A 57,671-nucleotide genomic window follows, 5' to 3' on the forward strand; every position below is an offset into this window, starting at 1 on the left:
ATCCAGTAGTGTTGCAAAACAAATTTACTAAAAATTTTACCATTTGAGCGCAAACTATAATAATACCATAGATGTTATTACTTTCAATTGATTATTTATTATCTTTAGCTTCACTGAACTAGCACACACGTCATGGTTACTATTCTATCTACCCAAAATAGCATTGCAAATCATTTTATCGCCGAGTTGAGAGATATTCATATTCAACAGGATCGCATGCGTTTCCGCCGGAATTTGGAACGATTGGGTGAAATTTTTGCTTATGAGATCAGCAAAACGATGACCTATACGCCCATTGAAGTTGAAACTCCGCTGGGTGTGGCCAAAACTCAACTCCTGATGGAACAGCCCGTACTCGCTACGATTCTGAGAGCGGGTCTTCCCTTTCATCAAGGGCTATTGAATGTATTTGACCGCGCCGACAATACGTTTATTGCCGCCTACCGACATACCAAAAAAAGCGGCGAGTTTGAGATCCACAAGGAATATGTGAATACTCCCAATTTAGACAACCGCACCGTGATTGTAGTGGACCCCATGTTGGCGACCGGAAAAAGCCTGGTGTTATGCTGCAGAGATCTCTTGACCGAGTATGACATCAAAGAATTGCACATTGTTGCGGCTATCGCTTCCGAAGAAGGAATAAATCATGTGCAGGCGTTCATTCCAACAGCGCACATCTGGGTAGGTGACGTTGATCGCGAACTGACCTCCAAAGCCTATATTGTACCGGGGCTCGGCGACGCAGGAGATTTGGCCTATGGTGCAAAACACCACTAATGTGGATAAATTATTTAAAATTAAATTAACACTTAGCTCATTGAAATTCAGTAAATTTATGTCAATGATGAAGTTGAATTTTGTTATATCTAATTTATATCGCTATGAGATGGCAAAAATACAATGGCGAATCCATTCGCTCCACAATTTTCGATGCTGTTGAAGAAGTCATAAAACGCGAAGAGGCCCTCGGGAATAAGCTCAAAGTTTATATCGGCACCGATTCCCAAGTCAAGCGGGGCATCATCGACTTTGCCACAGTCATCGTCTTTCTCCGGGAACATAAAGGTGGATTTATGTTTATCCAACGTGACAAAAGGCACCACCGAATGAGCATTAAAGAGAGGATGCTGCTCGAAGTGCAAAAATCCATCGACATAGCCTATCAACTCTGCCCCCTCCTCGAAAAACACAAAGTGGACCTTGAAGTCCACGCCGACATCAACACCAATCCAAATTTCCAGTCAAACGTCGCTCTAAAGGAAGCCATGGGCTATATTATGGGGATGGGATTTGTCTTTAAGGCCAAGCCGGAGTCTTTTGCCAGTACCAACTGTGCCAATAAACAGGTTCAATAATCGTCTATTGGATAAACAATTACTGACTATTGGCTGGACTTTGTATATTTAGGGTGTAATTTTTAATACACCACATGCAGGATTTTTTTCAGCAGATTGCACGTCAATTTGCCCAGACCTCTTGGCTAGAATGGTTAGGTACACTGACAGGCTTTCTTTGTGTCTATTTGGCCGCTAAGCAAAATATATGGAATTGGCCGATTAGTATCATCAGCGTGGCGTCCTATGCTATTCTGTTTTATGATGCCAAACTATACGGAGACACCGTCCTGCAATTCTACTTTTTGTCTACTGCTGTTTATGGCTGGTATTATTGGATAAAGCGAAAAGAGGAAAAAAAAGGAACCCATCGTCAAAGCCAGCAAGGGGCAGTTGCTCCTTTGCCTCCTGGCCATCCTCTTCCTAACCCTGTCAATCGGTTACCTCCTCGATAACAAGACCAATTCCGATGTTCCTTATATTGATGCTTTCTGCACGTCCATAAGTTTTGTTGCTCAATTTCTGATGACACGCAAAGTACTTCAAAACTGGCTCTTATGGGTATTTGTTGATCTTTGTTATATCCCGCTCTATATCCATAAAGAACTTATGCTGACAGCCGTTCTTTATTTTGTCTTCGCAATCATCGCCTGGAACGGCTACCGTGACTGGCAGAAAACCTATAAAAATTTTGCGTAATATTGCCTATCAAAACGATCGATGTGGGAAAAGATTTCATAAAAATTGCCGTTGTTGGTCCCGAGTCAACGGGAAAATCAACGATGGCACAATTTCTTGCCAAGGAATTTCAGACGGTATGCGTGCCCGAATATTCACGTTATTATTGCCAAAGCCTCAACAATAAATACACCTTACAGGACGAAATCAATATGTTTTATGGACAGGTCGCCTTGGAGGAAGCGCTGGTCCCTTTAGCCCAAGGACAGCTCCTGATCTGTGACACGACCTTCCTTACCGTAAAAATCTGGTCTGATTATCTATTTGGCCATACTCCAGAGGAAGTGACTCATAAAATTCAACAACATCGCTATGACCTATATTTACTTATGGATATCGACCTTCCTTGGCAAGACGATCCGTTACGGGATTTTCCCGAACAGCGTGAACATTTCATGGGGATCTGGAAAAGTGAATTAACAGCTCTTAGTGCACCATATCGCATTGTGTCGGGGCTCGGTGAGCAACGCCTTGAAAATGGCCTTCATGCGGTAAATGATTTTCTGACATTGATTTGAGACAAGCATCTTGACGAAGCTGCCTTTTACAGCTATATTTGTACAAGTGAAATAGCATTTATGGTGCCTGACCCGATCTGGTCAGGGATAGGAAGTTTATCATTCACAATTGAAATAGAATATTAACATTTTACTTAAGAAATAATGTATCCAGAATATTTAGTAGCTCCAATGCGTCAAGAATTAGTTGATGCAGGATTCGAAGAATTAAAAACACCTGAAGCAGTTGATCAGGCTATTGCATCAGAAGGAACAGTTTTTGTGGTTGTCAACTCTGTTTGTGGCTGCGCTGCAGCAAATGCACGTCCAGCTGCAAAAGCTGCTGTAAAAAACGAAAAACACCCAGCTAAATTGGTAACTGTTTTTGCAGGTATGGAAACGGATGCAGTAAACACTGCACGTAACTACATGTTGCCTTACCCTCCATCTTCACCTGCAATGGCTTTATTTAAAGACGGGAAATTGGTACACATGATTGAAAGACATATGATTGAAGGTCGCCCGGCACAAATGATTGCTGACAATTTAGTTGCAGCATTTGACGAGTACTGTTAATCACGTATTTTGATTTTTGAATTAAAAAGGCTTTCCAAGTTATTTTGGATAGCCTTTTTTGTATTTTTAAAATGCAGCAGCATACAGTTTATCTCCTTATCTTTCCTTCAAGTTACGTTTCATATTTCATCACATAACAGGCTATCTTCTTCCTAGCCATACACCATGAAATAGCCTAGGGTGTTTGCCAAAGACCATGGCACCAAACTGTCAAATATCTCAGTCCTGAGCTTGAGTATACCCCGCCAGTAACTCAGATGCAGTTTATTAAAAGCTTTTTCTTATTTTTAGGCTATGAAAACCTTCCCAATCATCATTTTTTTATTCTGTTTGACGATCATATCATGTTCACCGCAAACTAAAGTGGACCTTATTGTTTATCATGCGCAAGTATATACCGTAGATTCCACGTTTAGCACGGCACAGGCATTTGCGGTCAAAGATGGTAAATTTATTGCCATCGGTTCAGATGATGAAATACAGCGAAAGTACGAAGCAATAGAAAAAATTGACGCACAGGGGAAGGCCATTTATCCGGGATTCTACGATGCCCATGCGCATTTATTTGACGAAGCCGAACTAATGGATCAAGTTGACCTAAACGGCGCCGATTCTTTCGAGGAGGTCATTCAACGTGTCAAAAATTACAGGCAGAAGAATCCTGATAAACCCTGGCTAATCGGTGCGGGTTGGGACCAAAATCGCTGGAAAGATAAAGCTTTTCCTACCAAAGACTTGTTGGATAAAGCATTCCCTGATATTCCCGTTTATCTCATGCGGGTAGATTATCATGCGGCGGTTGCCAATTCTAAGGCGCTTGAATGGGCAAAATTAACGAGTATCCCTATCATTCGCGGTGGTGTGGTCGGCGGGACTAATGATACGCCCAATGGTCTTTTGATCGACAATGCAATGGATCTTGTCAATAAGACAATTCCGGTTCCGAGTGAAAAAGAATATTTAAGAATGCTCAAGCGAACGCAAGACTCCCTCCTTTCCGTCGGTCTTACCTCCATTGTAGACGCAGGTTTATCAAAAGAAAGACTCGATCTGCTCAAGAAATACTATCGGGAAGGGCAGTTGAAAATTAGAGATTATGCCATGATCCTAGGCAATCCGCAAAATATCAAGTCATTTATCGATGAGGGCTTCTATGAAACAGACCGTTTCGAGATCAAAGGATTTAAACTGCTCGCGGATGGCGCATTGGGATCCCGTGGTGCATGCCTCCTTGCACATTACCACGATGCGCCTACACATGGTTTTCTCCTCCATAGCCCTCAAGAATACGAAGCCATGATCAAACAGATTGCCGAAAGTAAGTTTCAGGCAAATACCCATGCGATAGGCGATTCGGCCAATCGTATTATATTGGATATTTATGGCAAATACCTCCACAATAATGGCGATCGTAGATGGCGAATCGAGCACGCCCAAATTATATCGCCTGCAGATTTTGATAAGTTTCGAAAATATCAAATCATACCATCTGTACAACCCACACATGCCACCTCCGATATGTACTGGGCCAAAGATCGACTCGGTGAAGAACGCATGAAAGGTGCTTACGCTTATAAGCATCTGTTGGAAGAATATGGAAAACTCGCTTTGGGGAGTGATTTTCCGGTCGAACATTTCAATCCCTTATATGGTTTCCACGCGGCAGTAGCCCGCGTCGACAAAAAAGGATATCCTAACCACGGATTTCAGATGCAAGACGCGATAAGCCGTGAAGACGCTTTGAAAGGAATGACAATCTGGGCGGCATACTCCTGTTTTCAGGAGAAAAAAAGAGGAAGTATCGAAATAGGAAAAGATGCGGATTTTATTATCCTCGAAAAGGATATCTTGAAAATTCCGAATGAGCAACTGCGAAATGTAAAAACAGCACGAACAGTAATTGCAGGTGAGACTGTGTTTAAAAGATAACAAGAACTAATGTGCCTAGCGATGCCCACTAAACTTATAACTGCTAACGAAACAACATAGTTAACAAAAAAATCGCTAAAAAATCAAGCATTTCTTCACCTCCAACAACCTCCTATAGGAAGGATTACTAGGAAAAATTTACATAAACTTTTATTAATACGAATATTTCGTATATTTACGATATAAACATACATTTATGAAATATTCATTATCACTTCTATTATCCTTAGCGACGCAGCTGTTATTTGCACAAGAACGTACTCCAGCAATCGCTAAAGTACATTACGAATTCAAGCATGTAAATGACAGCACCCAACGGGATCAATTTATACGCGACGAGACAGTCGTTTACCTGAATCAAGAGGCCAGCTACTACACATCATATTCATCCAAGCGCATGCAAGATGAGGTCAAAAAACAAATGGAGGGCCCCAGTTTCGACGGTACACTAAACATTACTACGCGCTCGACACCATCAAGCTCTTCCTATTTATTAGACGCCAATCAAAACAAAATGATCGAAGTGGTCAGCGTTGCCAGTGACAATTTTGCCATTCCACAGGCTTACCCTACTCAAGATTGGGAAATACTGAGTGATCGCAAAGAAATTGGTGGCTACAATTGCCAGAACGCAAAAACAACATTCAAAGGCCGGACCTATATCGCCTGGTTTACAACCGAACTTCCGTTTCCCTATGGCCCCTGGAAACTCCATGGTCTTCCTGGCCTAATTCTGGATGCCCGTGACACAAAAAATGAGGTGATTTTTGCTTACGCCGGATTCGACAAAATTGAGGATGGCAAAACATCGGTGGCCCTGCCGCAAAACGCCATCGTAAGTACTGCAGAAGAGGTAAAAAAAGTTCAGGAAGCCTTTAAGGCCAATCCACAAGCTTATATGCAAGCCCAATCGGGAAAAAACAGAACCATTAGTATAGGTGCATCGGGAAGTATGGTTGCAGTTAGATCCAGTTCCGGCTCTGGAGGAGGCTCCCCTGCTGGTGCTTTGGATCCGTCAAAAATAAAGAGTTTCAATATTTTAAAAGACGATAAATACAAACCTTCAAAAGTTACCAACAATCCCATAGAGCTGACGCCTTAATGAAAGTATTTCTATGTTTATTTATAGTCGTTTTGCTTGGGCAAATAACCTTTGCCCAGCAAACGATTAGTGGAACGGTGCAAGTGGATAAGACACAGCATCCCGTACCCTTTGCCAGTGTCAACATCCTTTCAGACGGTAAAATCATCGCTTTCAAGCCGACAGATAAAGATGGGCGTTTCACAATCACATTGACAAAGGAATATGCAAGCCTTTACCTGCAGATCAATCACCTTACTTACGAAAAATTTGAACTCAAACTTGGCACACAGACATCCAATCTTCGGATCGCACTCGTTCCAAAAACCAACCTACTACAAGATGTCATTGTAAAGAGCAAACCTAAAGTGAGCCGTTCAAATGATACGATTTCCTACGACGTCGGATCTTTTGCCAAAGAGGAGGATCGCAATATAGGCGATGTAATCAAACGCCTTCCGGGTATGGAAGTTACTGAATCGGGTCTTATAAAATACCAAGATAAAACCGTTTCTAAACTTTACATTGACGGTGACGATCTATTGGAAAATCGCTATGGTATAGGTACGCGGACAATCCCGCATAAAATGGTAAAGGACATTCAGGTACTCGACAATCACGAACATTATAAAGTCCTTAAAAATAAAAGATTTACAGACGACGTCGCCATAAATCTCGTTATCAAAGAGGAAGCAAAGCTAAAACTCACTGGACAGGCCAAAATTGGCGCCGGCACCCCCAATCTCTATGATCCTGAGTTAAATTCAATCCTATTCAACAAGAAAGTAAAGATGTTGAATGTCCTCAGCGGTAATAATACCGGCAATGATCTTTCCGGAGATATCATCGGCGCCAATCAGTCCTCTTTACTGGCTAAGTTTGGCAGCTCGCCCATCAACAATCTCCTGGCGACGAGCACAACAGGCAGTCCAAATATTCCTAAAAACAACTATTATTTCAACAATACAGGTTCGCTAAACACCAATAACCTATATAACCTTAAGCATCACTGGCAGCTAAAATCCAATATTCAGGTTTTATACGACAACGATAGGCAAAATAATGCCTCAAGCACACAATACCTGCTCGATGATGGCGACGTCTATTTTAATGAGCAAAATCAGCTGAAAACAGCGCGATGGCTTGGCGCAGCCAGACTTTCGGCATCCACCAATACGGAAAAGAAATATGCGAGTAATGCCTTGTCATTTGAGTATGAAAAAAAAGATATTACAGCATTGTTGGCAAACTCCTCCGGCCAGATCGAGCAGTTCCAAAAACACCACATCAAGGGATTCAGCAACTTGTTTAGCTATATACCCCAACTTAAAAACAACGACATTATTGCAATCAACTGGTCTTTAAATTATGGCAATAAACCACAGACATTACAGATCTATCCCGGTGTTTTTCCAGAAATACTCAACGATAGCATTCCCTATAAAAGTAGCCGCCAGCAAATTGAAGTTCCATCCTTTTTTACGGAGATCAGCACAGGGTATCGCTTCAATAAAGGCAGAATAAAGCAGAACTATCAAATTGGCTTCAATACAGATCGCCAACACTTCAACTCGCTCCTTACACTGGAGGATAATGATGAACATATTCGAATACTGGGTGATAATACCAGTAATAATCTGCATTGGAGCAGGTCCCAAGCATTTATTACTCCGCAATATTCCTGGAAAACAAATCGGCTTGAAACCCAGCTCGACATCCCGGTCATCTATTTATTTACACATTATGAAGACGTCAGTCATCGACTGTCCACGTCCAAAAATTCCGTGCTGATCAATCCCAATTTAAAAGCAAGATGGCAGGTTTCGCAAGAAGACTATCTTCAATTTAACTATCAATTTGCGCAGGATATTGGTAACATAGAAGATATATACCGTGGTCCGATATTACGGAACTATAGAATGCTTAGCCAAAATAATGCAGCGCTAAATGAATCCAAAAAACATACGTTTAATCTCAATTATAATTGGGCCCGCACCCTAAAAGTATTATTTGCAAATGCAGGCATTAGCTATACAAGATCCCTTTCCAACACGATATTATCTTCCGTTATAAAAAATAATATCACCGAAAATATCTTGGTCAATATGGATAACCTACAGGATCGATGGTCTTCTCAGATTGGATTTGATAAATACATTTTCCCCTTGGCAAGTACCCTCAAACTAAAAGGAAGCATTTCTTACTTCAAATACAATCAATTGTTAAACAATGCCCTGGTCCCTATTCGAAGTATGAGCTATCTATTTCAGCCCAGTATTGAAGCTAAAGTATTTAAATCGTATAATATATCCTATTCAGGACTCTTCAATTGGAGCAGGAGCAAACAACAGGGCATTGACCATGTGATCCAAAATAAAACCACCGCCATGATGCATAACATAGGTTTTCCGGCCAGCCCCTTCAAAAATGGCTTTATACGGCTAAACCTCCGCAATCTTTCCACCTTTCAAACAAACATGAAGAATGCAAGTTATAATTTCATCGACTTTTTTACGCGCTACAAGGTCAACAAGTGGAAAATGGACCTCGAATTGGAAATGAATAATTTGGCCAATATCAAAAACTACCGCACCTACCTGATGACGGCCAATATGATTTCACAGCATGAATTTGAACTTCGCGGAAGAACAATTTTACTTCGTACAGTTTTCAACCTTTAAGACTCGAACCATCGGAAAGAAATAATTACATTAGACTAATGTTCGTCTATTGTTGATCTTATTGCTGGTTCTTACAACAAAATCTTGCTGTTTTAGCAAATTCATCAATGATGAACGGGAGTAGTAGGTTTTTCATCCCCTAGCGGCAGCCCATTTCATAAAAAAAGCAGAAAAGAGAAGCCTGAGCAAAAAATCACTCAGGCTTCTTTTTATACCTTTTGAAAAGTATTCTTTGTTAAAAAACTTTAGAACTGTTTTCTATTGCATATCGAATAAATGTTTCTCAGCATGATAAGAAGAACGAACCAGCGGCCCAGACTCCACATACTTGAATCCCATTTCCAAACCAATTTTCTGATATTTCTCAAATTGGGCCGGTGTAATCCATTCGATGACAGGATGGTGCGCTTTCGTAGGCTGTAAATATTGACCCAGTGTCAAAATATGCACCCCAACGTTATATAAATCTTGCATTGCCTCGATAACATCTTCCTCTGTTTCACCCAAACCAAGCATAATACCTGATTTTGTACGGAGTCCAGCTTCAGAAATTCGGCGAAGACATTCCAATGAACGATCATATTTAGCTTGTACACGAACTTCTCTTGTCAGACGACGAACCGTTTCCAAGTTGTGTGAAACAACTTCGGGGCGAACTGCGATCACGCGGTCCAAATTATCCCATTGTCCTTTAAAATCCGGCAGAAGTGTTTCCAATGTCGTTTCAGGGCTTTCTCTGCGGATAGCGCTGATGGTCTCGGCCCAAATAATTGAACCACCATCCTTTAGATCGTCACGATCCACCGAAGTAATCACACAGTGTTTTACCTGCATCAACTTGACAGAATTGGCTACACGATTAGGTTCATCCAAATCAACCGCCAGAGGACGGCCAGTTGCTACCGCACAAAACGAACAAGAGCGTGTACAGATATTTCCCAAAATCATGAAGGTTGCCGTTCCCGCCCCCCAACATTCGCCCATATTCGGACAATTTCCACTCTCACAAATTGTATGTAATTTATGCTCGTCTACAAGACTTCTGACATGTCTATATTCTTTACCAACAGGCAATTTGACACGCAACCAATCAGGCTTGCGCTGTGCAGGAGTTGCCGGAATAACTGGAAGTTCAATCATACAACAAAGTTAAGGATTAAAAATGTAATTTCTAACCGCCAAATTGTTGGTTTTATATCATAAAAAATGACCGATTGTATGCGATAATGCAATAATGAAACAAAAATTAAGATATTTGTGTTGGTTATCATTAATCTAATAACAAAACTATGCGACTGAGCCAATCTTTATCCATATTGTTACTTGGGGGTGCCTCTATCTTTGCTGCACAGGCCCAAACCAACTTTGACATTATACCCAAACCTTCGAAAATCACATTGGCTACGGGAACATACGCTATCCCTGCACATCTTCGAGTTATTGTTTCAGATGAATTTGAGATGGCGGCACAACTATTAACGGAACACCCTGCTATCAAAAGCCTAGCTGTCGAAGTAGTCAAGAAAAATAAAAAAGCCCCAAAAGAAGGCTTTCGTATCATCAAAGCCGTCGATGCAGATAATCTGAGTAAGAACGCCTATTCCATCCAAATCGATGAAAAAGGTCTGCTACTCAGGGCATGGAATGTGCCTCAGGTTATCAATGGGATTTATACTCTCATTCAATTAGGCTACCTACAAGCTGACCCAGGTAAAATAGCCTATGCGACAATAGTCGATGAGCCTCGCTTTGCTTATCGTGGCTTACATCTTGATGTATCACGCCATTTTATGCCGCTATCTTTTGTAAAAAAGTATATCGACGTTATGGCTATTTATAAATTCAACAACTTTCATTGGCATTTAACCGACGGCGCTGGATGGCGGCTCGAAATTAAAAAATATCCTGAATTGACGCAAAAGGCCGCCTGGCGTACGCATACAAGCTGGAAAGATTGGTGGAACAATGGTCGCCAGTATGTAGACAAAGGTACGCCTAATGCCAGTGGTGGTTTCTATACGCAGGAAGAGGCTCGCGATTTGGTCGATTATGCCGCCAGAAAGGGAATCAATGTCATCCCTGAGATTGAAATGCCAGGGCATTCGGAAGAAGTATTGGCTGTCTATCCCGAACTCTCTTGTTCAGGAAAGCCCTATAGTCAGGCAGAATTCTGTATCGGCAATGAAAAAACCTTTGAGTTCCTAAAAAATGTCTTAGATGAAGTCCTCACAATATTCCCTTCCCAGTACATTCATATCGGCGGTGACGAAGCTGAGAAAAAGCATTGGGAAACCTGTCCAAAAGATCAGGCACTCATGCAGAAAGAAGGATTAAAATCTGTCGATGAACTGCAAAGTTATGCGATCAAGCAAATGGACGTATATTTGCAGTCCAAAGGGAGGAAACTGATCGGTTGGGACGAAATCCTGGAAGGAGGCCTCACTGAAGGGGCAACGGTTATGAGCTGGCGCGGTGAAGATGGAGGCATAAAGGCGGCTAATGCCGGTCACGATGTGATCATGACCCCAGGGTCACACCTCTATTTTGATTCTTATCAGACAGACCCTCGTACTCAGCCTGAAGCCATCGGCGGCTACTTGACTTTGGATAAGGTCTATTCCTATGATCCAATTCCAGCAGCGATACAGGGAGATAAAGCCAAGCATATTCTCGGTGCACAGGCCAATATATGGACAGAATATGTCCCTACCACTGAACATCTCGAATATATGGTATTTCCGCGTGCACTGGCTTTGGCTGAAGTCAACTGGACCAACAAAGATGCGAAGAACTGGACAGATTTTCAGCGACGGCTACAATCACATTATAAGCTATTACAGGATCTGAACGTTAACTATTATCGCCCTTCTTATAATGTCGCTTATAAGGCAACATACCATGCAGCAAAAAACAGCAATAAAATCACGTTAACAACAGAACAACTTAAAACAGATCAGATCCGATATACGATAGATGGCAGTGAACCTACGATCCAGTCAACACCCTATACGGGGCCATTTGAATTGAGCTCAACAGGACATATCAATGCCGCTTATTTTCAAGATTCGATCAAAATTGGTCCAACCCTATCATTTGATATTGACATTCATCGCGCTATCGGAAAAAAAGTAACGTACAACACAGCATGGTCGGGATATCCGGCACAAAAAGATTCGACCCTAACAAACGGAATCATGGGCGGGCTCTCCTATCACGATGGCCAATGGCAAGGATTCACCAGTCCGATTGATGTGGTCGTGGATATGGAACGTAGAGAAGAAATACGCCAGGTAGCCATGAATTTTATGCAGCTTATTGGACCGGGTGTGTATATGCCCGGAGAAATGGAAGTGCTGCTTTCGGATAATGGCCGTACCTTTAGATCCGTCGGAACGGTCAAAAATGACATCTCGGATAAAGAATCAAAATTGACTTTTAAAAGGTTTGAACTTAAGCTGGACAAAGCACAGCAAGCGCGCTATATAAAAATCAAAGCGAGCAACCCTAAAAAGGGTTTCCTATTTACCGACGAAATAATCGTTTATTAAACAAAATCAAACACCCTTATCCGATACGAGTTGGAGCACATTTTACTTATGTTTTTCAACTCGTTTTTCCATTTTAAGCCACACCTTTCTAACAAACCAAATGTTTTTTTTAAATATTCTTAAAATAAATACTAAGTTTTCAAATTTTAAAATGTAACTTTGCACTCCGACAAAGCAGTCGGAATGACCCTTCCCCATGAGCTATTTTTGATTGTCTTTGCTCAGATTTACAATAGGAAATTTAATTTTTTGAACTAGATATAATGCCAAGAAACACTTCCATTAAGTCGGTTTTAATCATCGGATCAGGTCCCATCGTTATCGGTCAAGCTTGTGAATTTGATTATTCTGGATCTCAAGCATCCCTTTCGTTGAAAGAAGAAGGTATTGAAGTATCCATCATCAACTCAAACCCTGCAACAATCATGACGGATAAAGTTGTTGCAGACAATGTCTACTTACTTCCATTAACTTGCGAAAGTATTGAAGAGATTTTGCAAAAACACAACATTGACGCTGTACTTCCTACCATGGGTGGCCAAACAGCTTTGAACTTATGTATCGAAGCTTCCAACCTAGGCCTTTGGGAAAAATACAATGTAAAAGTTATCGGTGTTGATGTTGCTGCCATTGAAAAAACTGAAAACCGTGAAGAATTCCGTCAATTAATGGTTGATATCGGTGTGGGCGTCGCAACATCCAAAATTGCAAACTCATTCCTTGAAGGTAAAGAAGCTGCGCAAGAAATTGGCTATCCGCTTGTTATACGTCCATCTTATACCCTTGCAGGTACAGGAGGTGGATTTGTTCACAGAAAAGAAGATTTTGACGCAGCCTTAAATAGAGGTTTACATGCATCACCAACACATGAAGTTTTGGTTGAACAAGCTGTATTGGGCTGGAAAGAATTTGAGTTGGAATTACTTCGTGATACCAACGACAATGTTATCATCATCTGTACCATTGAAAACTTTGATCCAATGGGTATCCACACTGGAGACTCGATCACTGTTGCACCAGGCATGACATTATCAGATAAATGTTATCAAGATATGCGTAATCAGGCTATCCTGATGATGCGTTCAATTGGTACATTTGCAGGTGGTTGTAATGTTCAGTTCTCTGTAAACCCAGAAAACGAAGAAATTATTGCCATCGAAATCAATCCACGTGTATCACGCTCTTCAGCGTTAGCTTCGAAAGCAACGGGTTATCCTATTGCGAAGATTGCAGCTAAGTTGGCGATCGGTTACAACTTGGATGAATTGCAAAATCAGATCACAAAGACAACATCCGCGTACTTTGAGCCAACGTTAGACTATGTGATCGTTAAGATCCCGCGTTTCAACTTCGATAAATTCAAAGGAGCAAACAAGGAATTAGGTCTACAGATGAAAGCAGTAGGTGAAGTCATGGCTATCGGCCGTACATTTATCGAAGCTTTACAGAAAGCATGTCAATCCATGGAGACCGGCCGCGCTGGTTTAGGTGCCGATGGTCGTCAATGGAGAAACCTTGACGAAATCATGGATAGTCTGGAACATCCAAGTGGTGACCGTTTATTCCATATTAAAGATGCTTTCGAATTAGGCGTTCCTTTGGAATCTATCCGTAAGGCAACCCGTATCGACAAATGGTTCTTAGTGCAGATCCAAGAGTTGGTACACCTTGAGCAAGAATTACGTCGTTATCAGTTGAATAATATTCCACGCGATTTCTTCATGACCTTAAAACAAAAAGGTTATTCAGATGTACAGATCGCATGGTTACTAGGAAATGTAACAGAGGATCAAGTTTACGACCGTCGTAAGGAGTTAGGCATCAACCGTGTTTACAAAATGGTCGATACTTGTGCCGCAGAATTCCCTGCACAAACACCGTACTACTATTCGACATTCGAAGAAGAAAACGAATCCATCTCTTCAGATAGAAAGAAAATCATCGTTTTAGGTTCAGGTCCAAACCGTATCGGTCAGGGTATCGAGTTCGATTACTCCTGTGTACACGGTTTATTGGCGGCTAAAGAATGTGGTTACGAAGCGATTATGGTCAACTGTAATCCGGAGACTGTATCGACAGACTTCAATATGGCTGACAAATTATACTTCGAGCCCGTATTCTGGGAGCATGTACGTGAGATCATCGAATTAGAAAAACCAGAAGGTGTTATCGTTCAGTTGGGAGGGCAAACGGCTCTTAAAATGGCTGAGCGTCTAGAGCAACTTGGCGTAAAAATCATCGGTACTTCATTTGAGAATATGGACTTGGCAGAAGACCGTGGCCGTTTCTCCGATCTATTGAAAGAATTGGAAATTCCATATCCAAGATACGGTGTAGCGACCTCAGCAGAAGAAGCATTGCAAGTTGCAAACGAAGTTGGCTATCCAGTATTGGTGCGTCCTTCATACGTATTGGGTGGACAAGGCATGAGCATTGTCATCAACGATGAAGATTTAGAAAAAGCTGTTGTCAACTTGTTGAAAAACCTTCCTGGAAACCATATCCTGATCGACCACTTCTTGGATCGTGCAGAAGAAGCTGAATCAGATTCAATCTGTGATGGTGAAGAGGTACACATCATTGGTATGATGGAACACATTGAACCTGCTGGTATCCACTCAGGAGACTCATCGGCGGTATTGCCTCCATTTGGCTTGTCACAAGCTGTTCAGGATAAAATGGAAGAATACTCGATTAAATTGGCAAAAGCGCTAAACGTAAGAGGTTTATTAAACATTCAGTTTGCTGTCAAAGGCGAGAATGTATATGTTATCGAGGCTAATCCACGTGCATCACGTACCGTTCCTTTCATCGCGAAAGCGTATGATGTTCCTTACATCAATATTGCAACTAAAGTTATGTTAGGCGCTAATAAATTGAAAGATTTCACAATCGAACGTAAACTGAAAGGATACGCGATTAAAGAACCTGTATTCTCTTTCAATAAATTCCCGGAGGTAGACAAACAATTAGGACCTGAGATGAAGTCAACGGGTGAAGCAATTCGCTTTATCAAAGATCTTCAAGATCCTTATTTCAGAGAATTGTACAATCAAAAATCAATGTTTTTGAATGCACAATAAGACATATCAATCAACTAGAAAAGGCTTGCAAATGCAAGCCTTTTCTAGTTGATATCTTTTACACAGCGGAACCCTACATTATTTGTAGGACTGTTGACCTCTCCTTTTCCTCTGCTTCCGGCTTTATACCTTTCGCAATATTGATCATTACAAAGAAATGACCCTCCCCGCTGAACGCGTTTTTCAAGATTTGGTTCCTGCGGATCATAAGAATCTTGTGGTCCTTTGGGGTTAGCCGTTGTACTATGCTGATAATAATCGGGTCTATAAAAATCAGCACACCATTCCCACACATTCCCTTCCATATCGTACAGTCCCAACGCATTTGCCTGAAATGATTTTACAGGCGCAGTCCCCTCAAAACCATCCTCCTTTGAATCTTGTACAGGAAACTTTCCCTGGTAAATATTGGCGGTCCATTTACCATTAGGCTTCAAGTCCTTGCCCCAATAATACAAGTCATCGTTTGCATCTTTACGTCCTCTAGCCGCATATTCCCATTCCGCTTCCGTAGGCAATCGCTTGCCTGCCCATTTCGCATAAGCTGTAGCATCTTCATAGGCAACCTGGACAACCGGATAATTCATTTTGTCTTTTATCGAGCTATTGGGTCCTTCTGGATGCTGCCAATTTGCACCAGGGACGTACACCCACCACATCAGATAATTATTTAATGAATTCAGTTCCTTGGGTTTGGAGAATACGGCTGAACCAGCGACTAACATTTTAGGATCAACTCCTGGAAAATCTTTCGGATCAAGCTCTCGCTCAGCAACAGTTACATAACCTGTCTCCTTGACGAACTCTGCAAATTGCGCATTTGTGACCTCGTGTTCATCCATATAAAATGAATTTAGTTCAACCTGATGTAAAGGCTTACTATCTTCAAAATTCGAACTTCCCATCAAAAATTTACCCCCTTCGACTAATATCATCTTGTCCGTAGTCTTACTTTTTAACTGGGCAATTTGGGATTTTATCATCCCTGCGCGCGTCGGTATATTTTCCCCAACACAACAGGAAAGTGTATCCTTGGTGGAAAATAACGATAAACAGGTCATTAGGGTTAGATTGAATAACATAATTAAAGATAAACATAAAAGGGGAACATTAAAAAGTTCCCCTTTTATAATTACTTACACACCGAGCTATACACCCAATTGTATATTTTCATTTTTCGCTGATCTCGAACGGATAGGCGTATTACCACCGCCTTTCAACGTGATTTCTACCGGCATATTATTTTTCCATGCACCCTTTGTGAAATCTGGCACATCAACTGTTTTACAGTTCTTTTCTACAGATTCGAAACTCAATGGCACGATACAGCTCCATGAAGCAGCATCATAAACATCCTGGTCCAAAGGTAATCCATTACGCAAACAGTCAATCAGACGCCAGTCCATCATAAAATCCATCCCACCATGTCCACCAACCTGTTTTGCCTGCTCACCAATATATTTCACCAATTCTGGTGTGTATTTATCGTACAGTTCTTTTAATTTCTGTTCTGTAATGAATTCATGGCCAAACGCAATATTCTCCGTAGGATACTTTTGTGCAAACCCTTTGGTTCCACTTAGCGTATGTAATCTAGAATAAGGTCTAGGAGAAGTGACATCATGCTGCAGCATAATCGTTTTTCCTTTTGCGGTGCGGATAAGCGTTGTATTCATATTGCCACGGTATTTCTTTCCGACAAATTTCTGAAAAAAAGAATCCTTGGCCGCTAGCTCTTTTGCTTTTTCTCCCATCATAAAATCATTGGAAGACATTGCCACAAGATGATCCATCTTATCCCCTCTATTGATATTTAAGCATTGTGCCACAGGCCCAAGTCCATGAGTAGGGTATAGATTTCCATTTAATTTTATATTTTCTCTCAAGCGCCACATGTTATCATAACCATTCTTTGCAAAATTCAGATCCAGTAAATCATGGATATAAGCACCTTCTGCATGGATAAGTTCACCAAACAAGCCTTGGCGTACCATATTCAATGTCAGCATTTCGAAGAAATCATAACAGCAGTTCTCCAGCATCATACAATGCTTTTTAGTCGCTTCAGATGTCTTCACGACCTCCCAACAATCTTTGATTGTCAAAGCGATCGGGACTTCACAAGCCACGTGATTGCCCGCTTTCATTGCAGCAATGCTCATCGGAGTATGATAATCCCAAGGCGTACAAATATAGACGAGATCGAGTTTCTCTTCTTTCAACAAGAATTTCCAGCCATCTTCACCTGAATACGCTTTCGGAGCTGCTAGACCTTTCGATGTAACGATTTTTGTTGCGCGCTCCACCCGGTCTGAATGCTTGTCACAAAGTGCGACAATTTCGCATCCCTCAATAAAGGACAAGCGTTCAACAGCTCCCGGGCCACGCATACCAAGTCCAATTACGGCTACCCTTACCTTATCAATTTTTGGAGCCGCATAGCCACACATATTAAACGATTCTGCTGCCGTTTTGGCATTGACCAAAGTAGGGAGTGAAACAGCCAGTGATGACAATATTCCGGCTTTTTTTAGAAAATCTCTTCTAGAATCCATAATTTAAAGTTCATATAAATTTAAAGGGACCAATTGGTCCCTCTAAAAATCACCTATTTTAAAACAAACTAAACAGTCAATAGAAAAATCCTTTTGGATTAGATTTATATTTGGTTCTTATGTAAGAACTTAATCGCTGTGACAATAATAGGGCACTTTTTTTAAAATAAAAAATGAAATATGAAAGCAATCGTTTGCTCAATTTACACAAACGATTGCTTGATAGGTTATATTTATTGCTTTTTGCTATTAGCCATCACGAATTGTTTCGCCATAAAATCTGGATTACCAAAATACAATTATAGTCATGTTGGCCATTCGAGCTAGATTGTCTAGATGGATATTATGCTGGTATACCACATAGAAGAGAGACCCCTTGTCGATGAAAAATGTTGCTATACCGCTATGGGATCTTGAAACCATGTTCCGGAACCAATAAACTATTTACATCTTTTCACCCAGATACAGTTATAAAAGATTCGTGTAGCCACTACTGGAAATAGCAATGATAATAGAACATAGAAAGTGGATCATCACTGGTCCTGAAGCGGGTAAGGATGGGAAAGTTACACGGCAGATGACTGCCCTCCGCTGGACCGGCCTCACCCACGGTCGGGGGCAGCATACAAACGAAAGAAGCCCTTGACTGTTTCCAGCAAGGGCTTCCGTGTAAAAAAAGGCACCGACCTACTCTCCCACCTGTTACGGCAATACCATCGGCTCTGGCGGGCTTGACTGCTCTGTTCGGAATGGGAAGAGGTAGACACCGCCGATATAGGCACCTAAAAATCTTTATTGGCTGATATATGATATCCATATCATGTTATCCATGCCAAATGACATATATACTGAAAGAGTTACGTTTCTGCTTTGTTATTCTTTTCGTTTCTAAAAATTAAAGAGGAAGACAACAGTGTCTGTCTGCTTGAGAAAGCTTCGGGCTATTAGTACCACTTGGCTTTGGTCTCTCAACCTTTACACCTATGGCCTATCAACGTAGTCATCTCCTACGACCCTATAAGGAAGTCTCATCTCGTGGCTAGTTTCGCACTTAGATGCTTTCAGCGCTTATCTATTCCAGACGTAGCTACCCTGCCGTACACCTGGCGGCATAACAGGTTCACCAGAGGTCTGTCCAACCCGGTCCTCTCGTACTAAGGTCAGATCCACTCAAACTTCCAACGCCCACAACAGATAGGGACCGAACTGTCTCGCGACGTTCTGAACCCAGCTCGCGTGCCACTTTAATGGGCGAACAGCCCAACCCTTGGGACCTTCTCCAGCCCCAGGATGTGACGAGCCGACATCGAGGTGCCAAACCTCCCCGTCGATATGAGCTCTTGGGGGAGATCAGCCTGTTATCCCCAGCGTACCTTTTATCCTTTGAGCGATGGCCCTTCCATACAGAACCACCGGATCACTATGTCCGTCTTTCGACCCTGTTCGACTTGTCGGTCTCACAGTCAAGCAAGCTTATGCCATTGCACTCCGCGTACGGTTACCAAGCGTACTGAGCTTACCTTTGAAAGCCTCCGTTACCTTTTTGGAGGCGACCACCCCAGTCAAACTACCCACCAAACAATGTCCTCGGAAATACCGAGTTAGAAACCGGATACAGAAAGGGCGGTATTTCAAGGTTGATTCCATGACTCCTGGCGAAGCCACTTCAACATCTCCCGCCTATCCTACACATCCTGTACCCAATCTCAATGTTAAGCTATAGTGAAGGTGCATGGGGTCTTTCCGTCCCGTTGCGGGTAATCGGCGTCTTCACCGATACCACAATTTCACCGAGCTCATGGCTGAGACAGCGCCCAGATCGTTACACCATTCGTGCAGGTCGGAACTTACCCGACAAGGAATTTCGCTACCTTAGGACCGTTATAGTTACGGCCGCCGTTTACTGGGGCTTCGATTCAATGCTTCTCTTGCGATGACATCCCCTCTTAACCTTCCAGCACCGGGCAGGTGTCAGGCCTTATACTTCATCTTGCGATTTTGCAAAGCCATATGTTTTTGTTAAACAGTCGCCTGGGCCTTTTCACTGCGGCTGCTCTTTCGAGACAGCGCCCCTTCTCCCGAAGTTACAGGGCCATTTTGCCGAGTTCCTTAGCCATGACTCACTCGAGCACCTTAGGATTCTCTCCTCGACCACCTGTGTCGGTTTGCGGTACGGGTCTTCATAACCTGAAGCTTAGCGGGTTTTCTTGGAAGTCTGTTTACCTGCTCTATCAGCGCCACCGGAGCTTTGCTGTACTATTGGGTTTCAGCTAGAGTTGCGGATTTGCCTACAACCCCAATACCTACGCCTTTCAACGAACTATTCCGTCAGTTCGCGGCAGTGTCACTACTCCGTCACCACATCGCAGTTATGAAGAGTACTGGAATATTAACCAGTTGTCCATCGGCTTGCCCCTTTCGGGTGCGCCTTAGGTCCCGACTGACCCTGATCCGATTAACGTTGATCAGGAAACCTTGGTCTTTCGGTGGGCGGGTTTCTCACCCGCCTTATCGTTACTTATGCCTACATTTGCTTTTCCATAACCTCCACAGTTCATTGCCAAACTGCTTCCCCGGCGATGGAATGCTCCCCTACCAGATGCACATCTTTCAGTACAAATCCATAGCTTCGGTACCGTTCTTGATGCCCGTTTATTATCCACGCCCGGCCGCTCGACTAGTGAGCTGTTACGCACTCTTTAAATGAATGGCTGCTTCCAAGCCAACATCCTAGCTGTCTGGGCAACCGGACCTCGTTAGTTCAACTTAGAACGAATTTGGGGACCTTAGCTGATGGTCTGGGTTCTTTCCCTCTCGGCCTTGGACCTTAGCACCCAAAGCCTCACTGCCGGCTATATTTGATAGCATTCGGAGTTCGTCTGGATTTGGTAGGATTTGACTCCCCCGCACCCAATCGGTAGCTCTACCTCTATCAAACTCCACGCCGACGCTGTTCCTAAAAACATTTCGGGGAGTACGAGCTATTTCCCAGTTTGATTGGCCTTTCACCCCTACCCTCAGGTCATCCGGAAACTTTTCAACGTTTATCGGTTCGGTCCTCCATTACATGTTACTGCAACTTCAACCTGCCCAAGGGTAGATCACAAGGTTTCGCGTCTACCTCATCTGACTATCCGCCCTATTAAGACTCGCTTTCGCTTCGGCTGCGTCCCTGAAGGACTTAACCTTGCCAGACAAGAGTAACTCGTAGGCTCATTATGCAAAAGGCACGCTGTCACAGGACCTGCCTGCTCCAACCGCTTGTAAGCACACGGTTTCAGGTTCTTTTCACTCCCCTGTTCGGGGTTCTTTTCACCTTTCCCTCACGGTACTGGTTCACTATCGGTCTCTCAGGAGTATTTAGCCTTACCAGATGGTGCTGGTGGATTCCCACAGGATTTCTCCGGTCCCGCGGTACTCAGGATACCACTATGTCAACATTCTTTACCTGTACGGGGCTCTCACCCTTGTCGCGCAGTTTCCCACCTGCTTCCAGTTCATAGCATTGTACAATATCGTGGTCCTACAACCCCGTCTATGCCGTAACATAAACGGTTTGGGCTCTTTCCCGTTCGCTCGCCACTACTTGGGAAATCATTGTTATTTTCTTCTCCTACGCCTACTTAGATGTTTCAGTTCAGCGCGTTCGCGTTTTATACGGCTATTCTTCAAATAGCCAGGTTGCCCCATTCGGAAATCTCTGGATCAAGTCGCATTTGCCAATCCCCAAAGCTTATCGCAGCTTATCACGTCCTTCTTCGCCTCTGAGAGCCTAGGCATCCCCCGTGTGCCCTTATTTACTTTCTTCACCGGCATAGCCTTTTGCTACTATGCGGCTGCTTTTGATATATATACCCGTATGCTAGGTTCGGGATCGTTCGGCCTTGACCGAGGGTCTCTCCCTTACTTCAAACACATACACGTATTGTCTCTATACTGTTGTCTTCTCTTGTAATTTTTTTTCTCTTTCAATATGTCAAAGAACTCTTTTTCCGGTTTGTTTCTTCGGAGCATCTGTCGATGGTCCTACCGGAGATGTGGAGAATAACGGATTCGAACCGTTGACCCCCTGCGTGCAAGGCAGGTGCTCTAGCCAGCTGAGCTAATTCCCCTTAACTTTTCGTAGTCCCGAGCAGATTTGAACTGCTGACCCCTACATTATCAGTGTAGTGCTCTAACCAACTGAGCTACGGGACTAGCTATTTCCTGTTCATCTATCTCTCTCGGTCCTGCTCCTTTCGGGGCGGGCACTTTCTTCTGATGTTTTTTTCTTCTTTTGCAATCATATGTAACGTGACGAGTACCGATCCGCGATACTCTAGAAAGGAGGTATTCCAGCCGCACCTTCCGGTACGGCTACCTTGTTACGACTTAGCCCCAATTATCGGTTTTACCCTAACACGCTCCTTGCGGTAACATGCTTTAGGTACCCCCAACTTTCATGGCTTGACGGGCGGTGTGTACAAGGCCCGGGAACGTATTCACCGCGTCATTGCTGATACGCGATTACTAGCGAATCCAACTTCATGGGGTCGAGTTGCAGACCCCAATCCGAACTGTGAATGGCTTTTAGAGATTAGCATCATATTGCTATGTAGCTGCCCGCTGTACCATCCATTGTAGCACGTGTGTAGCCCCGGACGTAAGGGCCATGATGACTTGACGTCGTCCCCACCTTCCTCACTGTTTGCACAGGCAGTCTGTTTAGAGTCCCCACCATGACATGCTGGCAACTAAACATAGGGGTTGCGCTCGTTGCGGGACTTAACCCAACACCTCACGGCACGAGCTGACGACAGCCATGCAGCACCTAGTTTCGTGTCCCGAAGGACGGATGCGTCTCTGCATCCTTCACTAACTTTCAAGCCCGGGTAAGGTTCCTCGCGTATCATCGAATTAAACCACATGCTCCTCCGCTTGTGCGGGCCCCCGTCAATTCCTTTGAGTTTCACCCTTGCGGGCGTACTCCCCAGGTGGATAACTTAACGCTTTCGCTGGGACGCTGGCTGTCTATCGCCAACATCGAGTTATCATCGTTTAGGGCGTGGACTACCAGGGTATCTAATCCTGTTCGATCCCCACGCTTTCGTGCATCAGCGTCAATACCAGCTTAGTGAGCTGCCTTCGCAATCGGAGTTCTAAGACATATCTATGCATTTCACCGCTACTTGTCTTATTCCGCCCACTTCAAATGGATTCAAGCCCGTCAGTATCAAAGGCACTGCGATGGTTGAGCCACCGTATTTCACCCCTGACTTAACAGGCCGCCTACGCACCCTTTAAACCCAATAAATCCGGATAACGCTCGGATCCTCCGTATTACCGCGGCTGCTGGCACGGAGTTAGCCGATCCTTATTCTTCCAGTACATTCAGCCAGATACTCGTATCTGGGGTTATTCCTGGACAAAAGCAGTTTACAACCCATAGGGCAGTCATCCTGCACGCGGCATGGCTGGTTCAGGCTTCCGCCCATTGACCAATATTCCTTACTGCTGCCTCCCGTAGGAGTCTGGTCCGTGTCTCAGTACCAGTGTGGGGGATTCTCCTCTCAGAGCCCCTAGACATCGTCGCCTTGGTAAGCCGTTACCCTACCAACTAGCTAATGTCACGCGAGCCCATCTCTATCCTATAAATATTTAATATCTAACCGATGCCGGTCAAATATATTATGCGGTCTTAATCTCTCTTTCGAGAGGCTATCCCCCTGATAGAGGTAGGTTGCTCACGCGTTACGCACCCGTGCGCCACTCTCACCATCTTCGAGCAAGCTCTCCGATGGATCCCGTCCGACTTGCATGTATTAGGCCTGCCGCTAGCGTTCATCCTGAGCCAGGATCAAACTCTCCATTGTAAAATGAAGTTTTTGATTCCAACTATTTATAAATAATCAGAATTCTTTTTTATATCTCTGATCTTGGATCGAATTGAACGAATTACTTGAATTTGTTCATGACTTTCGACTTTCGTCTGTCTACTCGTCACGCTTACATGATTGTGTTTTCTTAAAGAACTTTGTCGCTTCAACTTCCGTATCCGCTATATTCCGATGAGCATTGCGCCCCTCTTTATCTTTTTTGTTTTCCCTCCGTTTCCGTTGGGACTGCAAAGGTAGAAATCTTTTCTGAACTTCCAAAAACTTTTTGAAGTTTTTTTCTTTTCTCTTTTTTCGATTTCCGCGTTTAAAATAAACTCAGCGGGATTCTAGATCCTGCCAAACTCACTTAAACCCTTCTTTTTTCATCGGCTCCCTCTTTCGTAGTAACCGTCCCTCCCTTGCGGAGTGGTGCAAAGATAGGAAGTTTACAAACAAACTTCCAAGCCTTTTGTTCTTATTTATTTCATTTTGGGCATAACTACCTGGAAAGATGGGAGATTCTTTTTATGAAGAAGTCTCCTGGAGCGGAACTGCAGGGACAGATGGCCGGTGAAAGGTTCTGCGGGCAGGGGACTACAGCGAGGTATCTTTCACAGGTTGTATGCAGCAGGCAGCGCCGAGCTAAACGTAAACGGCCTGCCGAATTGGTCGTATAGGGCAGCCGGCAGCTGTGCTATCACGGAATGACTGCAGAAATCGAAGTATGTGGAAAGGCACACCGCCGGGGCTCATGACCGGTATCTTGCCCAGGTTGTATGCTGCAGGCAGCGCCGAGCTGAATGTAAACGGCCGCAAACATGGTCGTATCGGGCGGCCAATGCAGGGCATTTAAACCTACATCATATCATAGGTTAGTTTAGGGTTTAGTTAGGGTTTAGTTAGGGTTAGTTTAGGTTTAGTATAGGTTGAACCCATACTAAACCTAACTTAAGGCTAAGCTATAGGTAAACAAATTCTACACTAAGGGTCAAGAATATAGTAACTATGTGTTTTTTTAGGGATAAGAAACCGCGATAACTAAGGATAACACCAAGGTCAAATACGAGTTTAACCGTAGCACCAACCCTAGCTTATCTATGCCGAAAAATAGCTTTTATAATATAAATACGCGTATATGCTAAAGATAAAGGAGCACTAATCCCAGTTACGTAACCAAAATTTGCATTATGAAAATGCGTTCAGACCAGTAATATCTTGACCTGTGATCAATAAATGGATATCATGAGTTCCCTCATAGGTAATTACAGACTCCAGGTTCATCATATGCCGCATTATTGGGAATTCACCGACAATCCCCATTCCGCCAAGGATTTGTCTGGATTCACGCGCAATCTGCAACGCCATATTCACATTGTTCCTTTTGGCCATCGAGATTTGCTGTGGTGTCGCGCGTCCTTCATTTTTGAGTACACCTAAACGCCACGATAACAACTGCGCCTTGGTAATTTCCGTAAGAAATTCTGCAAGTTTCTTTTGCTGCAATTGAAAACCAGCAATTGGCTTACCAAACTGACAGCGCTCCTGCGCGTACTGAACGGCAGTTTCATAACAATCTATTGCTGCTCCAATAACGCCCCATGAAATCCCATAGCGGGCCGAATTCAAACAGGAAAGCGGTCCCCGCATTGAATTTACACCTGGAAGCACATTTTCTGCCGGGATAAAAACATCATGAAAAACCAATTCACCTGTTTTGGAGGCGCGCAACGACCATTTGTGAACGGTTTCTGGAGTTTCAAAACCGGCCATTCCACGCTCAACGATCACCCCTCTGACTTTTCCAGATTCATCCCTCGCCCAAACGACAGCAATATCACATACGGGTGAGTTGGTGATCCACATCTTTGCTCCATTTAATAAAAAACCATCTCCTTTTGCCGTCAATTTCGTTTCCATTCCACCCGGATCAGAACCATGATTAGGCTCAGTAAGACCAAAAGAGCCGACTAGCTCCCCAGAAGCCAGCCGCGGCAAATATTTAACACGCTGTTCCTCGCTACCATAGCTGTAAATCGGAAACATCACCAAAGAGGATTGCACGGAAGCTGCCGACCGAATGGCCGAGTCACCAGCTTCCAATTCCTGCATGATCAAGCCATACGAGATCTGATCCAAACCAGCTCCGCCATATTCAGTCGGAATATAAGGGCCCAAGGCTCCAATAGCACCTAATTTTGGCATCAAGCCAGCAATAGCACGATGCTCCTGTGCCGCATCTTCAATGAAAGGCTTTATCTCTGTTTTCACAAAATAGCGGACAGACTGCCGTATCAGTTTATGTTCTTCGGACAATAAATCATCCACTTGATAATAATCGTTATTGATCTGTTTAGTCATCATATAGTCTACATTAGCTTATCTAAGATAAAGAATATTTTCTCACTGAACAATATTCAGCATAAACTTGATAAAAAAAAACTTATTTCATATATTTATATCATTCAGCGAATAAAATAAACCATTATGATAAAATCAGCGCTTAAAACACTTGGGATATCTTCTCAAAATTTAGGGTCGTCAACTGGACAGCAATGGTTTTCCGAAGGTAAAGAATTCGAATCCATTTCACCTGTCGATGGAAAACTCATCGCAAAAATAAAAGGCAGCCATAGTAAAGACTATGACGCAGTTGTTCAGCAGGCTGCTGATGCTTTTTTACAATGGCGTCTGTTGCCCGCTCCGAAAAGAGGGGACATTGTTCGCCAGTTGGGAGACAAACTTCGTGAACTGAAACCCATCCTCGGAAAGCTAGTTTCCTATGAAATGGGTAAATCTTATCAGGAGGGTATGGGCGAAGTACAGGAAATGATAGATATCTGCGATTTCGCTTTGGGTCTATCCCGCCAATTATATGGCAACACCATTCACTCGGAACGCCCGGGGCACCGTATGTACGACCAATATCACCCCTTGGGCGTGGTGGGTGTTATTACCGCATTCAATTTTCCAGTAGCCGTTTGGGCCTGGAACACTGCGCTAGCCTTAGTCTGCGGAAATACGGTGGTGTGGAAGCCTAGCGAAAAAACGCCATTATGTGCCCTAGCTTGCCAAAAAATACTTTCAGAAATCTTACATCACAACGGACTACCTGAAGGAATATCCAACCTGATTACAGGCGACAGGCAAGCCGGAAAGTGGCTCGCCGCAGACAGTCGCATTGCTTTAATTTCTGCCACAGGCTCTACCCGTATGGGAAAAGAAGTCGCCGTTACTGTAGCGCAACGTCTTGGCAAGACTCTTTTAGAACTTGGTGGAAACAATGCAATCATCGTGACGCCCGATGCAGACTTAAAAATGACCATTATCGGCGCCGTCTTTGGAGCTGTAGGTACTGCTGGACAACGCTGTACGAGTACGCGAAGACTTATTATCCATGAGCGCATTTATGAAGAGGTAAAAAAACTATTGACTAAAGCGTATGGTCAACTAAAAATTGGAGACCCTTTGGATACGAAAAATCATGTAGGACCATTAATCGACAAAGACGCCGTAAAATCATACTTAAACGCACTGGAAAACATTAAAAAACAAGGAGGAAAATTGCTAATTAAGGGAAAGGTTCTTGAAGGTAAGGGATATGAAAGCGGATGTTATGTGCAGCCAGTCATTGCAGAAGTGGAAAACCATTATGAAATCGTACAGCAAGAGACCTTTGCCCCAATTCTTTATTTGATCAAATATAAGGGGGATATCCGTGCCGCTATAGATCTTCAAAACAGTGTTGGCCAGGGGTTGTCTTCTGCAGTCATGACAAACAATCTGCAGGAAGCTGAGCTGTTTCTAAGTGCTGCCGGGCTCTGATTGCGGTATTGCCAATGTCAATATCGGCACTTCAGGAGCCGAAATCGGAGGTGCCTTTGGAGGCGAAAAAGAAACTGGTGGCGGTCGGGAATCTGGGTCAGATGCCTGGAAAGCCTACATGCGCCGTCAGACAAACACCATCAATTATACGACTGATCTGCCGTTGGCACAAGGGATCAAATTTGATTTATAAACCATTTACACACAAAACTATGAACAACGTACATGAAAGATTAAGCAAACATATATTAGCCGATGGGTTTCCTTTGGTTATGGATATGGAAAAATCCCATGGTTCTTATGTCGTAGATGAAGATGGTGACGAATACCTGGATATGTTCAGCATGTTTGCATCGATGGCCGTGGGCTACAATCACCCCCATTTGGTCAAACAAGGTGATTTTTTAGGTAAAATGGCCGTCAATAAACCTGCCATGTCGGATATCTACCCCAAAGAGTTTGCTGATTTTGTCGACACTTTTGACCGTGTAGCCATACCGAAAGAACTCCCCTATGCCTTTTTCATCTCGGGGGGAACACTCGCCGTTGAAAATGCCTTAAAAGCTGCCTTCGACTGGAAGACAAGGCTTAATTTCGCACAGGGAATACAAAAGGAAGCCAGCCAGGTCATTCACTTTAAACAGGCTTTTCATGGTAGATCGGGCTATACCCTGTCATTAACGAATACACAAGACCCCAGAAAATACCTTTATTTTCCAAAGTTCAACTGGCCACGCATTACCAATCCGAAGTTGAGCTATCCCTTAACAAGCGAACATATCGATCAGACGATTGCTTTGGAGGAAAAAGCTGTCTCGGAAATACGTCAGGCGATCACGGCTAACCCCAACAATATTGCCTGCATTATTATTGAACCGATACAGGGTGAAGGTGGCGACAACCATTTTCGAAAGGAATTTTTCGTACAGCTTCGTCAAATCTGTGATGAAAATCAGATCCTCTTAATTTTTGACGAAGTACAGACGGGATTGGGAATCACTGGAAAAATGTGGGCTTACCAACATTACAATGTAATTCCCGATATCATTGCTTTTGGCAAAAAAGCACAGGTCTGTGGGATACTGGCCAGCAAAGAAAAATTTGATCAAGTGGAACATCATGTTTTCAAAGAATCCAGTCGTATCAATTCAACATTTGGTGGCGATTTTATGGATATGCTGCGCTTCAAATTAATTCTTGAAGTCATAGAACAGGAAAATCTCGTTCAAAATGCGGCCGAAAAAGGACACTACCTGCAAGAGGAGCTCCAGAAGTTAATGGCAAAAAAAACACAGCTGTCTAATTTAAGGGGTAAGGGACTATTTGTTGCATTGGATTTTGACGCTGAAAGCGAGCGCAATGCATTTATCAAGAATGCCTATGCAAATAAGCTTATCATGTTAGGTTGTGGTGAGAAGAGTATCCGTTTTAGACCGCACCTTAATGTGAGTTATGAGGATATCGATAAAACAATAGCAATTATAGAAAAGAGTATTTTGTAAAAAATAAGCAATGCTAAAAAGCTTCAATGTAGCCCATAGCATTGCCTATTTTTTTTATAATCTATCTATCTCTACATACATTGGGACGGTCAATATCGACCAGTTCTGAAATTCCGTACTCATCAAACAGGTCTAAGAGAGCATCTGTACCTTCTTCAAGTTTGTAATCCATCTCTTCTTTATATACAGGGATCATTGCATAAAAATTGATCAGATTACCATCTTTGGTCTTTAACTCCAAAAATTCCTCATCAAAACTTAGCATAGGCGGAAGCAGCAACATACAACCGAAACCTGTATTTGCAATATCCTCGGCTTCCATCCCATTAGGAATGGTATGCCCATATCCCAACCAGGTTTTGTACTCATGTGGAAACCGCGCTAATCTTTTCAAAAAGTAGACCGGCCAATAATTATTGTCATCCTGAAATTCCTCTTCTCCGATCTTCCAATCAGCGGGCAGCACAACCATTAGCTCTGCGCGCTCATAAGACTCTTTGTTTTCCACTTCATCTGGAACATGCATAGCCAGGTCACTCATGCCCGAAGTAACCAATATATGATATGGATAGTTTGCACTTGGTTTAATCCAATGCACATCGATATGAACCAATTCGGAGATAATCTCATGGAATACCATATCGGGTTCGGCAATATATTTGGTCAAATGCTCCTCGATTTCATCCAGATAAACACATTGTACCTCCGGAAATAAGTTTTTAGGATCCTTATCATCAGATTGATCTTCATAACGGTAGACCGTAGAACCTCCGGCAGTAATTTCTGTATCTTTTTTTTCGGACGGAGATTCTTCCTCTTCGCCGCTCATAATTTTTTTGACTTTATCCCAAAATGACATATTATCTTATAAATGGTGAAAATTTAAGCTATTCTTTTCTTATCAATTTATTCGATCACAGCAACGACAGGTTGCCTGAATCTTGTTTTAACCGGTTTTCCCTTGACCTGACCAGGCATCCATTGTGGCGACCGGCGCATAGCAGACAACACAGCCTTTGCAAACTCGGGGCTTACCTTATCGGGATTCTCGATTTCAATATTACAGATCGCTCCATCTTCACAAACAATAAATTTCAGCATTGCCGTCTGCCGAGATCCATATTTTGCATAGGCCACACTGTCCATTGCCCTGATTGTTCCCGACAAATCCAGGTTATTTTGCAAAAATCTGGACCAGGCCACCACCCCGCCCTTAAAATAGGGAAAATCATCAACGTGCTGTGCAATACTGTCTGCAGGAATATCCCGTTTAGCAATCACTTGTGCACTTGCGGAAGTACACAATACCATAAAAAGTAGAATTGAAAAAAAAGTCTTAAATCCCGTTAAATACATAACCTATCCTATCCATAATCGTACCATTTAACGGTTGTATAAAATCATTTATTGCGTTAAGCAATAAATGATTAATTCAGTGGCATATCAACTTGAGCAACAAAATCTCCGTTTTCATCAACAAGAAAACTGATCGGATGCTCTGGATTTTTAATAATCTCGAATAAAGTCAATCCCCAGGGTTTCCAAAAATTTTCCAAAACTTGGCCATAAGTCTTATTTTGCCAATGATCAAAGATAGGTTTCATCGACATATCCGCTAATGGCATAGGTTCAACATAGACTTTTTGCGGGGTGTTTAGATAGGTATAATCTGGCAAACGGTTAAATAAGTAGGCTGAATAAAAATAGCGTGCACACAATTCTTCAAACTGGATCGGGTGTAATGTTTTGCCCGCAATGACTTTGAGAATATCCTCGTGATAAATATTGTTTGTCGCATTATCTTGAAGACAGGCAACTACAGCAAAGTCCTTCATACGGATCGAGAAGATCAACGTATTAATTTCATCACGATACATAAATGTATCAGGTGCATTCTCAACAGGTACAACAACCAATGAAAATGGGAATGTATTTTCAAACTCCATCGGTACAACCAGCGACTGCAACATCGCATGCAGATTTGTAAAACGCTGTGCAAGTGCCTGAGAGAAGTTCATATCTTCACCAGAAGCTTTTTGCTGCCGAATTCCCGCAAGAATTTCATTAAAAACCACCCCATAGATGATTTTTGTCATCCATTGAAACAACAGTAGAGGTTCTAACTGTTTAACCGCTTTATATCCCTGCTCAAATGACTGCTCTACCTCCTTTTCCATTTGCTCAATCGCCGCTGCCGCCGCCATGGAACACGGTAGTTTCAACGATTTGTAAGTAACCAGATTCTCATCCAGCATTTTAAAAGGTTTATCTTCCAATTGAAAAGATTTCATCATCCATACAGGAAACACCTGAATGGATTCTTCTTTCGACTGAAGCTTATTCCCTGTTAAAAAACAAATAGCTGAATCAAACTGAAATTGTTTGAATGGATTATACAAAGTTGTCGCCATAATGCGGACAAAGTTAAAACAAATCGAAAAGTCCACAAGAAAAGCAAATTCTTATTACGATAGGGTGACTTGCATCCTTAAACTTATTTTATTTTCAGAAATTATTGAAAATTCAAAAACTTTAAATACCTTTGATATAGGCAATCACAAAAAGCATGGGAAAGCCAATCGGTTCAATAGTCCGATAAAAACAAATGAGGTATTGGCAAAATAAAAGCACGATGGAATTACAAGAAGCAAAACAACAGTTCATAGACACCTGGGGCGCATTAGGTTCTGAATGGGGGATCAACAAATCTGTTGCTCAGGTTCATGCCCTACTCCTTTCCGCAAGCAATCCCATGTCTACAGATGAGATTATGGAAAAGTTGGTGATCTCCCGCGGGAATGCCAATATGAGTATCCGGCAATTGATCGATTATGGTATTGTCTACAAAAAACATATTGCTGGTGATCGAAAGGAATATTTCGTCGCAGAGAAAGAGGTCTTAAAATGGGCGATGAAAATTGCAGTGATGCGTAAGCAGAAAGAGCTTGACCCCGTTATGGATATTCTTAAGGATATAAGCCGAAATACCGAGAAAGATCAGACGGCAGAGGGTAAGGAATTCCATAAAACGGTAAAGGACATCCAAAATCTGACGGATCAACTCGAAACTATTGCCAACAAGATTTTCAATACTAGCGGTGGAGATTTATTAATTAAATTGATCAAATTAATGATGTAGCATCATGAACTTCAATATTCTAGCCTACGCAATCTACGGTCTGCTCACCTGTTATGTTATTCTTTGGGTCGGTCGGTTATTTCATAAAAATGGTCGGATTTTTATCCTATCACTTTTCCGCCAGGAGGTCAACTTGGCTGACACAACAAACAACTTATTGCTGCTGGGATATTATCTGTTCAACATTGGTTATGCAATCTTACAATTTAGTTATTGGCGGCAAATTGAATCATTTGATGAAATGATCAGCAGCATTGCCTTTAAAACAGGACGATTACTTTTTGTCCTTGTTGGGTTACATTACTTCAATATGCTCAGTATTTACTTTTTCGCAAAAAGAAAGAATTCATTAACCATTAAACATTAATATCATGGGAAATTTAACAGTTATCGGGTACTTTATTTACTTACCCATTGCAATAGGTTTAACCTATTATGTTGCCTACGTGCTCTTTAAAAACAGCCTTGTTTACATGAATGATATCTTTGCAGGTAGGCCGGAGGTAGCCCATGCGACCAACAACCTCTTTCGCATCGGATTCTATCTGATGAATTTGGGATTTGCGCTATATATCCTTGAAATCAGCCTGTACAAGCCGAGCGTTCAAGAACTCATTGAACGTCTGAGTTATAAAATCGGTGGATTTAGCATATATCTTGGCGTAATGCTCTTTCTTAATATGTTTCTCTTCTTTAGGGGCAAACGAATTGCTAAACAAAGAAGAGCAATGGATACTACTTACGATAGTTAATCTGAAAGCTTCTCAAATAGAAATACCATGGATAAAATAGTCATTGCTGGAGGGACAGGTTTTGTTGGACAATATCTTTCCAAGAGATTTCAAACTTTAGGTTTTCAAGTTGTCGTGATTGGGCGTCGACGGGGCACTATTCAATGGACTGATCATTCCAGCATTTCTGAGGCGCTGGAAAATGCGGCCATCCTAATCAATCTAGCTGGAAAAACTGTCAACTGTCGATATACTGAAAAAAATAAAGCCGAAATATTTTCTTCGAGAACAGATACGACATCGATTCTCGGTGAACTAGTAGCAGGCTGTACCAATCCACCACAATTGTGGCTCAACTCTAGTACGGCGACCATTTATCGGCACGCCGAAGATCGTCCAATGACCGAAAGTTCGGGGGAGATCGGAACAGGTTTTTCCGTTGATGTTGCAACACTATGGGAAAAGACTTTTTTCGACTTCAAATTGGAAAAGACAAGACAGGTGGCACTTCGGATGGCGATTGTTTTGGGCTCGAATGGTGGTGTTATCCTGCCTTTTAAAAATCTTGTCCGTGCTGGACTAGGGGGTATACAGGGTAATGGCCGGCAATATTTTAGCTGGATCCATATCGAAGATCTTTTTCAGATCATCCAGTTCTTACGATGCCATGACGACATTAGTGGCGTCATCAATTGTGCGGCTCCCCACCCGATAATGAATAAGACTTTTATGGCGACTTTTCGACAAGTAATGAACCGTAACATTGGTCTACCATCTCCCAAATGGCTACTGGAAATAGGCGCTGCTTTAATTGGTACGGAGACAGAGCTGCTTTTAAAAAGCCGTTGGGTATTACCTGAAAAGTTGGAGAATAGTGGATTTACATTTAGGTTTCCAACGATATCAAGTGCTTTACAGGATATTCTACAGCGGGGGTAAAAATTGAAAAGATAAACGTGGGGTAAACCAATTTATCCCACGTTAACCTTAAAATTTTCAAATACAAGCGGCGCAGTAACAATAGCACCCTCGTTATTTTTCACCCCTTTAAACTCGGAGGTTTTTCCTTTCTCCAACAGGTTCTTCATCTCTTTTTCGTCGAGAAAGATACCATTCAATGTCCGCCAGATCTTAAAATCACATCCACGGGCATAATGGTCGCATTGGGCTACTTTATCGTAGAGCAAAATTAATCCCTGCTCACATTTCGGACATTTTATCTTTCCTTTTTGTTGAGGTTTAACTTCCTCTTGCGCGAGAGAAATCCGCAGCGTCAACAGTTCTTTTGTAATTTTGGCCGTATAGTCCTTAATATGTTTCATAAAAACATCATAGGACACTTTATTGGCTCGCATTTCCTCCAGCTTCTGCTCCCATTTACCGGTCAAGGTTACCTTGGCAATGGAACGATCTTTTACAAGATTGTATACCGCAAGTCCTTTTTCCGTTGGGATCAGTTTTTTCTTGTCGCGCTTAATATAATCCCGCTGGAAAAGTGTTTCGATAGTTGCGGCTCGTGTAGCAGGTGTACCAAGTCCACAGTCCTTCATAGCCTGCCGCATTTCATCGTCTTCAATTTCCTTTCCCGAAGTTTCCATGGCCTTCAATAAGGAGGCTTCGGTATGTATGGGTCTTGCTTTGGTAAAACGTTCGGCAAGTTCGAGGGTCAGAATCTGCAATAATTCCTCGGCTAACAGCTTCGGTAACTGCGCATTCTCATTATCCTGATCGTCATTGTTTTTATCTTCATCGGGCGCTTCGATCTGCTCCGCGGAAAGACGCCAGCCGTATTGCTTGATTACAGTACCTTTGGCGATAAGTTCAACCCCCTGCGCATCAATTGTCACGGTGGTAATATCTTTTATACATACTTCCGAGAAACTTTCCACCATGCGCTTGGCGATCATATTGTAAACATTCTGTTGCTCTTTGAGCATGGGACCCGGCTTTTCATCCGTCACCAATAGGGCGTGGTGATCGGTTACCTTTTTGTCATCGACAGAACGTTTGTTCAATTTTGCACCGATCAGATTTTTTGCGATCGATGCGATGGATTCATCTGCGGTATCCGACAAATGTTGAAAAAGTGCGCCAATTTCTTCAAAAACATCCTCACCGATGTAACGGGAACCCGTACGCGGATAAGTGATGACCTTCTTTTCGTAAAGTGTTTGCGCAATACTCAGTGTCTGATCGGCCGAATAACCATACTTCTTATTTGCATCCTGTTGCAGCGATGTCAAATCAAATAGCAAGGGCGGTTGCTCTTTTGTTTCTTTGGCTTCCACCTTTGCCACGCGGGCATTGGAACCAACGGTCAATCGCGCAATGGTTTGCTCGGCGACATCCTTTTTATCGATCTTATTGGAGGTTGCCTTAAAACTGATATTATCTTTTTCAAAACCGGCCTGAATTTTATAGAATGCCTGGGGTTTAAAGTCTTTATTTTCCAGATAGCGCGAACAGATCATGGCCAAGGTTGGCGTCTGAACGCGGCCCAAAGAAAGTAATCCTTTATTCCCGGCCGCCAAGGTGATGGCCTGCGTCGCATTGATACCGATTAGCCAGTCCGATTCCGAACGTGAACGGGCAGACATGTACAGGCTATCGTATTCCGTACCTGCTTTCAAATTGGCAAACCCCTCTTTAATGGCTTTATCCGTTTGGCTTGAAATCCACAAACGCTTAAACGGCACTTTAGAACCCAAAAAATAGTATATATTACGAAAGATCAATTCCCCTTCCCGTCCAGCATCGGTAGCCACAATGATTTCTTCGGCCTGTTCTAAAAGGGATTTTATGGTATTAAGCTGCTTCACTGCCCCAGTATCGTCCATCTGCTTTCCATCACGCTTCACTTTCTTTGACTCCAGCTTAAATGTTGGTGGAATGATCGGCAAGTTTGAAATTGTCCACGAATTGTATCCGTAAGCCTGTGGCGTACAGAGTTGAACCAAATGACCAAAAGCATACGTAAAAGCATAGCCATTGCCGGCGATATAACCGTCTTTGACTTCCTTCGCCCCCATCACTCGAGCTAGATCACGCGCCACAGAGGGCTTTTCAGCAATTACAACCTTCATTTTAGCTATGAGATATTAGATGTTAGATGTTAGTCGATCGAAGGTATCGTTATTCCTTTGATCTTACGATATAGCTCTATCGCATAAACGTCGGTCATGCCTGAGACAAAATCTAATACGCAACGAATCTTCGAATACGAATCTTGTTTTTCAGTATAAAATTGTTCAGGAATTAAAGCGACAAGTTTCTTATCGTAATTATTCTTGTTCTTCTTCAGGTACGCTGGAACAAATTCTTTTAAAAGTGCATCCATCACCCGATAGCCAGCAATCTCAATCTGTACAACCGTGGGTGCATTATAGATTTTTGCAATGGAAATCTTCGAGATTTTTTTCATCTGTGCAACAATCTCTTCATCAAGTGCATCCATCAGCGCCGATCCGAATGTTCCGGACAAGAATTTATCCTGTTCACGTACAAAGACATCAACACATCCTTTAATCAAGGTATTGATCGCTTTGGCCCGCAACAATGCTACCCGGCTCGGCGTATCCAGCAGACCGTCAAGTCTGTCGCGAAGATTCTCTTTGCCACATAGCGGCAATAGCAACTCTTCCACTTCTTGATAGGATAAAATTTTCAGATGATGAGCATCTTCCAAGTCTATAATGTTATAACAGATATCATCTGCAGCCTCCACCAGATATACCAACGGATGTCTCAGATAGCCTTTTGGATTAGAAGGATCTTTTAATAAGCCCAGTTCATCGGCGATTTTTTCGAATGCTTTTTGCTCTTCTGTAAAAAAGCCATACTTCTTGCGGTGATGACTTTTCCTAAGATGGCCATCAATGGCTAAACATGGATATTTCACGATGGACGCCAAGGAAGTATATGTCAATGCAAATCCTTTGGGATCTTTTCCCTGAAAAGCATGTGTCAGGATACGTAAGGCATTTGCATTTCCTTCAAAATGGGTTAAATCGGCCCATTCCTCAGCCGTAACCTGTTCTTGGTATTTACGCCCTTCTCCGTCTGTGAAGTAAGTCGATATGGCGGACTCACCCGAGTGGCCAAAGGCAGGATTACCCAAGTCATGTGAAAGGCATGCTGCAGAAATAATATTGCCGACTTCCTGAAGAAACGGATAATCCGCATCAAGATTGGGGTTTTCCTCTTTCAACTTTGCATAAAACATACGCCCCAAAGAGCGCCCAACACTGGCTACTTCCAAACTATGGGTCAATCTATTGTGAACGAATACAGCACCAGGTAGCGGAAAAACCTGTGTTTTATTCTGTAATCTTCGAAATGGGGAAGAAAAGATCAAACGATCATAATCCCGTTGAAACTCCGATCGCGCTACGAGATAGCTATCTACGCTCCGATCTTCGTAACCCCAGCGCTTTGCGGAGAGCAAATCTTTCCAATTCATTTTTTCAGACATAGCGCAAACTTAGATAAATTTGCCCTTAAATACAATTATAATCCTCGGGGCACTCGCCCAAAATTGCCTTAAACATCGTTGGTTCACATTGACTGCTTACTTCATTCTTTCCTTTATTAAACTGCGATTTTTCTAGCAGAATCCTGGGTTGAATAATAACAGGTTTTAAAAAGGCCCCCGGTCAAAATCGTTTTTATACTGGTTATATTCTGTATCTTTATGCTACAATAGCAATAGAGATCAATCATGACAAAATATCAAACACTTATTCCAAAACATTTTGAAGGTACAATCGACGGCAAAAACACGCATTTGCTCTTATTAAAAAATGAAGGGGGCATGCAAGTCCTCTTAACTGACTACGGTGCACGTATTGTCAGTATTTTGGTTCCTGACAACAAAGGAAATTTGGTAGACGTTGCACTGGGTTTTGATTCTATTCAGGCCTATCTCGATTCTGACGAGAAATACCATGGCTGTACTGCAGGGCGTTTCGCAAATCGCATTGCAGATGGTAAATTTGAACTCAACGGAAAACAGTATACACTTCCTCAAAACAATGGCAATAATTGTCTTCATGGCGGTATATCGGGTTTTCATGACAAGGTTTGGGATAGAAGAGTTACCTACCAATCGCACGTCGAATTTTATTATGTTTCTCCAGATGGTGAGGAAGGTTTTCCTGGGAACGTAAAAGTGATGGTTTCCTATACCTTATCTCGAAATAATGAGATCATTATTAAATATCATGCGCAATCGGATGCTGATACACATGTCAACTTAACTAATCATACATACTTCAATCTGGATGGGGAAGGTAGTGGTGACGTATTGCAGCAGATCCTTCAGATCAATTCAGATGAAGTTTTATTTGTAGACGAGAATCAGATACCGAATGCAATAGTACCTGTGGAGGGCACTGCCTTCGACTTTCGCACACCCAAACCTATTGTGCAAGATATTACTGCTAATAACGAACAATTGATTGCTGCCAAAGGCTATGACCATTGTTATGTCAACAACCAGCCTATTTCGCAGCCTTGTGCAACAGTTTATTCTAAAAACACGGGCATTCAGCTGGATGTCTTTACAACGGAGCCGGGCGTACAACTCTATACAGGAAACTGGATGACGGGAAATGATTTTGGCAAAAGAGGTTACAAGTATCTTCCTTATGCCGGATTCTGTCTGGAAACGCAGCATTTTCCGGATACACCCAATCAAGCGGAATTTCCTTCAACTTTGTTAAAAGCAGGCGAATCATTCGACTCCGAGACACATTTTAAGTTCTCCATAAAAAAATAAGAACATAAAACGGCCGATAAGCACATGCTTACCGACCGTTTTATGTTGATGTGCTGTTTCCTCTGTAGGGCTACAGCATATTTTTTATTTTAAAAGGTCATCCAATGCTGATTCGACTTTTTCAAAACCAAAAGTTGCTTTGACCTCGGCGAACATACGTTGAATCTGATCGTTGCATAGATTTCCAATACTCCCTTCGTGGGTATGATTTACTTCTTTCGATGGCTTGAAACGCCCTTCATCAATATCAATGCCTATAGTCCTGTAGGCCTCCCGGAAAGGAACTCCTTTCAGGACCTCATTGTTGACCACTTCTACGGAGAACAAATAATCGTATTTTGGATCGTCCAGGATATTCTCTTTAACGGAAATGTTTTCCAACATAAAGGTTGCAATTTCAAGACATTCATTGAGTGATTTGAAAGCCGGGAATAAATTCTCTTTTAACAACTGAAGATCCCTATGGTAACCGGATGGCAAATTTGTTGTCATCAATGCAATCTCGTTTGGCAATGCTTGAATCTTGTTACAGCGTGATCGGATCAACTCAAAGACATCAGGATTTTTCTTATGTGGCATAATACTCGATCCTGTGGTCAAATGGGCAGGAAAGGATATAAATCCAAAATTCTGGTTAATATAAAGACATACGTCCATGGCAAACTTAGCTAAGGTTGCAGCTATTGAACTCATACCCTGTGCCAAGATACGTTCGGTCTTACCGCGTCCCATCTGCGCGTAGACAACATTATAATTGAGATCATCAAATCCCAACAATTGTGTGGTCAGGCTCCTATTTAAAGGGAAAGATGATCCATAACCTGCAGCGGATCCCAACGGATTTTTATTACAAACTTTCCAGGCTGCACGCATCATCTCCAGATCATCCACAAGGCTTTCGGCGTAAGCACCAAACCACAACCCAAATGATGAAGGCATGGCGATCTGCAAATGGGTGTAACCAGGGATGAGGACATGTTTGTACTGCTCGCTGAGTTTTATTAATTCGCTAAAAAACGCTTCTGTATTGTGGATGATATGTTGAATTTCGGAGCGAAAGTATAACTTTAGATCGACCAATACCTGATCATTACGGGATCTGCCCGAATGTATTTTTTTACCTGCCTCACCAATACGCTGTGTAAGCAGCATTTCAACCTGGGAGTGCACGTCTTCCACAGAATCTTCAATGCGAAAATCTCCAGCAAGGATTTCGCTATAGATATTTTTTAGCTCTTTCTGTACGAGCGCCAGGTCCTCATCCGTCATGAGATCTATGCTGTTCAACATACGTGTGTGAGCCAATGAGCCCAAAACATCTGCAGCAGCAAGTTGCAGATCCATGACCCGGTCATTGCCCACAGTAAACGATTCTACAAAAGAATCTACATCTATATTTTTTTGCCAGATTTTCATTATTCTTATTTTTTTAAATGCTATTTTGATCAAAAGCTTATGGCAGGTTTAGTATGGATTGAAGCTCCTGATAATTTTATGACATCCGATTTTTACAAAAATACCAATTGCAAACGGTTATATCAATGCAAAGATTGCATACATTTTTTGGATGACTTCGTTAAAAAATGGAAAAATAGCGTCGTTAAAATAGGCTGTTATAAAAAAAATAAAATGTTAAAAGTTTGTTAAATCGCGATAAACACATATTATAAGTGATCACTCACTTTATTTTTAAAAGTTATTTTGTCAGTTTTTTAAGTATTCCTATGTTTGTAGTGTAAGGGAGATGAAAAAATAGAAGATGGTAGGGTTAGTAAATACTTACCGCTTTAAATACACCGAAATTTCAAACCAAATATGATAGACCTCAAAGTCTTAAAACTTGAAAGAAATTACCTAACCAATTGTGAATCGAAATTTAAAGGCACGTCAAACCAAGATGTGCCTTTTTTCTTTTTTGGCTTATTTTATTTTTCAATCCGTATTCTCCATTCTTTTCGAACTGGCGCGTTATCGCAGTATTTTTTGTCAACTAAGTGACAAGAGGTCAAACCAAAGTTCTCTTTTAATTGAAATTTTGGCTATTTTTGTTTGACACAATTGAGCATATTCAATACATAAAACGTATACGATGGGAACAGAAAGCAAGAGACAGCAACGTTTTGCTGGGGTGATTCAACAGGATTTAGCGGCATTATTTCAGCGCGATGGTCATTCATGGGCTCCCGGAGCATTTATTACGGTTACACGTGTTCGTGTTACGCCAGATTTGGCGATCGCACGCGTTTACGTGAGCTTTTTAAACACCAAGACAGCACAGGAAGGTATTCAGGCCATTCGTTCCAAAACAGCTGAAATACGTTACAAACTAGGTGCAAAAATTAAGAACCAAGTAAAGATCGTTCCTCAATTGGAATTTTTCCTTGACGATACCAACGAGTATGTTGAACACATGGACAAACTATTTGATGAAATCAGTAAAGAGCCACGTCAACCCGAATAACATCCTCTTTCGCAGTATGCTAAACAACAATGGTATTTGAACTGGATACTAAAAAACTTGAATTTCCACACCCTAGCTATGCAGAAGGAGATGGTTTACTTGCTGTAGGTGGGGATCTTTCCGTCGATCGACTGCTACTCGCCTATAGTAATGGGATTTTCCCTTGGTTTGACGAGGTCAGCCCTATTCTTTGGTATGCCCCAAACCCTCGATTCGTGATCGATCCACGCAAAATCAAAATCAGCAAGAGTATGGCGAACGTCCTTCGGAAAAATATATTTTCGTTCTCGATAGACCGCAACTTTAACGCAGTGATTCATCATTGCGCAACTATGAATAGAAAAGATCAGGAAGGTACCTGGATTACCGCGGACATGATAGATGCCTATAGCAAACTTGCTTCACTGGGCTATGCCCACTCGGTGGAGGTATGGCAAGACAATTTGCTGGTTGGGGGACTTTACGGTGTATTAATCAATGGTGTATTTTGTGGTGAAAGTATGTTTTCTAAAGTCGCCAACGCATCGAAGGCAGCGCTGATTTACCTTGCCCAAGAAATCGAATTACATCTGATTGATTGCCAGTTTCATACCAGTCATCTGGAAAGTATGGGCGGAGAATATCTTTCGCTGACAGATTATTTAGCTATATTAACAAAAAAGCACAACGATGAGTAGTCCATATCGCAAACATTTTGACATCGCGCCAGCGGTCACTTACCTAACGACACCGGGATCGGGTTTACTTTCACGTGAAACAAAGGCGTGGCGCGCCAAGAGAGACCAAGATTTCTTTGATTCAAACTCAAACTTACGTGAACAGCAAAGCGCGACCTTGGATGCCTGCAGGACTACATTAGGAGCATTTTTCAATTGTCCTTCCCAAAATGTCTTCTTATCCAGTTGTTTTTCTTTTGCTTTCAATGCACTATTGACCGGTTTACCTGAGCAATCTAAGGTTCTTCTGCTGGATAATGATTATCCTTCTGTTAATTTCCCAACAATTTTAAGTGGTTTTGAACATCAATTTGTGACGGTGGACGAACAACTGGAAGCAAATTTATTGGACACAATAGCAACATTCAAACCAGATGTTCTCATCCTTTCCATTGTTCAATATATTTCGGGATTAAAAATAGACCTATCTTTCATACAGGAATTGAAGCATCAGCATCCCGACTTGCTGATCGTCGGTGACGGCACCCAGTTTTTGGGAACAGATCTTTTTGATTTCACGCTTTCGGGCTTTGACGCCGTATTGTCCAGTGGATACAAATGGCTTATGGCTGGCTTTGGCAATGGCTTTGTGCTCTTAAGCGAAAGGCTCAAAGCGATGCTCTATGCGAATATTCAGGAAAACTACAGCTTTCTCAACAACCAATGGATGAATAAATCTGTGGTACAACTCTGTTTCGAGCCCGGCCATTTGGATACGTTGTCACACGGAACGTTGCAGCAGTCTCTAATCCAATTGGAGCAGTGGGGATTTTCCGAAACAGTGACCTATACCCAACAATTGATCATGGATGCCCGCGCTGAACTTGCCGACCGGAAACTGTTGTTGGATAGCATCGTAAACCGACGTCCACAAAGCAACATTTTCAATATACAAATCGACCACGACTATTATCAAGCCCTTCTGGATGAAGGCATAAAATGCTTTCCCCGAGGTTCGGGAATCCGTGTCGGATTTCATTTATACAATGATCACTCGGACCTTGAGAAGCTACTATATATTATTGACACAAAAGTAAAGTAAACATGAAATTTAGAATAGGCGACTTAGTACGGTTTGTCGATGAACCCATTGAGGGGCATATCACATCCATGCAGCCCAACGATATTGTAGGCGTTACAGACGACACCGGTTTTGAGATTCCGGTGCCAATGGATAAAATCACCCTTGTCTTCGGTAATATGCGTCGCGCAGATGATGAACTTGACCAACATGCGACACCACTGACACCACATCGATTTATCGAAAAAGGAATACTTTTGGCAATCTCGGGAGATCACAAAGATGGACTTGCCAAATTACACATCATCAATGAAACGAGCTTTGAACTCCTAGTATCTGTATCTGAAGCAACAGCGAATAAAGTGAAAGGTATTTTCAGTAATAAGATACCACCGCATGACTCGATTCAGTTTTATACAGGAAACTTTGCAAATGTTGGAAAGTGGCCGACCTTCCGTTTTCAGATCTTACGCCATAGCAGCAGTTTGCAGGAACTGACCTCACCAATCAACAGAGAACAGCGTGTGCGTCCGGTAGACCTTACTAATCCTAAAGTTCTTAACGAAATTTTAGATGAGAAGATATGGTTCTACGAATTGGATAAGATCGAAGAAGATTTAGGATTGGACAAATTGAAAAATCATTTTATACCGCATCGTCCAAACAAAAAATAAGCTAGGTGTTTTTCATCTAGCTTATTTTTTGTAAATGCCTTCACTACTCTGCCGACGATCCAACCTTTTTGGTACTTAACACCAACAATAAGATACCTACCAGATAGACAATCCAGCCCCAGCGCATATGCAGGGATTTAGAAAGCAATTTATCAGCAAAGCCCCAACCGAAATAATTATTGATCTTAAACCAGACTGCTGTTATACTCACAATATACCAGCAGGCCGCCAATCGCGTCATCCATTGATAAGCGCGAACCGCACGGACAAAAAACAACAGCGCAGTCACCCCCAAAATCAGCAGGGTAATAAAGAACAAATAGGCATCTACCTGATAGAGGTTCCAATTTCCTTTAATAGGTACTTTTAAAAACGGCGTCATACTGGAAAAAAAGCAGATCACCAGTCCAACAATGGCAACGTATTTTTTGATAATAATCATAATTCAAATTGCTTTAAAATTCGTACGAATATAAGTTGAATATTGACACTTATATAACATGTCTTTCGCTTTTTGAAAAATTATTCTATTTTTAGAGACAATTAGAGACAATTCTCGTTCAGTGTTAGCCACATTAATGCTAATCAGCAGCACACGGAGTAGGGCTACAATGTGGTGATGTCTATAAATGGGAGAATAAATTTTTAGGGTTAAGCCGAATAATAAACATGAAAAGAGAAGTTGAGGAAATAGCCGCAGAACAACCTGCACAGCCAAAGAAAAAGAAAAAAGTCTATATCATTATCGGTATCGTGCTATTAGTTATCCTGGCCGGCGGCGGATATTACAATTATAACCAGCGACAAGCGATCCAAGGATTGGAGGTCGATAGCACTGCTACCCCTGCTATCGGGTATGAAAACGCAGACCCCAAAGACCTAGAAGATGCTGATGGTTGGAGTTCATTAGAAGACTATCAGCACTGGAACAATGCCATCTTCACTATACCGGAATATGACAACATTCCCTTGCGTTATAGAAGGGGTATTACTAAGATATTCATGGGCAACAACTATCTTGAACCTGTAGAGGATAAACCCATCTACAAATTTACCCGAATAAAAGATCGCGCTAAATCTGTTTTTTGTTATGGAAACTTCACCGATCGCAACGATTCAGATAGCTGGAATAAGGAAATGGCATTTTTGATCGAAAAAAATGATTACCAGAGCAGTGCGATTTGGATCATTTCAGCAAAGGGTGATATTCTCTTCTGGAAGGAATATTCGAGTGAATTGCCGCTGATCAATAGTTTCAAAAAGGGGCAAAAGATTTTTATGGATGAAATGAAGCTGGTCCCCGCTCCTGCCGACGGGATTATTGTCAAGAATAAGAACTCCAAATACGCACTGATTTACAATAAAAGTAGCAAAACTTTTGACAGCTATTACCAATATAGTGATAGTGAAATTCAAGAAGCTACCGCCTCAGAAGAGACACCTTATGTGGAAGAATTGGAAGATGTTACCGTAGACTCTGTTGGGATAAATTCGGATGTTAAAGAGTAAGAACTGCTTTATTTAGCTCAAAACTTTCGTCACTCCGTATCGTGATGAAAATCATTTGGTCATAAATAAAAAATTAACTAACTGTAATACAAATAGTTGACAATTAAAAATGGCTATTTAAAATCTTTCTAAATTAACCCCTTTGACAGATTTTTGACACAAGCACAAAGCTTTTAAGCTACATTTGTACCGTTAAATATAAGCGAGGGATTAGAGCTTTGAAAAATCTTAAAGTATTAGCGTTTACTCATAAACATGTCGAACTAAAAGATCTAGGTAGTCTAGTAATCTGCAATGAGGATTTAGAAAGTCGGCTCATCAATCTAAAGCACAGCTTAGATATTCCGGAGATCTTTTATATTGGTACTTGTAACCGAGTAGAGTTTGTATTTTATGGTGCTCATGAATTGACCCATGAATTTATCGCCGATTTTATGGGTAAATTAAATTTCTGCGTACCCCAAGAAAGGCTACAATGCTATTTAGGACAGGTCAATAAATATGAGGGGATGGATGCTTTAAATCATTTACTTCGGATGTCCTGCTCACTTGAAAGTCTTGTCGTTGGAGAAAAAGAGATTCTTGCACAGGTAAGACGAGCTTATGATCGTTGCAGAGAGGCTGGTTTTACGGGAGATTTTTTACGCCTGATGATGGATCGACTTGTAAAAACAGCCAAAGAGGTGTACACGTATACTAAAATTTCCAGAAATCCCATTTCAGTTGTTTCTCTTGCTTACCGCAAATTACGAGAGTTAAAACTGGTTGAAAACCCTAGAATTGTTATCATCGGTTCTGGAGAAACCAATCAGAATTTAGCGAAATATTTCCAAAAAAATCAAAAAGCTAAGTTTGTTATCTTCAACCGTACTGTAGAGAACGCCAAAGCCTTAGCCAAAGAATTGAATGCTGAAGCTTTTCCTTTAGCAGACATTGGTCAATATAAAGAAGGTTTCGATATTCTGATAACCTGTACAGGGGCGCCTACCTCAATTGTCGACAACGCACTTTATCAATCCTTATTAAATGGCGAGACGGATAAGAAAGTTATCATTGACTTAGCCGTTCCGAATGATATTGATGCTGAAGTTCTCAAAAATAATCCGATTCACTATATCGAAGTGAGCAGCTTACAAGCAATTGCAGAGAAAAATATTCAAGAGCGTTATAATGAATTAGAAAGTGCGGAGAAGATCATTCAGGATAATATTGAGGAGTTTTTACCGTTAATCAAACAACGCCGTGTGGAAGTTGCGATGCGTGAGGTTCCTGAAAAGATTAAAGAAATTAAATCTTTCGCCCTAAATGAGGTATTTGCCCAAGAAGTGCAGGCCTTAACTCCAGAGGCACGAGAGGTGCTGGAAAAAGTAATCAACTATATGGAAAAAAAATACATTAAGGTTCCGATGGTTATGGCGAAAGAAATTTTGGTTAAAACTCCCGAAACCGAGAAAAACTAGCACGCCTACCCCGAAGTTTTTTGTGCTTGACGTACCCTATAATTCTTGAGTAGATTCTATTTCCGTCCAGTGGAGCTGATCGTTGGCTGTTTCCTTTAAATTTCGGCTTATCAACTATTTCCCGACATATAATGACAGTAACGTGTCAACATATTCCTTCTATTTATTTATTTTTGTTCAGATAAATTGTTTTAAACAAATTTTCCGAAACTGTTCATTTCCGAAGCTGAATTGAATCAATAACGCGCCCAGTGTGCAAGGCATTTGTAGCTAACGGCAGAACATTTTTGTGATCGTTTTAATAGGTAAAGTAAAATTAACGTGAATAGAAAACTAATTATTGGTACCCGGGGAAGTGTTCTTGCCATGTGGCAGGCAAATTTTGTAAAAGATCGATTGGCAGAAATTGGAATTGAAGCAGAATTAAAAGTCATAAAAACACAGGGTGATATTATACAGCACCTTCGTTTGGATAAATTGGAAGGTAAAGGATTTTTCACCAAAGAGCTTGAAGAAGAACTTTTAAGCGGGACCATCGATTTAGCTGTTCACTCTCACAAAGATTTACCTACAGTTAACCCACCGGGATTGATTATTGCAGCGGTGTCTGAGCGCGAAGATCCGTCGGAATTATTGATTATCCACAAAGATTGCGTGGACATTAAAAAGCGTCTTTCATTGAAGCACAACGCGACTGTTGGCACATCATCCAACCGTAGAAAAGCACAGATATCAGCGCTGCGCCCTGATCTGGAGTTTGACGATCTCCGTGGCAACTTGCAGACAAGGATGCAAAAGTTACGGGACGAGCAGTATGACGCTATTGTCCTTGCAAAGGCAGGTATTAGCCGTATTGAAATGGATATCAGTGATTTCCATGTGGAAGAAATCCCTCCTGTTGAAATTATCCCCGCTCCAGCGCAGGGAGTGTTGGCGATCCAGATTCGTGAAGTTGATCGGGAGCTATTTGACGCTTTGCAGCCATTGAATAATGAAGAAGTAGCCAAAACAATCGCTGTAGAACGTTTGGTATTGAATAAATTTGACGCGGGCTGCCATGCTCCGCTTGGATGTTATTGCCGCAAGAGCGGCGATGAATATGAAGCTTGGGCTTCTATTGCCGAAACAAGTGAAGATTTTCCTGACCGGGTTTACCTGAGAGATACCGACACAATACGTTTAGCAGAGCGCATCTTCAGCAAATATTCAAAGAACAGAAAACTGCCGCAGTCTGTATTTATTTCCCGGGAGGTAGACGAAAATTCCTATTTTGCAAGGTCCATGGCCAAACATAATATTGCAATTGAAGGCCGTTCATTGATTAAAATATTTCCTATCATCAACAAATTAGATCCTTTCATTTTGAAACATGTGGATTGGATCATATTTTCAAGTAAAAATGGTATTGAACACTTCTTCAATTTGGAACCTCGTTTGAGTAAAAAGACTAAGATCGGTGTCATTGGACGCGGCTCAGAGGAGGTTTTACGCAAGTATGATCGAGTCGCGGACTTTTCTGGCGACAGCGAGGGGATTAATATGGAAGAAATAGCAAAGAAATTTGCAGAACTGGCGAATGGAGGTACTGTACTTATTCCGCGGGCAAAAGAATCTCTGGAAACAATCCAAAAGGCGTTAAGTGCTGAAACGAAAATCATCAATATGCCAGTATATGAAACTGTTTTAGAAGAAAATGTAGATCCATCGAATGCAGAAGTCTTGGTGTTTACGAGCCCAAGCAATGTAGAAGCATATTTTGCGGACAATCTATTGGAACCTGGCCAGAAAGTAATCTGTATTGGTCGTTCTACAGGCGCAAAATTTGATGCGATGAATGTTTCTTATACACTTCCTTATTCTCCGGATGAAATTGGCCTTTCAGAAGCCGTTTTTGGATTGGAGTATTAGTCATTGGAAAAAGCCGTTCGTAAGTCAAACTGAGTTGATGGTTTTACCGCATTTGCATTTAAACAACACTAGATCATAAATAATCTTAATATAATGTTACAACGTCCGAGAAGAAATCGTAAATCTGCCGTGATTCGCGACATGATTCAAGAGACACGTTTAGACGCGTCAAATTTGATTTTCCCACTTTTTATTGTTGATGGGCAAAATCAAAAAACTGAGGTTAAATCGATGCCAGGCATCTATCGCTATTCTATAGACAATCTATTGAAAGAGGTAGAAAGCTGCTTAAAACTGGGCTTACGCTCATTTGATCTTTTCCCAAATATTGAAGAGTCACTAAAAGACAAATATGCTACAGAAAGCTACCGTGACGGAAGTTTATACCTACTTGCGATTGCCGCTGTCAAGAAAAATTTCCCTGAGGCTTGCATCGTAACAGATGTTGCTATGGATCCCTACAGTAGCGATGGCCACGATGGCATTGTCGAAAACGGTGAAATCCTAAACGATGAGACATTAGAAGTATTGGGTAAAATGGCCTTGGCACATGCACAATCGGGGGCTGATATTATCGCTCCATCGGATATGATGGATGGCCGCATCGGTTACATCCGGGAGCTACTAGACCATAATGGTTTTACCAAAGTTTCTTTGATGTCTTATACGGCAAAATATGCTTCGGCTTATTATGGCCCTTTTAGAGATGCATTAGGTTCTGCGCCTAAACATGGAGACAAGAAGACCTACCAAATGAATCCTGCAAACGCAAAAGAAGCGCTTATCGAAGCCCAGCTTGATGCACAAGAAGGGGCTGATTTTCTGATGGTCAAACCAGGACTTCCTTACTTAGATATCGTTAAACTTCTAGCGGACAACTTCGATCTTCCCATTGCAGTGTATAATGTGAGCGGCGAATATGCGATGTTAAAAGCCGCGATTCAAAACGGTTGGTTAGACGAACGTGTCATTCTAGAAACCTTATTAAGTTTCAGACGTGCCGGCGCCACTGCCATCCTATCTTACCACTCCAAAGAAGTATTGGAGAAAGGTTTTATTTCGCATTCAACTATTTAGACTATGCAAGCACCTGATATATCAAGAGCACAATCTGCCGAGCTGTTCGAAAAAGCAAAACAATATTTCCCTGGAGGCGTAAACTCTCCTGTTAGGGCGTTCAAATCTGTATACGGTACCCCATTATTTATTGAGCGTGGCGATAAGGCACATCTTTGGGATGCTGATGGCAATGAATTCATCGATTTTTGCTGCTCATGGGGCCCATTAATTTTAGGGCACAACAATGAGCAGGTTAGAGAGGCTGTAGCCGCGCAACTAGGCAAAGGATTAAGCTTTGGCGCTCCGACGGCATTGGAAAACCAATTGGCTGAATTGATTATTGAAAACAATAGATTTATTGAAAAAATTCGCTTTGTGAGTTCGGGAACTGAAGCAGTAATGTCTGCTATACGTTTGGCTAGAGGGTATACGAAACGGGATAAGATCATCAAATTTGACGGCTGTTATCATGGGCACTCCGACTCCCTTTTGGTGAAAGCTGGTTCGGGTTTGGTTACCTTTGGCGAAACATCCTCGGCGGGTGTTCCTAAAGCATTTGCAGATGAAACCATCGTTATTGAATTAAGCGATAAGCAAGCTTTAGAAACTGCGTTTGCAGAATTTAAAGATCAGATCGCGGCAGTAATTATTGAGGGTATCCCTGCAAACAATGGACTATTGTTGCAGTCCAAGGAATATATTCACTTCTTGCGTGATATCACCAAAGAAAATGGTACGTTGTTGATAATGGATGAAGTAATTACCGGATTCCGCATCGGTTTTGAAGGAGCTTCTGCTTACTATGATATACAACCGGATATTATCACCTACGGGAAAATTATTGGTGGTGGAATGCCTGTCGGCGCTTATGGCGCATCGAAAGAGCTGATGGCTTGTATTTCTCCTGACGGTGCCGTTTACCAAGCCGGAACTTTATCTGGCAATCCAGTTGCCATGGCTGCCGGTATTGCAGCATTGGGCATCTTGGCTCAAAAGGATTTTTACACAAATCTAAATGCCAAAACAGAAGCTTTCGTCAATGATATGCGTGCTTACATTGCCGAGAAAGGATATAAAGTTCAACTTTTCCACGTGGCTTCTATTTTTTGGTTTGCATTTACAGAACAGCAAGAAATTCAAAAAGCAAGTGAGATCGATCCTAAATCAATGGAATCGTATAAAGTAATGCACCGCGAATTATTAAATCGTGGTGTTTATTTTGGGCCATCTGGATATGAAGTTGGTTTTGTTTCTGACGCACATACAAAAGCAGACCTTGACCAGGCAAAACAACATATTTTTGATGCTTTGGATATTGTTTTCAGCGCATAAATACTTTGCTATCTATAAAAAATGCCCTCTATCCATATGGTTGGAGGGCGTTTTTATAGATGCGTAAAGTTGAAATATGGCGTTAGCTTCCTTATTAAAGTTTGTTGGCCAACTTCTTATCTTTAGACTTCATCTTATTCAATCCCGCGATAAGCTCATCCAATGAAAACTTGCCTTTGATATCCATGAATACACTTTCGTCTTCATTGTCGTGGACCAGTAGGGAAACACGCTGAATGACATTGTTTTTATCAATACGGGCGTTCAATGATATTTCTTGCCCATCGGTATTAACAACCAAAAGTTCCTCAAATTTATTCTTCCTTAAAAACTTATGGTAGTCGTCCAAAATGCGCGCGTTCTTCGTTTTATCATTATTGGAAAGCGTCAGCATCCTGAACTTTTTTAATTTCTTTACAATCGCAGCCATGGCACGAGCGTCTTCATCGCTTCCATCCTTTAAGGCTTTTTTCATAAAGGGTTTCGTTAACCACATCGGTAAATTAATGGCGACAATCTCCGCCTCGTCAGAAACATTAGACCGGCTGATGAAATCCATATTGGACGTTTTTTTTATCATGCAGGACTGCATGGACAATAGCACGCCAACGAGAAATAACAAGGTTAGTAATCTTTTCATAATTCTTATTTTTTGTGGTTATCGTCCTTGTTCTTACTGGCTTTACTATTGCCTTCATTGACCAAGTTAGTTACGTCTTTCAACGGTATTTCCCCATCAAGGATCATAAATAGATTTTGTCCATCTCCATTGATTGTGAGTAGAAGATTATTTAAAATATCGGCATTTACAGACATATTTTCTACCATAAACCGGATATCCTGACCTTCGCTATTAAGCGACATGAGCTCCTCATACTTTAAGTTGGAAACAGCTCCCCGAATAATATCTGTTAAGGCTTTATCTTCTTCATCCTCAACGATGAGCATACGCAGCGATTTAACGTTCTTTAGCAGTGGACTGATGGTCTGCATATCATCATCGTCTATTTTCAAATTGCCCAACAGTTTGAACATCGGCGCTCCGATTTTAAGTGTTGTTACACCTTTCTTCCCCTGATATTGTTCAAAGAGCTTATCCAATTTTGAAATTTGTGCATTTGCCATACTTGCTACAAGTAGAAGGCATGCTAGTAAAAAACCTTTCATATTATTTTAGTTAATCGTTATTGACATTTGTTTTATATTCATTGCTTTATCTACGCCATTTTCAAGGTTGTTTGCCAACAGGCCTAATGACTTTAACGTCAATTCGACGGCTTCCTGTTCGTTAGCGACAGGCTTACCGTTCAAGACAACATAATCTGCCTGATAGGACGCTACCGTTTCCGATTCCAACCTTTCAGTTGCTACTTCCTTCTTCACTGCCCGATTTTCGGTTTGTTTTCCAACTTTTGGGCGTTTGACTGTCTCAGCTGTCTGTAATGTTTTAGTACGTTTAATTACCTGGATCCTATCCTCAGTAGGAGGATGCACTATTTCTGTGCTCTGATATTCGACTGGCACATTGTCTGCTGGTTTGAGATCATTTATTTCCTTTTCGGCGAGCAAAGGCGATTGTATTGCTGATTGCTGGTTTAGAAATAATGCTAACCCAATACTCATCAAAAGTACTGCCGCTGCCGCGTATTTTATCCAGCCGTCATTCCACCACGTCTTCCCCGTTTTACTTTCGTTGCTTTTGCTTTCAAAATCCTCGAAGGACCATTCCATCTTGAAATTCTTCTCTTCGTTCAATGATTGAAAAAAGAAATCCTCCGAATTTTTCAATTCTTTTTCTTCCTCTAATGACGACTGCCCATTAAAGTATTTGTCTTTCAATTCCTTTAAACTTTTATCTTCCATCACGCTATATCTTATTGTTCAATTGATTTGGAAACCATAACACCTATTTTTTATCGGAATAAATACGCTCTGTTTCGTAATTGAATAATTTTGTCAGCTGCTCTTTCACCTTTTGTCTTGCCCGCATCAGATTTACTCGCACTGCCGACTCGCCCATCTCCAATACCTCAGCAATTTCATCAATGTCATAGTCCTCAACATCGCGCAGATGCATGACAAGGCGTTGTTTTTCTGGAAGTGAATTGATCATCTTGACAATAATTTCCTTTGTATTTCCAATAGTATACTCTGTTGTCGAAACCGCCTGATATTGATTGACATAATCCGATCTAACTTTACCTTTTTTAATCCGATTTAATGCCTCATTTTTTACACTCTGCATGCAGAAAGCTTCCATGTTTTTATATTGAAGCAACTGATCTTTCAATTCCCACAACCGCATCATCACATTCTGTACTGCATCAAAAGCTTCATCATCATCGACCAAGATCCGTTTCGCGAAGCGAAATAGCTTATCCTTATGGATGAAAACGGTATTTTTAAATTGCTCCTGGTTCATGCTATCGTCAATATTGAGATTTACGCTGTTTTAATTTCTAATCGGCTTTTCTCCATCTCAACATCACCTCCGCCTTTTATATCATCAAGACATTTCAGCATATTGATTTATTACATCTAATATGACTATTTTTTTAAGATTATTAATTTCACAGTAGATTATTCCTCAATCAATATTGAAAAAGCCCTATTTTTAACCTTATTACAAACAAAACATGCACACCGACTGTTACTTAAGATGCTGAATGATTAAAAAATTAAACAGAAAAATTATGAAGTATTATAGAATTACAGGGTTTACTGCTGCAATAGCGTTGATGGCAGGCGCTATCGGATGTAACAACTCTTCTACAAAAAACACAAATGGGGCTGACTCAAGCAGCAGTATTGATACCAATACCGCACAAAAAATGGACGCTATCACGGTTAGTCCGATTGCAGACTCCAAAGAATTTCCTGGAGCTGATCTACAAATCGCATCGATCAGTTCGGAAAAGGTAGGTACTGACTCCGCAAAAGTATCGGTAAAATATGCAATTAAAAATTTCAAGTTAACTGAAATGACCGATGATACTCATGCTACCCACATGGCAAACTCGCACGATGGACAACACATTCATTTTATTTTAGACAATCAACCTTACACGGCTCTTTATAAACCGGAGCACTCTGTGACTGTAGCGTTAAATTCGGAGCATTACCTGCTCTCTTTTTTATCGAGATCGTATCATGAGTCCATAAAAACTACTGAAGCGTCTAAGTTGGTAAAATTTAAAATTGATGCCACAGGTAAATTGACAACGGACGCGATGCCAAAGGAACCGTCACTATTCTATTCTCGACCTAAAGGTGAGTACAAGGGTGACGAAACAAAAAATCTACTGTTGGATTTTTATTTGGTCAATACTAAACTTGCCCCAGATGGAAATAAGGTCGTAGCGGATATCAATGGGCAGACATTTACATTGGATAAATGGGGTCCTTATGAAATAAAAGGCTTGCCATTAGGCGATACTAAAGTAAAACTGACTTTGGTAGACAAAGAAGGTAATGCAATTACAGGAGATAATGTTTCGGTAGAACGAGATATTAAGCTCTCCGAGAAATAGAGGTTAAAAAATAAAGGAGTCCATTTTGATGCGACTCCTTTATTTTTTACCAATTATCACTATTAATTGATGCAATTTTTTCTTTCAACGAATGAATAAATTCATTTACATTTTTGTCAATTAATAGCACTTCTTTTTTACCTATTATTTTTCCGTCTTCAGTAAAAAGACCGCTTGCCCCTGATCCGAACGTCTTCTTTCCAACTAAACTTAACGTTGTATTAGAGCCATACTTTAGACAATCAAAAATGGGTTCAAATCGAATTTTGCCATCTCTAAATTGCAGATCATATTTATAATGATATTGGGCGTACAACGCGCCTGTAAAAAGCCCCTGTTCAACTTTAATCCAATCACGCCCATTAATTACTAAATATTTAAAAGAAAATTAAACATAGGTTTTAAGGTAATTTATCAAAGTCAATTTTTGGAGCTTTTCCCTTATTGACAAATTCAAATTTGCTGCCTGGCTTAACGATTTCATTAAAGAAACCACCATTTTTCAGAAAATAACCATCTTTTGTGATACCACCCATTGCATCAATTCGCTGATTAGCACGGTACGTATTGTCGACACTCAATGACGCCTCTTGAACAGCCTTCCACTGCCCATCATATACCCATTGATTGCCAAACTCAACCTTTCTACCTAGATACCCTTGATTAGGGCTAAAATTCTCCAAGAAACTGTGGAATCGCTTCAGATAGGTATTCGTTTGTGGGCGTTTGAAACTTGCAATCACATTCCAGGCATGCTCTTCCGGAATAAAAAACCAAGCGGTATAATCAGTATTTCCTTTTCCATCGGGCTCTCCTTTCAAGAGAAACTTATAGGTTACCCCCGCCTTCCAAAAATACTTGCGGTAACTCTGTCCGCCAGAACCCTCGTTGCCAAATTCTCCGGAATGCACCTCTTTTCCTTTTTTCAGCAAATGGATTTTCTGTTCCTCCGGAATACTTTTCGGATCATCTGTATGGAATGGACTCCATACTGAAAAAAGAATACGTCGTTCTGTTTCCGAATTTACCTGTATACCAAAATATCCTTCTCCAAAACCATTAGCCATAAAATAAGAACCAACTTTATCTTCACCTTGAGGGACGGTTACTTCGTTATAATAGTAACTAACATTACCCTCCGTAGGAACAGTATAATTTAGATGACAAGATGGACCTCTTCTGGACCAATAGTAATACTCAGGATCATTGGAAAATAGAAGACCTTCCGAAGCCGCTTCGCCGCTCACAAGCAATTCGGTTACATTGGCAAAATTGCTTCCCGATTTACTTAAGCCCTTTAAATTTACCTGCACGTAACCGGGCGATTTTACATCAATGGACAGAGGCGCTGTTTCCGACAGCTCAGTACTTTCCACATTCACGATCGCCTTTTTTCCTAAAGCGTCTACTGCTATTTTGGATTTTCCAGCGTCGTTTTTTGCCTTCAGTTTCAAAGTCAATTTTCCCGCCTTTTGAGCCCTAAAATAAACCGATACCACTTCTTTTTCGCTGGACCATCTCACAAGACCATTTCGACCAGAAATCTCTGCATTATCAGTTTGTCCTGCGGTAATGAAAGCATTGCCTGCAAGCGGTACGGCATAAGTCTTCCCTACTGTCTGCGCTATACTGCTTATCGAAAGACAGGATAAAGCTCCCATAAAGAGATACTGGATAAAGTGTTTTCTTTTCATACTTTATTTTTTTTATCAATTTATATATCAAACCTAGGCTAGTTATACTACCTGCGGTTATTAATGCTTACCATGAATTCGAGATGCTGCTATACTCGAATACTTCACGAAACCAAACTCCTTTAGCTATTCTGAAACGCAATTTTTCAGCTATCTTTCTCTTACACTTTACTATTGAATAAAGATGGTATCGGTTTGCGAAACTGGATTATTTGATGAAGATAAGGCTTAGATTTACAGAAAAAGAAAGGAAATGTATATCAATCGATTGTGTAAAATTTATCTAAGTACATGACAAAATTTATAACAACTTCTTTCAATAGATCCACAATCTAAGCTTGTACATCAACATCTCTACGATGGCACAACGCATCTTTCTAGTTTCCTCGGCCCTCATTACCTTCACGTTACAAATATGCACCCGAAATCAAGCAATGTCAATAGCAGCAGACACCGGCGAAGAAATACGCCCAAATCCGATGGAAAACGGTTAAAAATGACACCTAAACACAGGGCGCCTTGACCTCAACAAGAGTGATCCTTGAGCTTAACAAGGGCTAAGGTAGGGTGATCCTTTAGTCGATGTAGTATGTTTCTTGTGTCAAGCTTGAGTGGAGCATAAAATTGCGGGTTTTCCAACCCTGACTTTTTCTTATCCCGAGCCCAGGTTGAACGTGGTTCCACCTGTAAGATAGAACTAAGTTTATCGGAACCTGTGTTGCATGGCTTTAAGATTAAGAATATAAGAGTGGAGCTATAAGATAGACAACGCACTGTCTTTGGCAGGAATGACATAAAAAAAGTGAAGGATCTACTCTTCACTTTTAAGGTGATCCTTCAAGTTACTCACAACTTGTTGATATTGCTATTAAATATTTTAAAAATGGCTAAAAACCAACGCTTTTCAAGTTTAATCCTGTTCGCTCGTCTAAACCGAACATTAAGTTCATATTTTGTACAGCTTGACCGGATGCTCCTTTAAGCAAATTATCAGTCGCATTTAAAATAAGGAGTTTATTCCCGTGCTTTTCGAGGTGGATAATACTTTTATTTGTATTAACGACCTGTTTGAGGTCAATATTTTTACGACTGACATGTGTAAAAGGGTGAGCGGCATAATAGCTGTCATACAATGCGTAGGCCTGCTCTTCAGACAAATCGCTGTCTACATAAATTGCCGAAAAAATTCCTCTGGCAAAATCACCACGTTGCGGCACAAAATTAATTCTTTCAGCGGCACGTTCCAGCAATGACTTATTGGACACAGGTAAAAACCCATCTTGAAGCTGATCCAGCGACTCGGAAATTTCCTGCAAATGCTGGTGCTCAAAAGATTTGTAAGCAGAAAGGTTATTGTTGCGCCAAGAAAAGTGTGTCGTCGCTCCGGGTTTCTGTCCTGCTCCTGTGGATCCAGTTGTTGCATTAACATGGATTTGGTCTGGCAACAAACCGTGACT

The 57,671-nt window shown here is 41.6% G+C and carries 45 protein-coding genes, 2 tRNA genes, 3 rRNA genes and 2 pseudogenes (1 of these 52 only partly in view); 30 read left to right on the plus strand and 22 right to left on the minus strand.

The window, feature by feature from the left end; genetic code table 11:
* Positions 1 to 132 precede the first annotated feature (132 nt).
* The 8 genes and pseudogenes from upp (at position 133) to QE382_RS21820 (ending at position 8,839) form a co-directional block, all read left to right on the plus strand.
* Positions 133 to 780, plus strand: a complete 648-nt coding sequence (upp, locus tag QE382_RS21785; protein WP_307187754.1) for a uracil phosphoribosyltransferase — start codon at positions 133 to 135, stop codon at positions 778 to 780.
* 104 nt (positions 781 to 884) lie between these two features.
* Positions 885 to 1,358: a ribonuclease H-like YkuK family protein gene (locus QE382_RS21790; RefSeq protein WP_307187755.1), complete on the plus strand. Its 474-nt coding sequence runs from the start codon at positions 885 to 887 to the stop codon at positions 1,356 to 1,358.
* A 74-nt stretch (positions 1,359 to 1,432) separates the two neighbouring features.
* A pseudogene (gene pnuC, locus QE382_RS21795) lies at positions 1,433 to 2,036 on the plus strand (nicotinamide riboside transporter PnuC).
* Between the two features lie 23 nt (positions 2,037 to 2,059).
* Positions 2,060 to 2,593, plus strand: coding sequence for an AAA family ATPase (locus QE382_RS21800; RefSeq protein WP_307187756.1), 534 nt, complete (start codon positions 2,060 to 2,062; stop codon positions 2,591 to 2,593).
* A 144-nt stretch (positions 2,594 to 2,737) separates the two neighbouring features.
* A complete protein-coding gene (locus QE382_RS21805) occupies positions 2,738 to 3,148 on the plus strand; it encodes a BrxA/BrxB family bacilliredoxin (RefSeq protein WP_209578750.1) in 411 nt (136 codons plus the stop codon).
* A gap of 363 nt (positions 3,149 to 3,511) precedes the next feature.
* On the plus strand, positions 3,512 to 5,077 hold the full coding sequence (locus tag QE382_RS21810) for an amidohydrolase (protein ID WP_307187757.1): 1,566 nt from the start codon (positions 3,512 to 3,514) through the stop codon (positions 5,075 to 5,077).
* A gap of 196 nt (positions 5,078 to 5,273) precedes the next feature.
* Complete coding sequence (locus QE382_RS21815; RefSeq protein ID WP_307187758.1) at positions 5,274 to 6,179, plus strand: GLPGLI family protein; 906 nt, start codon at positions 5,274 to 5,276, stop codon at positions 6,177 to 6,179.
* Positions 6,179 to 8,839, plus strand: a complete 2,661-nt coding sequence (locus tag QE382_RS21820) for a peptidase associated domain and porin domain-containing protein (RefSeq protein ID WP_307187759.1) — start codon at positions 6,179 to 6,181, stop codon at positions 8,837 to 8,839. The genes QE382_RS21815 and QE382_RS21820 overlap by 1 nt, the downstream gene beginning before the upstream one ends.
* Before the next feature lie 258 nt (positions 8,840 to 9,097).
* Here QE382_RS21820 and lipA read toward each other — a convergent pair whose 3' ends face one another.
* On the minus strand, positions 9,098 to 9,979 hold the full coding sequence (gene lipA, locus QE382_RS21825) for a lipoyl synthase (protein ID WP_307187760.1): 882 nt from the start codon (positions 9,977 to 9,979) through the stop codon (positions 9,098 to 9,100).
* A gap of 149 nt (positions 9,980 to 10,128) precedes the next feature.
* Between lipA and QE382_RS21830 the strand changes: the two genes are divergently transcribed.
* Together QE382_RS21830 and carB are read left to right on the plus strand one after the other, a co-directional pair.
* A complete protein-coding gene (locus tag QE382_RS21830) occupies positions 10,129 to 12,387 on the plus strand; it encodes a beta-N-acetylhexosaminidase (protein ID WP_307187761.1) in 2,259 nt (752 codons plus the stop codon).
* A gap of 263 nt (positions 12,388 to 12,650) precedes the next feature.
* Positions 12,651 to 15,470: a carbamoyl-phosphate synthase large subunit gene (carB, locus tag QE382_RS21835; RefSeq protein ID WP_307187762.1), complete on the plus strand. Its 2,820-nt coding sequence runs from the start codon at positions 12,651 to 12,653 to the stop codon at positions 15,468 to 15,470.
* 44 nt (positions 15,471 to 15,514) lie between these two features.
* Here the strand turns inward: carB and QE382_RS21840 are convergent, their stop codons facing one another.
* Together QE382_RS21840 and QE382_RS21845 are read right to left on the minus strand one after the other, a co-directional pair.
* Entirely contained in the window at positions 15,515 to 16,552 is a 1,038-nt protein-coding gene (locus tag QE382_RS21840; RefSeq protein ID WP_307187763.1) for a formylglycine-generating enzyme family protein, read from the minus strand.
* Positions 16,553 to 16,618: 66 nt separating this feature from the next.
* Positions 16,619 to 18,025: a Gfo/Idh/MocA family protein gene (locus tag QE382_RS21845; RefSeq protein ID WP_307187764.1), complete on the minus strand. Its 1,407-nt coding sequence runs from the start codon at positions 18,023 to 18,025 to the stop codon at positions 16,619 to 16,621.
* A gap of 505 nt (positions 18,026 to 18,530) precedes the next feature.
* On the opposite strand from QE382_RS21845, the gene QE382_RS21850 reads away from it, so the two are divergent.
* Entirely contained in the window at positions 18,531 to 18,671 is a 141-nt protein-coding gene (locus tag QE382_RS21850; protein ID WP_307187765.1) for a hypothetical protein, read from the plus strand.
* A gap of 28 nt (positions 18,672 to 18,699) precedes the next feature.
* Here QE382_RS21850 and rrf read toward each other — a convergent pair.
* The 5 genes from rrf to QE382_RS21875 all read right to left on the minus strand — a co-directional run bounded on the left by rrf (position 18,700) and on the right by QE382_RS21875 (position 23,877).
* A 5S ribosomal RNA gene (rrf, locus tag QE382_RS21855) occupies positions 18,700 to 18,811 on the minus strand.
* A gap of 139 nt (positions 18,812 to 18,950) precedes the next feature.
* Positions 18,951 to 21,832: ribosomal RNA gene (locus QE382_RS21860) — 23S ribosomal RNA — on the minus strand.
* 231 nt (positions 21,833 to 22,063) lie between these two features.
* Positions 22,064 to 22,137, minus strand: a tRNA-Ala gene (locus tag QE382_RS21865).
* 11 nt (positions 22,138 to 22,148) lie between these two features.
* Positions 22,149 to 22,222, minus strand: a tRNA-Ile gene (locus QE382_RS21870).
* 125 nt (positions 22,223 to 22,347) lie between these two features.
* Positions 22,348 to 23,877, minus strand: a 16S ribosomal RNA gene (locus QE382_RS21875).
* The 16S, 23S and 5S rRNA genes sit together here with 2 tRNA genes alongside, the layout of an rRNA operon.
* A 530-nt stretch (positions 23,878 to 24,407) precedes the next feature.
* Here QE382_RS21875 and QE382_RS21880 point away from each other — a divergent pair.
* Both QE382_RS21880 and QE382_RS21885 read left to right on the plus strand, forming a co-directional pair.
* Complete coding sequence (locus QE382_RS21880; RefSeq protein ID WP_307187766.1) at positions 24,408 to 24,557, plus strand: hypothetical protein; 150 nt, start codon at positions 24,408 to 24,410, stop codon at positions 24,555 to 24,557.
* Between the two features lie 14 nt (positions 24,558 to 24,571).
* The gene (locus QE382_RS21885) at positions 24,572 to 24,733 is read left to right on the plus strand and encodes a hypothetical protein (protein ID WP_307187767.1); all 162 of its coding nucleotides are present in this window, start codon (positions 24,572 to 24,574) and stop codon (positions 24,731 to 24,733) included.
* 332 nt (positions 24,734 to 25,065) lie between these two features.
* On the opposite strand, the gene QE382_RS21890 is transcribed toward QE382_RS21885, so the two are convergent.
* Positions 25,066 to 26,241, minus strand: a complete 1,176-nt coding sequence (locus tag QE382_RS21890; RefSeq protein ID WP_307187768.1) for an acyl-CoA dehydrogenase family protein — start codon at positions 26,239 to 26,241, stop codon at positions 25,066 to 25,068.
* Positions 26,242 to 26,364: 123 nt separating this feature from the next.
* Between QE382_RS21890 and amaB the strand changes: the two are divergent.
* A pseudogene (gene amaB, locus QE382_RS21895) lies at positions 26,365 to 27,895 on the plus strand (L-piperidine-6-carboxylate dehydrogenase).
* 19 nt (positions 27,896 to 27,914) lie between these two features.
* Positions 27,915 to 29,204 carry an L-lysine 6-transaminase gene (lat, locus tag QE382_RS21900; RefSeq protein WP_307187769.1) on the plus strand — a complete coding sequence of 430 codons (1,290 nt, stop codon included), beginning with the start codon at positions 27,915 to 27,917 and terminating at the stop codon, positions 29,202 to 29,204.
* 61 nt (positions 29,205 to 29,265) lie between these two features.
* On the opposite strand, the gene QE382_RS21905 is transcribed toward lat, so the two are convergent.
* The 3 genes from QE382_RS21905 to QE382_RS21915 form a co-directional block, all read right to left on the minus strand.
* Entirely contained in the window at positions 29,266 to 30,033 is a 768-nt protein-coding gene (locus QE382_RS21905) for a suppressor of fused domain protein (protein WP_307187770.1), read from the minus strand.
* 77 nt (positions 30,034 to 30,110) lie between these two features.
* Positions 30,111 to 30,515, minus strand: coding sequence for an energy transducer TonB (locus tag QE382_RS21910; protein ID WP_157698359.1), 405 nt, complete (start codon positions 30,513 to 30,515; stop codon positions 30,111 to 30,113).
* A 116-nt stretch (positions 30,516 to 30,631) separates the two neighbouring features.
* A complete protein-coding gene (locus QE382_RS21915; RefSeq protein ID WP_307187771.1) occupies positions 30,632 to 31,615 on the minus strand; it encodes a hypothetical protein in 984 nt (327 codons plus the stop codon).
* A 221-nt stretch (positions 31,616 to 31,836) separates the two neighbouring features.
* On the opposite strand from QE382_RS21915, the gene QE382_RS21920 reads away from it, so the two are divergent.
* The 4 genes from QE382_RS21920 to QE382_RS21935 are packed head-to-tail and all read left to right on the plus strand — an operon-like array spanning position 31,837 to position 34,013.
* On the plus strand, positions 31,837 to 32,343 hold the full coding sequence (locus tag QE382_RS21920; RefSeq protein ID WP_112373885.1) for a GbsR/MarR family transcriptional regulator: 507 nt from the start codon (positions 31,837 to 31,839) through the stop codon (positions 32,341 to 32,343).
* Positions 32,344 to 32,347: 4 nt separating this feature from the next.
* Positions 32,348 to 32,710 (plus strand): hypothetical protein, encoded by a 363-nt coding sequence (locus QE382_RS21925; protein WP_307187772.1) that lies wholly within the window; start codon positions 32,348 to 32,350, stop codon positions 32,708 to 32,710.
* A 4-nt stretch (positions 32,711 to 32,714) separates the two neighbouring features.
* A complete protein-coding gene (locus tag QE382_RS21930) occupies positions 32,715 to 33,095 on the plus strand; it encodes a hypothetical protein (protein WP_307187773.1) in 381 nt (126 codons plus the stop codon).
* A gap of 27 nt (positions 33,096 to 33,122) precedes the next feature.
* The gene (locus QE382_RS21935) at positions 33,123 to 34,013 is read left to right on the plus strand and encodes a TIGR01777 family oxidoreductase (RefSeq protein ID WP_307187774.1); all 891 of its coding nucleotides are present in this window, start codon (positions 33,123 to 33,125) and stop codon (positions 34,011 to 34,013) included.
* 32 nt (positions 34,014 to 34,045) lie between these two features.
* On the opposite strand, the gene QE382_RS21940 is transcribed toward QE382_RS21935, so the two are convergent.
* On the minus strand, positions 34,046 to 36,157 hold the full coding sequence (locus QE382_RS21940) for a type IA DNA topoisomerase (protein ID WP_286770663.1): 2,112 nt from the start codon (positions 36,155 to 36,157) through the stop codon (positions 34,046 to 34,048).
* A 29-nt stretch (positions 36,158 to 36,186) separates the two neighbouring features.
* On the minus strand, positions 36,187 to 37,545 hold the full coding sequence (locus QE382_RS21945; protein ID WP_307187775.1) for a deoxyguanosinetriphosphate triphosphohydrolase: 1,359 nt from the start codon (positions 37,543 to 37,545) through the stop codon (positions 36,187 to 36,189).
* Positions 37,546 to 37,791: 246 nt separating this feature from the next.
* Here QE382_RS21945 and QE382_RS21950 point away from each other — a divergent pair, with 246 nt between their 5' ends.
* Positions 37,792 to 38,850 carry an aldose epimerase family protein gene (locus QE382_RS21950; protein WP_307187776.1) on the plus strand — a complete coding sequence of 353 codons (1,059 nt, stop codon included), beginning with the start codon at positions 37,792 to 37,794 and terminating at the stop codon, positions 38,848 to 38,850.
* 84 nt (positions 38,851 to 38,934) lie between these two features.
* Here QE382_RS21950 and argH read toward each other — a convergent pair whose 3' ends face one another.
* On the minus strand, positions 38,935 to 40,266 hold the full coding sequence (argH, locus tag QE382_RS21955; RefSeq protein WP_307187777.1) for an argininosuccinate lyase: 1,332 nt from the start codon (positions 40,264 to 40,266) through the stop codon (positions 38,935 to 38,937).
* 673 nt (positions 40,267 to 40,939) lie between these two features.
* On the opposite strand from argH, the gene rbfA reads away from it, so the two are divergent.
* Genes rbfA through QE382_RS21975 form a run of 4 tightly spaced genes read left to right on the plus strand, consistent with a single transcriptional unit; the run spans position 40,940 to position 43,722 of the window.
* Positions 40,940 to 41,311, plus strand: a complete 372-nt coding sequence (rbfA, locus tag QE382_RS21960) for a 30S ribosome-binding factor RbfA (protein WP_307187778.1) — start codon at positions 40,940 to 40,942, stop codon at positions 41,309 to 41,311.
* Positions 41,312 to 41,340: 29 nt separating this feature from the next.
* Positions 41,341 to 41,988 (plus strand): leucyl/phenylalanyl-tRNA--protein transferase, encoded by a 648-nt coding sequence (gene aat / locus QE382_RS21965; RefSeq protein WP_307187779.1) that lies wholly within the window; start codon positions 41,341 to 41,343, stop codon positions 41,986 to 41,988.
* Entirely contained in the window at positions 41,981 to 43,069 is a 1,089-nt protein-coding gene (locus QE382_RS21970; RefSeq protein ID WP_307187780.1) for an aminotransferase class V-fold PLP-dependent enzyme, read from the plus strand. Before aat ends, QE382_RS21970 begins: the two co-directional genes overlap by 8 nt.
* A 2-nt stretch (positions 43,070 to 43,071) precedes the next feature.
* Complete coding sequence (locus QE382_RS21975) at positions 43,072 to 43,722, plus strand: DUF8465 domain-containing protein (RefSeq protein WP_307187781.1); 651 nt, start codon at positions 43,072 to 43,074, stop codon at positions 43,720 to 43,722.
* A gap of 43 nt (positions 43,723 to 43,765) precedes the next feature.
* On the opposite strand, the gene QE382_RS21980 is transcribed toward QE382_RS21975, so the two are convergent.
* On the minus strand, positions 43,766 to 44,164 hold the full coding sequence (locus QE382_RS21980; RefSeq protein WP_307187782.1) for a hypothetical protein: 399 nt from the start codon (positions 44,162 to 44,164) through the stop codon (positions 43,766 to 43,768).
* A gap of 227 nt (positions 44,165 to 44,391) precedes the next feature.
* Between QE382_RS21980 and QE382_RS21985 the strand changes: the two genes are divergently transcribed.
* The 5 genes from QE382_RS21985 (at position 44,392) to hemL (ending at position 50,990) form a co-directional block, all read left to right on the plus strand.
* A complete protein-coding gene (locus tag QE382_RS21985) occupies positions 44,392 to 45,231 on the plus strand; it encodes a hypothetical protein (RefSeq protein WP_307187783.1) in 840 nt (279 codons plus the stop codon).
* Positions 45,232 to 45,449: 218 nt separating this feature from the next.
* Complete coding sequence (hemA, locus tag QE382_RS21990; RefSeq protein WP_307187784.1) at positions 45,450 to 46,691, plus strand: glutamyl-tRNA reductase; 1,242 nt, start codon at positions 45,450 to 45,452, stop codon at positions 46,689 to 46,691.
* Positions 46,692 to 47,012: 321 nt separating this feature from the next.
* Positions 47,013 to 48,599 carry a hydroxymethylbilane synthase gene (hemC, locus tag QE382_RS21995; RefSeq protein ID WP_307187785.1) on the plus strand — a complete coding sequence of 529 codons (1,587 nt, stop codon included), beginning with the start codon at positions 47,013 to 47,015 and terminating at the stop codon, positions 48,597 to 48,599.
* Between the two features lie 93 nt (positions 48,600 to 48,692).
* Positions 48,693 to 49,676, plus strand: a complete 984-nt coding sequence (gene hemB, locus QE382_RS22000; RefSeq protein WP_307187786.1) for a porphobilinogen synthase — start codon at positions 48,693 to 48,695, stop codon at positions 49,674 to 49,676.
* A gap of 3 nt (positions 49,677 to 49,679) precedes the next feature.
* Entirely contained in the window at positions 49,680 to 50,990 is a 1,311-nt protein-coding gene (gene hemL, locus QE382_RS22005) for a glutamate-1-semialdehyde 2,1-aminomutase (RefSeq protein WP_307187787.1), read from the plus strand.
* 94 nt (positions 50,991 to 51,084) lie between these two features.
* Here the strand turns inward: hemL and QE382_RS22010 are convergent, their stop codons facing one another.
* The 4 genes from QE382_RS22010 to QE382_RS22025 are packed head-to-tail and all read right to left on the minus strand — an operon-like array spanning position 51,085 to position 53,412.
* Positions 51,085 to 51,630, minus strand: a complete 546-nt coding sequence (locus tag QE382_RS22010; RefSeq protein ID WP_307187788.1) for a DUF4252 domain-containing protein — start codon at positions 51,628 to 51,630, stop codon at positions 51,085 to 51,087.
* Between the two features lie 5 nt (positions 51,631 to 51,635).
* A complete protein-coding gene (locus tag QE382_RS22015) occupies positions 51,636 to 52,157 on the minus strand; it encodes a DUF4252 domain-containing protein (RefSeq protein ID WP_307187789.1) in 522 nt (173 codons plus the stop codon).
* 6 nt (positions 52,158 to 52,163) lie between these two features.
* Positions 52,164 to 52,853, minus strand: a complete 690-nt coding sequence (locus tag QE382_RS22020) for a hypothetical protein (protein WP_307187790.1) — start codon at positions 52,851 to 52,853, stop codon at positions 52,164 to 52,166.
* A gap of 43 nt (positions 52,854 to 52,896) precedes the next feature.
* The gene (locus tag QE382_RS22025; RefSeq protein WP_307187791.1) at positions 52,897 to 53,412 is read right to left on the minus strand and encodes a GFO_1088 family ECF-type sigma factor; all 516 of its coding nucleotides are present in this window, start codon (positions 53,410 to 53,412) and stop codon (positions 52,897 to 52,899) included.
* 271 nt (positions 53,413 to 53,683) lie between these two features.
* Here QE382_RS22025 and QE382_RS22030 point away from each other — a divergent pair, with 271 nt between their 5' ends.
* Positions 53,684 to 54,520, plus strand: coding sequence for a hypothetical protein (locus QE382_RS22030; protein ID WP_307187792.1), 837 nt, complete (start codon positions 53,684 to 53,686; stop codon positions 54,518 to 54,520).
* Positions 54,521 to 54,921: 401 nt separating this feature from the next.
* On the opposite strand, the gene QE382_RS22035 is transcribed toward QE382_RS22030, so the two are convergent.
* Together QE382_RS22035 and argC are read right to left on the minus strand one after the other, a co-directional pair.
* A complete protein-coding gene (locus QE382_RS22035) occupies positions 54,922 to 56,214 on the minus strand; it encodes a DUF3472 domain-containing protein (protein WP_307187793.1) in 1,293 nt (430 codons plus the stop codon).
* 887 nt (positions 56,215 to 57,101) lie between these two features.
* On the minus strand, positions 57,102 to 57,671 hold the 3' portion of the coding sequence (gene argC, locus QE382_RS22040; RefSeq protein WP_307187794.1) for an N-acetyl-gamma-glutamyl-phosphate reductase. 444 nt of this gene lie beyond the right edge of the window; the window shows 570 of its 1,014 coding nt (coding positions 445-1,014); the start codon falls outside the window, past its right edge; the stop codon is at positions 57,102 to 57,104.

The organism is Sphingobacterium zeae (genome assembly GCF_030818895.1).
GTDB classification, from domain to species: domain Bacteria; phylum Bacteroidota; class Bacteroidia; order Sphingobacteriales; family Sphingobacteriaceae; genus Sphingobacterium; species Sphingobacterium zeae.

Bases quoted from the DNA above. Each gene is read 5' to 3' on its own strand.
- upp (WP_307187754.1), top strand. From the start codon at position 133: ATGGTTACTATTCTATCTACCCAAAATAGCATTGCAAATCATTTTATC.
- QE382_RS21790 (WP_307187755.1), top strand. From the start codon at position 885: ATGAGATGGCAAAAATACAATGGCGAATCCATTCGCTCCACAATTTTC.
- QE382_RS21805 (WP_209578750.1), top strand. From the start codon at position 2,738: ATGTATCCAGAATATTTAGTAGCTCCAATGCGTCAAGAATTAGTTGAT.
- QE382_RS21815 (WP_307187758.1), top strand. From the start codon at position 5,274: ATGAAATATTCATTATCACTTCTATTATCCTTAGCGACGCAGCTGTTA.
- QE382_RS21820 (WP_307187759.1), top strand. From the start codon at position 6,179: ATGAAAGTATTTCTATGTTTATTTATAGTCGTTTTGCTTGGGCAAATA.
- lipA (WP_307187760.1), bottom strand. From the start codon at position 9,979: ATGATTGAACTTCCAGTTATTCCGGCAACTCCTGCACAGCGCAAGCCT.
- QE382_RS21830 (WP_307187761.1), top strand. From the start codon at position 10,129: ATGCGACTGAGCCAATCTTTATCCATATTGTTACTTGGGGGTGCCTCT.
- carB (WP_307187762.1), top strand. From the start codon at position 12,651: ATGCCAAGAAACACTTCCATTAAGTCGGTTTTAATCATCGGATCAGGT.
- QE382_RS21840 (WP_307187763.1), bottom strand. From the start codon at position 16,552: ATGTTATTCAATCTAACCCTAATGACCTGTTTATCGTTATTTTCCACC.
- QE382_RS21845 (WP_307187764.1), bottom strand. From the start codon at position 18,025: ATGGATTCTAGAAGAGATTTTCTAAAAAAAGCCGGAATATTGTCATCA.
- QE382_RS21850 (WP_307187765.1), top strand. From the start codon at position 18,531: ATGATAATAGAACATAGAAAGTGGATCATCACTGGTCCTGAAGCGGGT.
- QE382_RS21880 (WP_307187766.1), top strand. From the start codon at position 24,408: ATGAAGAAGTCTCCTGGAGCGGAACTGCAGGGACAGATGGCCGGTGAA.
- QE382_RS21890 (WP_307187768.1), bottom strand. From the start codon at position 26,241: ATGATGACTAAACAGATCAATAACGATTATTATCAAGTGGATGATTTA.
- lat (WP_307187769.1), top strand. From the start codon at position 27,915: ATGAACAACGTACATGAAAGATTAAGCAAACATATATTAGCCGATGGG.
- QE382_RS21905 (WP_307187770.1), bottom strand. From the start codon at position 30,033: ATGAGCGGCGAAGAGGAAGAATCTCCGTCCGAAAAAAAAGATACAGAA.
- QE382_RS21910 (WP_157698359.1), bottom strand. From the start codon at position 30,515: ATGGTATTGTGTACTTCCGCAAGTGCACAAGTGATTGCTAAACGGGAT.
- QE382_RS21915 (WP_307187771.1), bottom strand. From the start codon at position 31,615: ATGGCGACAACTTTGTATAATCCATTCAAACAATTTCAGTTTGATTCA.
- QE382_RS21920 (WP_112373885.1), top strand. From the start codon at position 31,837: ATGGAATTACAAGAAGCAAAACAACAGTTCATAGACACCTGGGGCGCA.
- QE382_RS21925 (WP_307187772.1), top strand. From the start codon at position 32,348: ATGAACTTCAATATTCTAGCCTACGCAATCTACGGTCTGCTCACCTGT.
- QE382_RS21930 (WP_307187773.1), top strand. From the start codon at position 32,715: ATGGGAAATTTAACAGTTATCGGGTACTTTATTTACTTACCCATTGCA.
- QE382_RS21935 (WP_307187774.1), top strand. From the start codon at position 33,123: ATGGATAAAATAGTCATTGCTGGAGGGACAGGTTTTGTTGGACAATAT.
- QE382_RS21940 (WP_286770663.1), bottom strand. From the start codon at position 36,157: ATGAAGGTTGTAATTGCTGAAAAGCCCTCTGTGGCGCGTGATCTAGCT.
- QE382_RS21945 (WP_307187775.1), bottom strand. From the start codon at position 37,545: ATGTCTGAAAAAATGAATTGGAAAGATTTGCTCTCCGCAAAGCGCTGG.
- QE382_RS21950 (WP_307187776.1), top strand. From the start codon at position 37,792: ATGACAAAATATCAAACACTTATTCCAAAACATTTTGAAGGTACAATC.
- argH (WP_307187777.1), bottom strand. From the start codon at position 40,266: ATGAAAATCTGGCAAAAAAATATAGATGTAGATTCTTTTGTAGAATCG.
- rbfA (WP_307187778.1), top strand. From the start codon at position 40,940: ATGGGAACAGAAAGCAAGAGACAGCAACGTTTTGCTGGGGTGATTCAA.
- aat (WP_307187779.1), top strand. From the start codon at position 41,341: ATGGTATTTGAACTGGATACTAAAAAACTTGAATTTCCACACCCTAGC.
- QE382_RS21970 (WP_307187780.1), top strand. From the start codon at position 41,981: ATGAGTAGTCCATATCGCAAACATTTTGACATCGCGCCAGCGGTCACT.
- QE382_RS21975 (WP_307187781.1), top strand. From the start codon at position 43,072: ATGAAATTTAGAATAGGCGACTTAGTACGGTTTGTCGATGAACCCATT.
- QE382_RS21980 (WP_307187782.1), bottom strand. From the start codon at position 44,164: ATGATTATTATCAAAAAATACGTTGCCATTGTTGGACTGGTGATCTGC.
- QE382_RS21985 (WP_307187783.1), top strand. From the start codon at position 44,392: ATGAAAAGAGAAGTTGAGGAAATAGCCGCAGAACAACCTGCACAGCCA.
- hemB (WP_307187786.1), top strand. From the start codon at position 48,693: ATGTTACAACGTCCGAGAAGAAATCGTAAATCTGCCGTGATTCGCGAC.
- hemL (WP_307187787.1), top strand. From the start codon at position 49,680: ATGCAAGCACCTGATATATCAAGAGCACAATCTGCCGAGCTGTTCGAA.
- QE382_RS22010 (WP_307187788.1), bottom strand. From the start codon at position 51,630: ATGAAAAGATTACTAACCTTGTTATTTCTCGTTGGCGTGCTATTGTCC.
- QE382_RS22015 (WP_307187789.1), bottom strand. From the start codon at position 52,157: ATGAAAGGTTTTTTACTAGCATGCCTTCTACTTGTAGCAAGTATGGCA.
- QE382_RS22020 (WP_307187790.1), bottom strand. From the start codon at position 52,853: ATGGAAGATAAAAGTTTAAAGGAATTGAAAGACAAATACTTTAATGGG.
- QE382_RS22025 (WP_307187791.1), bottom strand. From the start codon at position 53,412: ATGAACCAGGAGCAATTTAAAAATACCGTTTTCATCCATAAGGATAAG.
- QE382_RS22030 (WP_307187792.1), top strand. From the start codon at position 53,684: ATGAAGTATTATAGAATTACAGGGTTTACTGCTGCAATAGCGTTGATG.
- QE382_RS22035 (WP_307187793.1), bottom strand. From the start codon at position 56,214: ATGAAAAGAAAACACTTTATCCAGTATCTCTTTATGGGAGCTTTATCC.